The sequence below is a fragment of the Streptomyces zhihengii genome (genome assembly GCF_016919245.1).
Classification (GTDB): domain Bacteria; phylum Actinomycetota; class Actinomycetes; order Streptomycetales; family Streptomycetaceae; genus Streptomyces; species Streptomyces zhihengii.
Map to the genome: position 1 here is coordinate 3,077,689 of NZ_JAFEJA010000001.1, position 57,671 is coordinate 3,135,359.

At 73.2% G+C, this 57,671-nt stretch carries 49 protein-coding genes (2 of these 49 only partly in view); 24 read left to right on the forward strand and 25 right to left on the reverse strand.

The features are described 5' to 3' along the window. From JE024_RS12610 to JE024_RS12630, 5 genes are all read right to left on the reverse strand, one after another. Nucleotides 1–776, reverse strand: the 5' portion of a protein-coding gene (locus JE024_RS12610) for a SpoIIE family protein phosphatase (RefSeq protein WP_205373676.1). The gene continues 1,807 nt to the left of window position 1, outside the view; 776 of the gene's 2,583 nt are visible here — the first part of the coding sequence; its start codon is at nt 774–776; the stop codon falls past the left edge of the window. A 148-nt stretch (nt 777–924) separates the two neighbouring features. Further along, nucleotides 925–1,341, reverse strand: coding sequence for an ATP-binding protein (locus tag JE024_RS12615; RefSeq protein ID WP_205373677.1), 417 nt, complete (start codon nt 1,339–1,341; stop codon nt 925–927). Nucleotides 1,342–1,635: 294 nt separating this feature from the next. Then, on the reverse strand, nt 1,636–2,052 hold the full coding sequence (locus JE024_RS12620; RefSeq protein WP_205373678.1) for a (deoxy)nucleoside triphosphate pyrophosphohydrolase: 417 nt from the start codon (nt 2,050–2,052) through the stop codon (nt 1,636–1,638). Nucleotides 2,053–2,169: 117 nt separating this feature from the next. Continuing rightward, on the reverse strand, nt 2,170–2,355 hold the full coding sequence (locus JE024_RS12625; protein WP_205373679.1) for an SPOR domain-containing protein: 186 nt from the start codon (nt 2,353–2,355) through the stop codon (nt 2,170–2,172). A 198-nt stretch (nt 2,356–2,553) separates the two neighbouring features. After that, entirely contained in the window at nt 2,554–3,306 is a 753-nt protein-coding gene (locus JE024_RS12630; protein WP_205373680.1) for a GntR family transcriptional regulator, read from the reverse strand. Nucleotides 3,307–3,548: 242 nt separating this feature from the next. Between JE024_RS12630 and JE024_RS12635 the strand changes: the two genes are divergently transcribed. After that, on the forward strand, nt 3,549–4,913 hold the full coding sequence (locus tag JE024_RS12635; protein ID WP_205373681.1) for a glycoside hydrolase family 18 protein: 1,365 nt from the start codon (nt 3,549–3,551) through the stop codon (nt 4,911–4,913). Nucleotides 4,914–5,001: 88 nt separating this feature from the next. Here the strand turns inward: JE024_RS12635 and JE024_RS12640 are convergent, their stop codons facing one another. The 4 genes from JE024_RS12640 to ychF form a co-directional block, all read right to left on the reverse strand. Beyond that, a complete protein-coding gene (locus tag JE024_RS12640; RefSeq protein WP_205373682.1) occupies nt 5,002–5,868 on the reverse strand; it encodes a DUF4190 domain-containing protein in 867 nt (288 codons plus the stop codon). A 346-nt stretch (nt 5,869–6,214) separates the two neighbouring features. Next, on the reverse strand, nt 6,215–7,792 hold the full coding sequence (locus JE024_RS12645; protein WP_205373683.1) for a S8 family peptidase: 1,578 nt from the start codon (nt 7,790–7,792) through the stop codon (nt 6,215–6,217). Nucleotides 7,793–8,375: 583 nt separating this feature from the next. Further along, entirely contained in the window at nt 8,376–10,559 is a 2,184-nt protein-coding gene (locus JE024_RS12650) for a DEAD/DEAH box helicase (RefSeq protein ID WP_205373684.1), read from the reverse strand. A gap of 127 nt (nt 10,560–10,686) precedes the next feature. Continuing rightward, entirely contained in the window at nt 10,687–11,775 is a 1,089-nt protein-coding gene (ychF, locus tag JE024_RS12655; protein WP_205373685.1) for a redox-regulated ATPase YchF, read from the reverse strand. Nucleotides 11,776–11,968: 193 nt separating this feature from the next. Between ychF and JE024_RS12660 the strand changes: the two genes are divergently transcribed. Further along, the gene (locus JE024_RS12660) at nt 11,969–12,532 is read left to right on the forward strand and encodes a DUF6542 domain-containing protein (protein WP_205373686.1); all 564 of its coding nucleotides are present in this window, start codon (nt 11,969–11,971) and stop codon (nt 12,530–12,532) included. Between the two features lie 188 nt (nt 12,533–12,720). On the opposite strand, the gene ppgK is transcribed toward JE024_RS12660, so the two are convergent. Further along, nucleotides 12,721–13,461 carry a polyphosphate--glucose phosphotransferase gene (gene ppgK, locus JE024_RS12665; protein WP_205373687.1) on the reverse strand — a complete coding sequence of 247 codons (741 nt, stop codon included), beginning with the start codon at nt 13,459–13,461 and terminating at the stop codon, nt 12,721–12,723. 53 nt (nt 13,462–13,514) lie between these two features. After that, entirely contained in the window at nt 13,515–14,498 is a 984-nt protein-coding gene (locus JE024_RS12670) for a 4-hydroxy-3-methylbut-2-enyl diphosphate reductase (RefSeq protein ID WP_244882801.1), read from the reverse strand. A gap of 84 nt (nt 14,499–14,582) precedes the next feature. Between JE024_RS12670 and JE024_RS12675 the strand changes: the two genes are divergently transcribed. From JE024_RS12675 to JE024_RS12690, 4 genes are all read left to right on the forward strand, one after another. Further along, on the forward strand, nt 14,583–15,977 hold the full coding sequence (locus JE024_RS12675) for an APC family permease (protein ID WP_205373689.1): 1,395 nt from the start codon (nt 14,583–14,585) through the stop codon (nt 15,975–15,977). Nucleotides 15,978–16,068: 91 nt separating this feature from the next. After that, nucleotides 16,069–17,289, forward strand: coding sequence for an exodeoxyribonuclease VII large subunit (gene xseA / locus JE024_RS12680; protein ID WP_205373690.1), 1,221 nt, complete (start codon nt 16,069–16,071; stop codon nt 17,287–17,289). Between the two features lie 176 nt (nt 17,290–17,465). Then, a complete protein-coding gene (locus JE024_RS12685; protein WP_205373691.1) occupies nt 17,466–17,699 on the forward strand; it encodes an exodeoxyribonuclease VII small subunit in 234 nt (77 codons plus the stop codon). Nucleotides 17,700–17,875: 176 nt separating this feature from the next. Next, nucleotides 17,876–18,466, forward strand: coding sequence for a malonic semialdehyde reductase (locus tag JE024_RS12690; RefSeq protein ID WP_205373692.1), 591 nt, complete (start codon nt 17,876–17,878; stop codon nt 18,464–18,466). Nucleotides 18,467–18,585: 119 nt separating this feature from the next. Here JE024_RS12690 and JE024_RS12695 read toward each other — a convergent pair whose 3' ends face one another. Beyond that, complete coding sequence (locus JE024_RS12695; protein ID WP_205376518.1) at nt 18,586–19,152, reverse strand: DUF4245 domain-containing protein; 567 nt, start codon at nt 19,150–19,152, stop codon at nt 18,586–18,588. 137 nt (nt 19,153–19,289) lie between these two features. On the opposite strand from JE024_RS12695, the gene glpX reads away from it, so the two are divergent. Next, a complete protein-coding gene (glpX, locus tag JE024_RS12700) occupies nt 19,290–20,321 on the forward strand; it encodes a class II fructose-bisphosphatase (RefSeq protein WP_147987953.1) in 1,032 nt (343 codons plus the stop codon). 116 nt (nt 20,322–20,437) lie between these two features. On the opposite strand, the gene JE024_RS12705 is transcribed toward glpX, so the two are convergent. Next, on the reverse strand, nt 20,438–20,791 hold the full coding sequence (locus JE024_RS12705; RefSeq protein ID WP_205373693.1) for a WhiB family transcriptional regulator: 354 nt from the start codon (nt 20,789–20,791) through the stop codon (nt 20,438–20,440). 153 nt (nt 20,792–20,944) lie between these two features. Beyond that, nucleotides 20,945–21,634, reverse strand: a complete 690-nt coding sequence (locus JE024_RS12710) for a DUF1707 SHOCT-like domain-containing protein (RefSeq protein ID WP_205373694.1) — start codon at nt 21,632–21,634, stop codon at nt 20,945–20,947. Between the two features lie 550 nt (nt 21,635–22,184). Between JE024_RS12710 and JE024_RS12715 the strand changes: the two genes are divergently transcribed. The 3 genes from JE024_RS12715 to JE024_RS12725 all read left to right on the forward strand — a co-directional run bounded on the left by JE024_RS12715 (nt 22,185) and on the right by JE024_RS12725 (nt 28,050). Continuing rightward, a complete protein-coding gene (locus JE024_RS12715; RefSeq protein ID WP_244882806.1) occupies nt 22,185–23,234 on the forward strand; it encodes a helix-turn-helix domain-containing protein in 1,050 nt (349 codons plus the stop codon). 332 nt (nt 23,235–23,566) lie between these two features. Further along, nucleotides 23,567–26,251 (forward strand): S8 family serine peptidase, encoded by a 2,685-nt coding sequence (locus JE024_RS12720; RefSeq protein ID WP_244882807.1) that lies wholly within the window; start codon nt 23,567–23,569, stop codon nt 26,249–26,251. Nucleotides 26,252–26,376: 125 nt separating this feature from the next. Further along, nucleotides 26,377–28,050 (forward strand): fumarate hydratase, encoded by a 1,674-nt coding sequence (locus JE024_RS12725; RefSeq protein ID WP_280521558.1) that lies wholly within the window; start codon nt 26,377–26,379, stop codon nt 28,048–28,050. 451 nt (nt 28,051–28,501) lie between these two features. Here the strand turns inward: JE024_RS12725 and JE024_RS12730 are convergent, their stop codons facing one another. After that, on the reverse strand, nt 28,502–29,983 hold the full coding sequence (locus JE024_RS12730) for a ricin-type beta-trefoil lectin domain protein (protein ID WP_205373697.1): 1,482 nt from the start codon (nt 29,981–29,983) through the stop codon (nt 28,502–28,504). A 117-nt stretch (nt 29,984–30,100) separates the two neighbouring features. Here JE024_RS12730 and JE024_RS12735 point away from each other — a divergent pair, with 117 nt between their 5' ends. From JE024_RS12735 to JE024_RS12750, 4 genes are all read left to right on the forward strand, one after another. Continuing rightward, entirely contained in the window at nt 30,101–31,501 is a 1,401-nt protein-coding gene (locus JE024_RS12735; protein WP_205373698.1) for a class II fumarate hydratase, read from the forward strand. Nucleotides 31,502–31,605: 104 nt separating this feature from the next. Further along, complete coding sequence (fomD, locus tag JE024_RS12740; RefSeq protein WP_205373699.1) at nt 31,606–32,286, forward strand: cytidylyl-2-hydroxypropylphosphonate hydrolase; 681 nt, start codon at nt 31,606–31,608, stop codon at nt 32,284–32,286. A gap of 465 nt (nt 32,287–32,751) precedes the next feature. Then, a complete protein-coding gene (locus JE024_RS12745; RefSeq protein WP_205373700.1) occupies nt 32,752–34,635 on the forward strand; it encodes a SpoIIE family protein phosphatase in 1,884 nt (627 codons plus the stop codon). A 201-nt stretch (nt 34,636–34,836) separates the two neighbouring features. Then, the gene (locus JE024_RS12750; protein WP_205373701.1) at nt 34,837–36,300 is read left to right on the forward strand and encodes a catalase; all 1,464 of its coding nucleotides are present in this window, start codon (nt 34,837–34,839) and stop codon (nt 36,298–36,300) included. Nucleotides 36,301–36,375: 75 nt separating this feature from the next. On the opposite strand, the gene JE024_RS12755 is transcribed toward JE024_RS12750, so the two are convergent. Beyond that, entirely contained in the window at nt 36,376–38,604 is a 2,229-nt protein-coding gene (locus JE024_RS12755) for a transglycosylase domain-containing protein (protein WP_205373702.1), read from the reverse strand. 340 nt (nt 38,605–38,944) lie between these two features. Here JE024_RS12755 and JE024_RS12760 point away from each other — a divergent pair, with 340 nt between their 5' ends. From JE024_RS12760 to JE024_RS12780, 5 genes are all read left to right on the forward strand, one after another. After that, nucleotides 38,945–39,910 carry an SPFH domain-containing protein gene (locus JE024_RS12760; RefSeq protein WP_205373703.1) on the forward strand — a complete coding sequence of 322 codons (966 nt, stop codon included), beginning with the start codon at nt 38,945–38,947 and terminating at the stop codon, nt 39,908–39,910. Next, complete coding sequence (locus JE024_RS12765) at nt 39,907–40,203, forward strand: type II toxin-antitoxin system antitoxin (protein ID WP_244882809.1); 297 nt, start codon at nt 39,907–39,909, stop codon at nt 40,201–40,203. The genes JE024_RS12760 and JE024_RS12765 overlap by 4 nt, the downstream gene beginning before the upstream one ends. Before the next feature lie 80 nt (nt 40,204–40,283). After that, nucleotides 40,284–40,808 (forward strand): PadR family transcriptional regulator, encoded by a 525-nt coding sequence (locus JE024_RS12770; RefSeq protein WP_205373704.1) that lies wholly within the window; start codon nt 40,284–40,286, stop codon nt 40,806–40,808. Beyond that, the gene (locus JE024_RS12775) at nt 40,805–41,491 is read left to right on the forward strand and encodes an ABC transporter ATP-binding protein (RefSeq protein WP_205373705.1); all 687 of its coding nucleotides are present in this window, start codon (nt 40,805–40,807) and stop codon (nt 41,489–41,491) included. The genes JE024_RS12770 and JE024_RS12775 overlap by 4 nt, the downstream gene beginning before the upstream one ends. Nucleotides 41,492–41,496: 5 nt before the next feature. Beyond that, nucleotides 41,497–43,866, forward strand: coding sequence for an ABC transporter permease (locus JE024_RS12780; RefSeq protein ID WP_205376519.1), 2,370 nt, complete (start codon nt 41,497–41,499; stop codon nt 43,864–43,866). A gap of 102 nt (nt 43,867–43,968) precedes the next feature. Here the strand turns inward: JE024_RS12780 and JE024_RS12785 are convergent, their stop codons facing one another. Then, entirely contained in the window at nt 43,969–44,910 is a 942-nt protein-coding gene (locus JE024_RS12785; RefSeq protein WP_205373706.1) for a hydrogen peroxide-inducible genes activator, read from the reverse strand. Nucleotides 44,911–45,042: 132 nt separating this feature from the next. On the opposite strand from JE024_RS12785, the gene JE024_RS12790 reads away from it, so the two are divergent. Together JE024_RS12790 and JE024_RS12795 are read left to right on the forward strand one after the other, a co-directional pair. Then, on the forward strand, nt 45,043–45,597 hold the full coding sequence (locus JE024_RS12790; RefSeq protein ID WP_205373707.1) for a peroxiredoxin: 555 nt from the start codon (nt 45,043–45,045) through the stop codon (nt 45,595–45,597). A gap of 3 nt (nt 45,598–45,600) precedes the next feature. Further along, entirely contained in the window at nt 45,601–46,134 is a 534-nt protein-coding gene (locus tag JE024_RS12795; RefSeq protein ID WP_205373708.1) for an alkyl hydroperoxide reductase, read from the forward strand. Between the two features lie 87 nt (nt 46,135–46,221). Here the strand turns inward: JE024_RS12795 and JE024_RS12800 are convergent, their stop codons facing one another. The 5 genes from JE024_RS12800 to JE024_RS12820 all read right to left on the reverse strand — a co-directional run bounded on the left by JE024_RS12800 (nt 46,222) and on the right by JE024_RS12820 (nt 52,162). Beyond that, nucleotides 46,222–46,974 (reverse strand): hypothetical protein, encoded by a 753-nt coding sequence (locus JE024_RS12800; protein WP_205373709.1) that lies wholly within the window; start codon nt 46,972–46,974, stop codon nt 46,222–46,224. Further along, nucleotides 46,971–48,317 carry an AI-2E family transporter gene (locus JE024_RS12805; protein ID WP_205373710.1) on the reverse strand — a complete coding sequence of 449 codons (1,347 nt, stop codon included), beginning with the start codon at nt 48,315–48,317 and terminating at the stop codon, nt 46,971–46,973. The genes JE024_RS12800 and JE024_RS12805 overlap by 4 nt, the downstream gene beginning before the upstream one ends. Nucleotides 48,318–48,475: 158 nt before the next feature. Beyond that, complete coding sequence (locus tag JE024_RS12810; protein WP_205373711.1) at nt 48,476–49,165, reverse strand: aggregation-promoting factor C-terminal-like domain-containing protein; 690 nt, start codon at nt 49,163–49,165, stop codon at nt 48,476–48,478. A 430-nt stretch (nt 49,166–49,595) separates the two neighbouring features. After that, the gene (phoH2, locus tag JE024_RS12815; RefSeq protein WP_205373712.1) at nt 49,596–50,918 is read right to left on the reverse strand and encodes an RNA 5'-3' helicase PhoH2; all 1,323 of its coding nucleotides are present in this window, start codon (nt 50,916–50,918) and stop codon (nt 49,596–49,598) included. Between the two features lie 482 nt (nt 50,919–51,400). Next, nucleotides 51,401–52,162 carry an isoprenyl transferase gene (locus JE024_RS12820; RefSeq protein ID WP_205373713.1) on the reverse strand — a complete coding sequence of 254 codons (762 nt, stop codon included), beginning with the start codon at nt 52,160–52,162 and terminating at the stop codon, nt 51,401–51,403. 107 nt (nt 52,163–52,269) lie between these two features. Between JE024_RS12820 and mgrA the strand changes: the two genes are divergently transcribed. Both mgrA and JE024_RS12830 read left to right on the forward strand, forming a co-directional pair. Next, nucleotides 52,270–53,307 carry an L-glyceraldehyde 3-phosphate reductase gene (mgrA, locus tag JE024_RS12825; RefSeq protein WP_205373714.1) on the forward strand — a complete coding sequence of 346 codons (1,038 nt, stop codon included), beginning with the start codon at nt 52,270–52,272 and terminating at the stop codon, nt 53,305–53,307. Nucleotides 53,308–53,786: 479 nt separating this feature from the next. Further along, nucleotides 53,787–54,965, forward strand: a complete 1,179-nt coding sequence (locus JE024_RS12830) for a winged helix DNA-binding domain-containing protein (RefSeq protein WP_205373715.1) — start codon at nt 53,787–53,789, stop codon at nt 54,963–54,965. Nucleotides 54,966–54,987: 22 nt separating this feature from the next. Here the strand turns inward: JE024_RS12830 and JE024_RS12835 are convergent, their stop codons facing one another. Next, nucleotides 54,988–56,052, reverse strand: a complete 1,065-nt coding sequence (locus JE024_RS12835; RefSeq protein WP_205373716.1) for a prepilin peptidase — start codon at nt 56,050–56,052, stop codon at nt 54,988–54,990. A 122-nt stretch (nt 56,053–56,174) separates the two neighbouring features. Here JE024_RS12835 and JE024_RS12840 point away from each other — a divergent pair, with 122 nt between their 5' ends. Further along, entirely contained in the window at nt 56,175–56,540 is a 366-nt protein-coding gene (locus JE024_RS12840) for a DUF192 domain-containing protein (RefSeq protein ID WP_205373717.1), read from the forward strand. 42 nt (nt 56,541–56,582) lie between these two features. Here JE024_RS12840 and JE024_RS12845 read toward each other — a convergent pair whose 3' ends face one another. Beyond that, nucleotides 56,583–57,398, reverse strand: coding sequence for a hypothetical protein (locus JE024_RS12845; RefSeq protein ID WP_205373718.1), 816 nt, complete (start codon nt 57,396–57,398; stop codon nt 56,583–56,585). A gap of 141 nt (nt 57,399–57,539) precedes the next feature. Continuing rightward, on the reverse strand, nt 57,540–57,671 hold the final stretch of the coding sequence (locus tag JE024_RS12850; RefSeq protein WP_205373719.1) for a hypothetical protein. 762 nt of this gene lie beyond the right edge of the window; the window shows 132 of its 894 coding nt (coding positions 763–894); its start codon lies off the right edge, out of view — the gene reads right to left on this strand; its stop codon occupies nt 57,540–57,542.

A 57,671-nucleotide genomic window follows, 5' to 3' on the forward strand; every position in this document is an offset into this window, starting at 1 on the left:
GCCGCGCTGTGACGGCGGGTCACATCGGTGCCGAGCCCGGCGACGCCGGTGGGCCTGCCGGATCCGCCGTGCACCCGGTAGAGGTTGATGGACCACTGGCGGCGGTCGCTGCTGCCGGGCGCGGTGCCGGTGATCTGCAGATCGGTGACCGAGTCGCCGGTCTCCAGGACGCGGCGCAGGGCGGCGTCCATCCGTTCGGCCTCGGGGCGGGAGAGGTAGTCGTACACCGTGCGTCCGCGGTGCTCCTCCGCCACCCCGCCGAAGACGGCCGCGAAGCGGCGGTTGGCGCGCTGCACGGTGAGGTCGGTGCCGAAGAGCAGGAACCCGAAGGGAGATTGGCCGAATATGGCCTGCGATGCGGCGAGATCGCTCTCGATGCGGCGCAGTGCCCGGACATCGACCACGATGCAGAGGGCGCCGAGCCGGCCGCCGGCGGCCTCGCTCGGCATCACATAGATCTCGGCCATGCCCTCGGCGTGCTCGCCGCCCGGCGCCCGGAAGGGGACGAGCCCCGTCCACTCCTTGCCGTCGAGGATCTCCGCCACCTTGCGGTGGGCGCGCGACCGCAGCTCGGCGGGGAGGAACGCCTGGACCGGGTCCTTGCCTCTGACCTGCTCGGCCGTGACGCCGAAGAGTTCGGCGGCGCGCCTGCTCCACTGGTCGACCAGCCCGTCGGGGCCGATCGAGAACGACGCGACCTTGATGTAGTCATAGATCGAGCCAGGCGGGCTGCTCTGCCACACGACGCCGCTCGCCGTCCCAGGTATCTCGCTCACGCGACCGTCCCCTCCAGCTCACCGCACCGGACCGGCCATGACCGCAGTATTCAGCACTACGGCCCCCGCCGACACGGCGTTCACGATCACAGAGAGGTCTCGTTCATTTCCGGCCGAGTTCTCGGTGATCGTCGTCCCTGACGGACTCCTAACCCGTCAGAGGCAGCTCGAACCACACCGTCTTACCTGTCCTGCCCCGGCGGGTGCCCCACCTCCGGGCCGAACATGCGACCAGATACAGCCCCCGGCCGCCTTCGTCCTCGGGGCGGGCGGCCTTCTCGGTGGGGAGGTCCGGCAGGGGATCGGAGACCTCGACGAGCAGGGCGGGCGGGACGCCGTTCTCCTGGCGCCGGCGCAGCCGCACCCCGATCGGTCCGGCGGTGTAGCGCTGGGAGTTGGTCACCAGTTCGCTGACCAGCAGCACCGTCACATCGCGGACCGCCGCGTCCAGCTTCCACTCCCGGAGGGTGTCGCGGACGGCGTGACGGGCCGCGCGCACCGCGTCCGGCTGCGCCGGAAAGCTCCACTCGACGCATTCGCCGTCGGTGCCGATCACGCCGATCACTTCCGATCGCCAGCGGACCCGCGCCCGGTTTCGGGGGGTTAATGGGCACATACCCGTTTCCCCGGCCGGTTACCGCGCGTGGGTGCACCGCGGGAGCACCGATGCATTCAGGGCGTGCGCGCGGGCACTCCGCGCCCCCTTCGCTTCATGCGCGCGCCCCGTCACCCCTGTCGCGCCCCGCTGCGTCGGCGATGCCGGACGCGCCCACCGGGCAGGGTCACGGACGCCGGACGCGCCCACCCGGCAGGGTCGCGCACGCCGGCGGGGTCGTTGACCCCGGCCGCGCACGCCGCGTCAGCCGACGCCGTACACAGCGGCGCGCTCGCGCACCAGGCGGGTCACCGCGTCGAGGGCCGGACGGTCCTGGTCGAGCCAGTCGACGTCGTCCCGCTCGTGGGGGCCGAGCCAGCGCAGCGCGTCGTGGTCCTGGAGGGGCCGGGGGTCGCCGGACACCAGCCGGACGGTCCAGACCCGGAGCACGTAGCCAGGCTTCAGCGGCCACTCCCCCGGGACCCGCTCCACCGGCTCCGTCTCGACGCCCAGCTCCTCGCGCAGTTCGCGCACCAGCGCCTGCTCGGGGCTCTCCCCCGGTTCCAGCTTGCCGCCGGGCAGCTCCCAGCGGCCCGCCAGCTCCTCGGGCGCACTGCGCCGGGCGGCGAGCAGCCGTCCCCGGTCGTACACGGCACCCGCCACCACCACACGATCGGTCATGCGCCGGAGCGTACTTCGCCGCGGGCCGGGCCCCGCCCCGCGGCCAACGGCAGCGGTGCGGCGGGACGGACCGCGGATCTCCGACGCGCCGTCAGACGGCGCGTGCGGGAGCGGGGTTCAGCGGCCCGGCTGGGGCTGCCCGATGGGCTCGACCCAGTAGAGCTGCTTGTGGCCCTGGTCGTCGAGGGTGTCGGCGATCCGCTGGGCCTCGTCCTTGGTCGCGTACCGGCCGACGCGGTAGCGATTGCCGTTGTCGTCCTGGCGCACGACCTGCCAGGGAAGAGCGGCGTTCACATCCGTCATCGCACCCCTCCCCCACGCCTGGTCGAGCCGAACATACGTAACCTTCGACAGGAAACCGCATCACGCATATGCCCAAGCGTACGCCTGACCTTCACTGAGCGAACACGGGTTTTCACAAAGAGACAGCGAAAGGGGCGCATCCGGCTGGATACGCCCCCTCGTCGTCCGCTTCGCACCCGGTCGCCCCGGGCGGCACCGTCAGCGCACGGGCAGGTGGTACGCCACGCGGTAGCGGTCGGCGGGGACCACGACGTCCGCCGTCTCGACCGCCCGGCCCGAGGCGTAGTACGTGCGCTCGACCACCATCACCACATGGCCCGGCACCCCGCCCAGGGTGAGCAGCTCCTCGGCCAGTCCGGGCCGGGCGCCGACCTGCTCCACCACGTTGTCCACCACGACGTCGATCGCGGCCATCCGCTCCACCACGCCGCAACCGCCGAGCGGCCCCTCCTCGGGGAGCATCACCGGGGTGCGGCCGGTGACCTCCAGGGGCTCCCAGGAGGTCGAGATCATCATCGGCTCGCCGGCGTCCCGGTAGAGGTAGCGGGTGCGCATCACCCGGTCGCCGAGCTGGATCCCGAGCCGGGCGGCCGTCTCGGGGCTCGCGCACTCCTGCTCGCTGCTGGACTCCCAGGTGCCGCGCACCCCCTCCTCGGCCTGCTCCTGGCGGAAGGGGCTGGCCCCGGAGGGCGGCCGGAACCCCGACCGGCTCACCCGGCGCGGCACCGGACGCTCGCGCACGTACGTCCCCGATCCCGACCGCCCCTCGACGAGCCCCTCCGCCATGAGCACCTTGCGCGCTTCGAGGGCGACCGTGTCGGAGACGCCGTACTCCTCGCGGATGCGGGCCTGGGAGGGCAACCGGGTGTGCGGCGGCAGTGAGCCGTTCACGATCTTCTCCCGCAGATCGCTCGCAACGCGCAGGTAGGCGGGCTGCTCACCGAATGTCACTGGCCACTCCCAACAGGTTGACAGACTGCGACAGCCTCGCAACCGTGGGTTGTCGGCCGCAAGTGTAGGCCACAGTTTCACTCGATGTGATGACTTGCCGGTGGGTGAGGGTTTACCACCGGTACATCCGGGAGCCGGTGCCGACCTATTGACCTCAATGGTCCAGACCAATACCTTCTGCGTGCACGCACGACCCAGCTCATCCCCCCGTCCGGTACACGCACAGGAACGAGCCAGCGCCCATGCGTCGAAGCACCCTTGTCCGTACGGCCGTCGCCGTCGGCTCCCTCTCCCTCATCGCCGCCCTCTCCCCCGGCGCCGCGTCCGCCGCCGGCGACCGGACCCCCGGGCACGGGGACCGTCACGAACAGGCCGGCCTCAAGCGGATCGGCTACTTCACCCAGTGGGGCGTCTACGGCCGGGACTTCCAGGTCAAGGACATGGACACCAGCGGCCAGGCCGCCAGACTCACCCACATCAACTACGCCTTCGGCAACGTGAGCGCCGACGGCAAGTGCTTCACGGGCAACATCCCCGGCGAGGCCGACGCCTGGGCCGACTACGCCCGCCCGCTCGACGCCGCCGACTCCGTCGACGGGGTGGCCGACACCGCGGACCAGCCCCTCGCGGGCAACTTCAACCAGCTGCGCGAGCTCAAGGCCAAGCACCCGGGCCTCAAGGTGATGATCTCGCTCGGCGGCTGGAGCTGGTCCACCCACTTCTCCGACGCCGTGCGCACGCCCGAGTCCCGCAAGGCCCTGGTGGCCTCCTGCCTCGACCTGTACATCAAGGGCAACCTGCCCCTCGACGGCGCCCGCGGCGGCCAGGGCGCGGCGGCCGGCGTCTTCGACGGCGTCGACCTCGACTGGGAGTGGCCCGGCTCGGCGGGGGACACGGACACCGTGTACCGGCCGGAGGACAAGAAGAACTTCACCGCGCTCGTCCGCGAGTTCCGCGTCCAGCTCGACGCCTACGCGAAGTCCAAGCAGCGGGCGGAGGGCGGCAAGCGCAAGCACTACGAGCTCAGCGCCTTCGTGCCGACCGCGCCCGCCAAGATCGACGCGGGCTTCGAAGTCGCGAAGATCATGCGCGACTTCGACTTCGTGAACCTCCAGGGCTACGACTTCCACGTCTCCGGCGAGTCCACCACCGCCCAGCAGTCCGCCCTGTTCGCACGGGGCGACTTCAGCGTGGACCAGACCGTCCGCGACTGGCTGCGCCGCGGCGCCCCGGCGCGCAAGCTGGTGGTCGGCATGCCGTTCTACGGCCAGGGCTGGACGGGTGTGAGCGGCGGCGGGGACGGCCTCGGGCAGCCCGCCACCGCACCGGCGCCCGCGACCTGGGCGGCCGGGTACGAGGACTACAAGGCCCTGAAGAAGCTGGCCGACTCGGGGACGTACAAGGTGCACCGCAACCTGCTGGGCGGGCACGCCTGGCTCTTCGACGGCACCACGATGTGGACGTACGACGACCCGCAGGTGCTGCGGACCAAGTCGGCCTACGTCCGGGCCATGGGGCTCGGCGGCGCGATGTTCTGGTCGCTCGACGGGGACACGGCGGACGGCGAGCTGACGGCGGCCGTGGACCGCGGTCTCGGCCGCCGCTGACGGCCGCCCCCGCACGGACCGGGCCCCGGCGCGGCCGCCCCTCGCGGGCGCCGTGCCGGGGCCGTCGACAGGCGGGACCGGCGTCGGCTCAGACGCCGGTCCCGCCGCCCGTGTCCTCCACCGCCCCGCCGTCCTCGAACGAGCCGGTGAGCTGTCCCTCGGTCGCGGCGAGGGCGCACGTCACCGTGCGGTCGCCGAGCGCCCAGCTCTCCCGGGTGGGCAGGAAGTAGTAGTTGGCAACGTGCGAGGGCAGCGCGCTCGGGTCGGGGACGTAGGCGTCGCTGATGTCGTTGCAGCGCTTCTCCATGGCCGTGTCCGCGGCCTCGGACGCCGGGTACCCGTCCGCCTCGTCGAGCCGGTAGCTGCCGGTGACCTCGGCGTCGTGCGGGCGGGCGCAGTCCTTGGTCGGGACGGACTCCGTCTCCGTCTCCTCCGGCACCTCGGCGCCCGGTATGTCGAAGCAGTCGCCCTTGGCCAGCTCGAACGGGCTGCTCGAACTGGCCGCCTCGTCCATGCCCTTCTCGAACTCGCGCCAGAACTCGCCCGCCCCGCCGGTGGCGAAGAAGACGACGAGCAGCAGGGTGCTCAGCGAGGAGAGCACGATGCCCGAGACGGCCATGCCTTTGCCACGCCGGCCCGTGCGCCGGATCTGCGCGAGCGCGACGAGACCGAGGACGAGACCGAGCGGCGGGATGCAGCAGACGATGCCCAGCACCAGCGAGGCGATGGAGAGCCCGTTGTAGCTCTGGCGCTGCGGCGGCTGGGGGTAGCCGCCGCCGTACGGCCCCGGCTGACCGTAGGGCCCGTACTGGCCGTAGGGGCTGTACTGCCCGTAGGGCTGGGGCGGCGGCTGCGGGGCCGCCGGGGGCTGCGGCTGCGGGCGCGGTACGCCCCAGGGCTGGTCGGCGTACGGGTCCTGCGGGTTCGGCTGCCCGCCCTGGGCTGCGGGGTCCACGGCTCGTTGCTCCTCGGGATCGTGCCAATCGCCTGCGCGCGGGCGCGCGGATCATACGACGAAACGGGCGGAGGGCGGGAACGCGGGGACATGTCCGGCGCCTCGGCGGGAGCGTGGCGGGCGGGCGGGGGCGGGAAGGCGGCCTCGGCACGACGACCGCGGGACGGCGCCGGCGGGCGGGTCAGGCGGTGCCCGGCGGGCCGGCGGGAACGCCGGCCGGGAGCGGGCGGCGGGCGGGAGCGGGCGGCGGGCGGGAGCGGGCAGGCGAAAGGGGCGGCCGCTCGGGCGGCCGCCCCTTCCGTACGGGCGCGGTTCAGGGCTCAGGCGTCACCGCCGGGGCCCTCGCTCAGAACTGGAGCGACCAGGCGTCGATCTTGCCGGTGTCGTACGTGGCGTTGTCACCGACGCGCAGCTTCCAGACGCCGTTGGCGACCTCGGTGGAGGCGTTCACGGTGTACGTGGTGATCACGTTGTCCGCGCTGCCGCCGGAGCCGTACGCCTTCAGGTTGTAGACCGTGCCGTCGGGGGCGACCAGGTCGACCCGCAGGTCACCGATGTAGGTGTGCTTGATGTCGACCGAGACGGCGAGGTTCGAGGGCGCGTTGCCCGTGACACCGCTGACGGTGACCGGCGACTCGACGGTGGCGTTGTCGCCGATCGTGTAGTCGCCGGTGTTCTCGAACTTCGGTCCGGGCGGGGGCGTGGTGCCGCCGGCGCCGACGTTGAGCAGGCGGTTGGGCGAGCCGGTGCCCGGGTTGGTGACCTTGCCCTGGACGGCCGCGCCGGTCAGCGCGGTGGCGACCTGGGCGGGGGTGGCCGTCGGGTTGCCGTCGAGGTAGAGCGCGGCGGCGCCCGCCACGTGCGGCGTGGCCATCGAGGTGCCCGAGATGGTGTTCGTCGCCGTGTCGCTGGTGTTCCAGGACGACTTGATCGACGAACCGGGGGCGAAGATGTCCAGCAACGTCCCGTAGTTCGAGAAGCTGGAGCGGGCGTCGGTGCTGGTGGTCGAGCCGACGGTGATGGCCTCGGCGACCCGCGCCGGGGAGTAGTTGGCGGCGTTGGCGCCGTCGTTGCCCGCCGCGACCGCGTAGGTGATGCCGGAGGCGATCGAGTTGCGGACCGCCTCGTCGAGGACGGTGTCGACCCCGCCGCCGAGGCTCATGTTGGCGACGGCCGGCTTGACCGCGTTCTGCGTCACCCAGTCGATGCCCGCGACGACCTGCTCGGTCGTGCCGGAACCGGAGTTGTCGAGCACCCGCACGCCGACGATCTTGGCCTTCTTGGCCACGCCGTAGGAGGACCCGGCGACGGTACCGGCGACGTGCGTGCCGTGACCGTGGCCGTCCTGCGCCGTGTTGTCGTTGTCGATGGCGTCGTAGCCGTTGGACGCGCGGCCGCCGAAGTCGCTGTGGCTGATGCGGACGCCGGTGTCGATGATGTACGCCGTGACACCCTCGCCACCCGGGTCCGGGTAGGTGTAGCTGGAGTTCAGCGGGAGCGACTGCTGGTCGATCCGGTCCAGGCCCCAGGACGGCGGGTTCGGCTGGGTGCCCGTGATCTTGAAGGTGCGGTTCTGCACGACGGACTCGACGGCCGGGTCCGCCGCGAACTTCTTGGCCTGCGCCTCGGAGAGCTGGACCGAGTAGCCGTTGACGGCCGACTGGAAGGTCCGCTTGATCTTCGCACCGTACTCCGCCGCGAGGGCCTTGCCCTCGCTGGAGCCCGCGTCGGCCGCGGACTCGTCGAGCGTCACGATGTAGCTGCCCTTGACGGCACCCGGGGCGCCGGCGTTCTCGATGACGCCGACGGGCGCCGGCTCGACCGCGGAGGCCGGAAGGGCGGCAGCCGTGCCGGCCACGAGGGCGGCGACGGCTATGGCGCTGGCCGCGGCGATTCTTCGCCGCGAGTCACGCATCACAGACATGTGAGGGGTCCTCCTCATAGGTGGTGCGTTGCTGTGGGGGTCATGGCAGGTGAACGTCAGGGTCATGCCAACGACGCGGCTTCACCTCGTCGACCCCCTCCGTCCGCCCGCCGAGCGAAAGATTGGCGGATCCATAGGAATCGCACAAGAGGCCCGCGCGCCCGGAAACACAAGCGCCACACGGCCGCCATGCTGACCCCCACGGCGCGCTTCCCCTGCCCCCCACTGCGCAAGCTACTGGCCGGTCGATTCTGCCACCCGGCACGGCCCCGGCCGCCAGGGCCCCCTCACCCGCCGCCCCGCACCACCGCCCATTCGCCGGCGGGCCCCGGGGCTGGGTGAACTCCCCGCGGCGCCACGGGAATCCTCGGGGCGCTCGTCCCGCGCCGGCTCCCCCGGCGGGGGGCGCAATCCCGCGCGCCCGTACGGATTCGGCCAACCCGCCGCGCCCGCGACCGCCTCCGGGTCCGGGTCCGGGTCCGGCTCCGGGTCGGGTACGCCTCCGGGGCCGGCTCCGGGTCGGGTACGCCTCCGGGTCCGGGTCCGGCTCCGGGTCGGGTACGCCTCCGGGTCCGGGTCCGGGTCAGGGGTGGCCCGTGGGCTCCGCGCGGCCCGTTCCCAGCCGCGCCTGCTCCTCCTCGACGATGCGGCGGGCCATCGCCGTGTCCGAGACGTCGACCGCGTCCGGGGTCGACTCGGCGACCGCGCTGCGACGGGCGTACGCGTCGAACAGACGGGTCTTGTTCTTCAGCATCTCCACCATCCGCTCGTCCACCCCGCGGGTGGTGAGCAGCCGGTGCACCCGGACCGGGCGGACCTGCCCCATGCGATGGGCACGCGCCACCGCCTGGTGCTCGATGGTGGGCTTGATCTGCGGTTCGCAGATGATGACGACGGACGCGGCCTGCATGTTGAGCCCCACCCCCGCCGCCTCGATCTGGGCCACCAGCACCGCATGGCCCGGCACGGCGGCGAACTCGTCCACCAGCCGCTGCCTCCGGGCGGGCGGCACGCTTCCCGAGAGCGGGCCGAAGACCCGGCCGCCGCTCTCGCTCCGCGCACCGTCGAGCGCGTCCACGACCGCGTCGAGGACGTCCCGGAAGGCGGAGAACACCACCACCTTCAGCCCGTTCTCCGCGGCGTCCGCGACGATCTCGCGCAGCCGGATCAGCTTGGCCGACTTCTCGGGGCACGCGTAGGCCGCCCTGCGCATCGCCATGAAGTTGCCGGCGAGCACCGCCTCGCGGTAGGCGTCCTCGTCCGACGCGCTCAGTTCCTCCCACTCGTCCGTGTGCTGGAGAGCGGGGAGTTCGGTGAGGACGTCCTGCTGGTTGCGGCGGAGGTAGACCGGCGCGACGGCCTTGCGGAAGGCCTGGGAACCGGTCACACCCTCACGGTCGCCGACCGCCTCCGCCAGCTCCGGCTGGAGGATCCCCACCAGGCTGCGGAACTCGGCGACCCGGTTCTCCATGGGCGTGCCGGTCATGAAGAGCACGCGCTCGCAGCGTCCGGACCATGCGGTCACGGCCTGGGCGCGACGGGTCTTCGGGTTCTTCACGTAGTGCGCCTCGTCCACGACCAGCATCCCCAGCTCGCCGGCCCCGGGCACCGGGAATCCGCGCAGCGCGTCGAAGGTTGTCACCCCGACGCCGCCGCGGCTCTTCCAGTCCGCGAACGCCTCCTGCCGGTCCGGGCCGTGCAGGGAGATCGCGCGCAGCCTGCTGCGGGCCTCGATCTCGCGCGTCCAGTTGATCAGGACGCTGGCCGGGCACACCACCAGGAAGTGACTGCGCCCCTCGGCCGAGAGATGCGCCAGGGCGGCGATGGCCTGGATGGTCTTGCCCAGCCCCATCTCGTCTCCGAGGATCACCCGGCGCTGGGCCAGGGCGAACCGCGCCCCGAAGGCCTGGTACCCGCGGAGCGACACCTTCCGGCGGGTGTCGTCCAGCGTCTGGTCCCGGACCCGCGCGGCGACCTCGCCGGGCAGGTGCCCCTCGGCGGCCGCGGTGTCGGGGCCGCGGCCGGAGATCTCCGCGAGCAGGCTGTAGTACTCGGCGGAACGCAGTTCGAAGTCGACCCAGGCCGCCGCCTCGCTCGGGGTGCCGCGCAGCAGATCCACCGAGGCCTGCGCGAGCAGCTCCGGCGTACCCGCCCGCACCGCCTCCCCCGTCAGCCTGCCGACCTCCGCGACGGCCTCCAGCGCCCGGGCCCGTCCGGCCCGTCCCGCCAGCAGCATCCGCAGCCGCCCGGCGGCCGGACCGGCCTCGGCCAGCAGCGGCCCGAGCCGCTCCGACAGAGCCGCCGCCGCGTCGACGGCCCGCCGCGCGTCGGGGCTCGCCTCCACCAGCACGTGCAGCGCCATGACGAGAGCGGTGGTCCGCGGCTCCGGCCGGTCCACGTCGATGTGGACGGCGACGGTCTCCCGGACGGCTTCGGATATCTGCCGCGCCGCGGCGACGACCTGATCGGCGGTCCGCTGCCCCACACCGGGAATCTGCCGCAACCGGTAGGCACCGGCGTCGAGCACCTCCCGCACCGAGGAGAACCCGCCCCGCTCGACGTCGCCGAGCCGCAGCCGCCCCTCCGTGACGTCCTTCAGCCGGGCCACGGGGATGGCGTCCAGCGCCTGCTCGACCGCCGTGTCGCAGATCGGCCTCAGCGCCGCCCGGACCGCCTCGACAGCCCGCCCGTGATCACCGGCCACCGCCTCGGCCGCCGCGTACAGCCGCTCCCCCGCGCCAACCGCGTCCCGCTCACTGCGCCCCATCCCGCCGGGCCCCTCTCACCGTGTCCCCGCATCCTGCCACCGGCGTGGCGGGGGTTCCGCGGACCGCCGCAGACAGCACAACGGCCCGACCTGCTTCCTCGCAGGTCAGGCCGTTGTCCACGTCCGGTCAGACGTTGAAGCGGAACTCCACCACGTCCCCGTCCTGCATCACGTACTCCTTGCCCTCCATGCGGGCCTTGCCCTTGGCGCGGGCCTCGGCGACGGAGCCGGTGTCGACGAGGTCGGCGAAGGAGATGACCTCGGCCTTGATGAAGCCCTTCTGGAAGTCGGTGTGGATCACACCGGCCGCCTCGGGGGCCGTGGCGCCCTTCTTGATCGTCCAGGCGCGGGACTCCTTGGGGCCTGCCGTGAGGTAGGTCTGGAGGCCGAGGGTGTCGAAGCCGACGCGGGCGAGGGTGGCGAGGCCGGGCTCCTCGGCGCCGACGGACTGGAGGAGCTCGACGGCGTCCTCCTCGTCCAGCTCGGCGAGGTCGGCCTCCAGCTTGGCGTTGAGGAAGATCGCCTCGGCGGGGGCGACCAGGGCGCGCTGCTCGTCCTTGAAGGAGTCGTCCGTCAGCTCGTCCTCGTCGACGTTGAAGACGTAGAGGAACGGCTTGGTGGTGAGCAGGTGGAGGTCGTGCAGGAGCTCGGCCTTCTCGGAGCCCTGGAGGATGCCCTGGGAGAAGAGGGTGTCGCCGCGCTCCAGGATCTCCTTGGCCGCCTCGACCGCGGCGACCTTGGGGGCCACGTCCTTCTTGATGCGCGCCTCCTTGGCCAGGCGCGGCAGGACCTTCTCGATGGTCTGGAGGTCGGCGAGGATCAGCTCGGTGTTGATCGTCTCGATGTCGTCCTTGGGCGAGACCTTGCCGTCGACGTGGACGACGTTCTCGTCCTTGAAGGCCCGGATGACCTGGCAGATCGCGTCGGACTCGCGGATGTTCGCCAGGAACTTGTTGCCCAGGCCCTCGCCCTCGCTCGCGCCGCGCACGATGCCGGCGATGTCGACGAAGTCGACGGTCGCCGGGAGGACGCGCTGGGAGGAGAAGATCTCGGCCAGCTTGGTGAGCCGGGTGTCGGGGACGCCGACGACGCCCACGTTGGGCTCGATGGTGGCGAACGGGTAGTTGGCCGCCAGTACGTCGTTCTTGGTCAGGGCGTTGAACAGGGTCGACTTGCCGACATTCGGCAGGCCGACGATTCCGATCGTGAGCGACACGTTGGCGACTTCCTGAGTGGGTGGTGGGCGGGGCTGCGGTCCGTGCGGTCCGCAGTGGGCGGGCCGATCCCCCAGTTTACGGGCGGGCCGCGGCGGGCATCGACGGCCACCGTCAGTCGAACGCACGGCCAAGGTGGCTCAAAGGGCGTGTCTGGTGCCTCCCTGCGGCCCTCCGGCGACCTACGTTGTGCGGGTGGAGCAGCACAGGACCCGTAGCCCCGAGCCCCGGCAGCGCCCGCAGGGCTCGCTTCCCGCCCGGGGCACAGTCGCCGACGGCACCACCGTCTACCCGGTGCGCCCCCGGCCCCAGCGGCCGGTGGCGCCCGTCGTGCTGGCCTTGCGCAGACTGCCGAACCCCCGGCTGACCGGGCTCGGCGCCGGGCTGTTCGCCGCGGCCGTGATGTTCGCACTGGGGTTCCTGGACTGGCTGCTGCTGGACGGCTCCGCGGCCGTCTACGGTGTGCTGTTCCTGCTGGTCAGCGCACTGACCGCGCTGTGGGTGCGCGAGGCCGACGTGGTGATGGCGCCGATCATCGTGCCGATCGCGTTCGCGGTGGGGATCGTGCCGATCTCCGGCGGCGACGGCGGTCTCGGCGGCCAGACGATGGCCGTGGTCACGGCACTGGCGGTGCACGCGATCTGGCTCTACGGCGGGACGCTGGTCGCCGGTCTGATCACCTGTGTGCGCAAGGTGCGGGCCATGGGGCGGCGCCGGCGGCGGCCGGCCGGGGCCAAGGACCCCGCGGGCCGCCGCTGACCGGGCCACCGCCGACCGGGAGGCTCCCGACCGGGAGGTTCCCGGGCCGGAGGCGTGCTTCCCGGCGACCACGGCGCCGGACGGGTGCACGTGCACCCCGGGCGGCCCGTGGAGGCAGCGTGTGCGACGGCGACCCGTGGAGCCGGACGCAAGCGCCCCGGCCCGCCCGCGGCGCCGGAGCGTGCGCCTCAGCGGCCCGCGGCCGCCATCGCGGCGCCGACGATGCCCGCGTTGTTCTGGAGCTCGGCGGGGACGATCTCGGCCCGGATGTCCTCGATGAGGGGCAGGAACTTCTCCGCCTTGCGGCTGACGCCGCCCCCGATCACGAACAGCTCGGGCGAGAACAGCATCTCGACGTGGGCGAGGTACTTCTGCACCCGGCGGGCCCAGTGCGACCAGCTCAGGTCGGCGTCCTCCTTGGCCTTGGTGGAGGCGCGCTTCTCGGCGTCGTGGCCGTGGAGTTCGAGGTGGCCCAGCTCCGTGTTGGGCACCAGGCGGCCGTCGACGAAGAGCGCGCTGCCGATGCCCGTGCCGAAGGTCAGCATGATCACGGTGCCCTTGCGGCCGCGGCCGGCGCCGAAGGTCATCTCGGCGACGCCCGCCGCGTCCGCGTCGTTCAGCACGGTCACGGGCGCCCCGCCGATCCGGTCGCCGAGCAGCCGGGCCGCGTCCTTGTCGATCCAGCCCTTGTCGACGTTGGCGGCGGTCCGGGTGATGCCGGCGGTGACGACGCCGGGGAAGGTGATGCCCACCGGGCCGGTCCAGCCGAAGTGGCGGACCACCTCGGCCACTCCGTCGGCGACGGCGTCCGGCGTCGCCGGATGGGGGGTGAGGACCTTGTGGCGCTCCTCGGCCAGGTCGCCCCGTTCCAGATCCACGGGAGCGCCCTTGATCCCGGATCCGCCGATGTCCACTCCGAAGACGTTCATGGGGACCACGTTAGGCCCTGACAGGGAGTCAGGCGGGCGACGGGACCGGGGCGTCAGCGGCCCGAGAGCCGGTCCGCCTCGGCGCGCAGGTCGCGGCGCAGCTCCTTGGGGAGCGAGAAGGTGATGGACTCCTCGGCGGCCTTGACGATCTCCACGTCCTCGAAGCCGCGCCGGGTCAGCCACTCCAGGACGCCCTCGACCAGCACCTCGGGCACGGAGGCGCCGGAGGTGACGCCGACGGTGGAGACGCCGTCGAGCCACGCCTCGTCGATCTCGTCGGCGAAGTCGACCAGGTGGGCGTCCCGGGCGCCGGCGCCGAGGGCGACCTCGACCAGGCGGACCGAGTTCGAGGAGTTCTTCGAGCCGACGACGATGACGAGGTCGGCCTCGGCGCCCATCTGCTTGACGGCGGTCTGGCGGTTCTGGGTGGCGTAGCAGATGTCGTCGCTGGGCGGCGAGATCAGGCCGGGGAACTTGGTCTTCAGCGCGTCGACCGTCTCCATCGTCTCGTCGACGGAGAGGGTGGTCTGGGAGAGCCAGACGACCTTGTCGGGGTCGCGGACCTCGACCTTGGCGACGTCGTCGGGGCCGTCGACGAGGGTGATGTGGTCGGGGGCCTCGCCGGAGGTGCCGATGACCTCCTCGTGGCCCTCGTGGCCGATGAGGAGGATGTCGTAGTCCTCCTGGGCGAAGCGCACGGCCTCCTTGTGGACCTTCGTCACCAGCGGGCAGGTCGCGTCGATCGTCGCGAGCTTCCGCTCGGCCGCCTCCTGGTGCACGGTCGGGGCGACGCCGTGGGCGGAGAACATGACGATCGAGCCCTCGGGGACCTCCGCCGTCGCCTCGACGAAGATGGCGCCCTTCTTCTCCAGGGTCTGCACGACGTACTTGTTGTGGACGATCTCGTGACGGACGTAGATGGGCGCCCCGTACTGCTCAAGGGCCTTCTCCACGGCGATCACGGCGCGGTCCACACCCGCGCAGTAACCACGGGGAGCGGCGAGCAGGACGCGTCGGGCAGGCTGCGCAGAAGTCATGCGTCCCATCGTAAGGCCGCCCAGAACAGGCAGGTGATCGCCCGTGGACAGCAGACTGGTCGGTACGGCGATCAGGGAGGACGCATGAGGCGAGGGGCGGTACGGGACGGCGGGCGGGACGCCGCCGGGGACCACGGCGGACTGCGGCGCACACTCGGTTTCCGGGACCTGGTCGTCTACGGACTGCTGTTCATCGCCCCCATGGCCCCCGTCGGGGTGTTCGGCACCCTGGACGCCAAGTCGGACGGGGCCGTCGCACTGGTCTACGTGGTGGCGACGGTCGCCATGGCGTTCACCGCTTCGAGCTACGCCCAGATGGTGCGGGTGGCCCCGCAGGCCGGGTCGGTGTTCACGTACGCGCGCAAGGGGCTGGGCGAGGCGCCGGGGTTCGTCGCCGGGTGGATGGCGATGCTCGACTACCTGCTCATCCCGGCGGTGGCCTACCTGTTCTCCGGGATCGCCATGGAGGCGCTGGTCCCGGAGGTGGACCGGTGGGTGTGGACCGCCGTCGCGGTCGTGGTGACGACGCTGCTCAACCTGTGGGGCGTGCGGGCGGCGGCCCGGGTCGGTTTCGCGGTGCTGGCCATGGAGATCGCGGTGCTGCTGGTGTTCGTGGTGTCGGCCGTGGTGGTGCTGGCGCGGGACGGGGCGGAGCGGGACTGGCTGTCGCCGCTCACCGGGGACGCCGGCTTCTCGATGGCGGCCGTCTTCAGCGCGGTGTCGATCGCCGTGCTGTCGTACCTCGGCTTCGACGCGATCGCCTCGTTCGCCGAGGAGGTGACGGGCGGGTCCCGGAAGGTGGCGCGGGCGGTGCTGTTCTGCCTGGCGCTGGCCGGGACCCTGTTCGTGGCGCAGACGTATCTGGTGGCGCTGCTGTCGCCGGTGTCGTCGGCGGAGCTGGCGGCCGATCCGGCGGCGCAGGGCTCCGCGTTCTACGACGCGGTGGACGCCTCGGTGGGGACCTGGCTGCACGATCTGGTGGCGGTCAGCAAGGCGATCGGCGCCGCGTTCGCCGCGCTGGCCGGGCAGGCGGCGGCCGGGCGGCTGCTCTTCGCGATGGCCCGGGACCGGCGGCTGCCGCGGCTGCTGGCGCGCACCGACTCCGGGGTGCCGCGGCTGGCCCTGCTGGTCGCGGCGGCGGTCACGATGGTGGCGGCGGTGTGGGCGGCGCAGCGGGACGACGGCCTGGACCACCTGGTGTCGGTGGTGGACATCGGCGCGCTGACGGCGTTCGTGCTGCTGCACGCGAGCGTGGTCGGCTGGTTCGTGGTGCGCCGGATGGACGGGCCGCCGGACTGGGTGCGCCATCTGGTGGTGCCGGTGCTCGGGACGGCGGTGCTGGTGGCGGTGATCGCGGAGGCCGCACGGTCGGCGCAGGTCGTGGGCGTGATCTGGTTCGGCGTGGGACTGGTGGTGCTGTCGGTGCAGTGGGGCCGTACGCGAACGGACGCGCCGGGCGGGGAGAAGGGGAAGGGCTGAGGGGCGCGGGGCCCGGCCCCCCGGCCGGGGGCGGCAAAGGGGACGGTCCGGATCGGCGGCGTTGTCGGAGCGGGCCGTTACGCTCGCCCGTATGGCTCTCAACACGTCCGCGGAAGCGCCCCTGCCCGTCGGCGAGGTCTCGCGGCTCATCGGAGGGTGGATCGACCGCCTCGGGGCGGTCTGGGTGGAGGGGCAGATCACCCAGTTGTCGCGCCGGCCGGGCGCGGGGGTCGTCTTCCTGACGCTGCGCGACCCGTCGTACGACATCTCGGTGGGCGTGACCTGCTACCGCCAGGTCTTCGACGCGGTGGCGGACGTGGTCACCGAGGGCGCCCGGGTCGTGGTGCTCGCCAAGCCGGAGTGGTACGCGCCGCGGGGGCAGCTCTCCCTGCGGGCGACGGAGATCAAGCCCGTCGGCATCGGTGAACTGCTGGCGCGTCTGGAGCAGTTGAAGCGGTCGCTCGGCGCGGAGGGCCTGTTCGCGGCGGACCGCAAGCGGGCGCTGCCGTTCCTGCCGCACCGGGTGGGCCTGGTGTGCGGCCGGGCGTCGGCCGCCGAGCGGGACGTCCTGGAGAACGCGCGCCGGCGCTGGCCCCACGTCCGCTTCGAGGTGCGCAACGTGGCCGTGCAGGGGGTGCACGCGGTCACCCAGGTCGTCCAGGCGGTCAAGGAGCTGGACGAGCACCCCGAGGTGGACGTGATCATCGTGGCGCGCGGCGGCGGGAGCGTGGAGGACCTGCTGCCGTTCTCCGACGAGCAGCTCGTACGGGCCGTGGCCGGCTGCACGACCCCGGTCGTGTCGGCCATCGGCCACGAGCCGGACGCGCCGCTGCTGGACCTGGTGGCGGACCTGCGGGCGTCCACCCCGACGGACGCGGCGAAGAAGGTCGTGCCGGACGTGGGCGAGGAGCTGGAGCGGGTGGGCCAGCTGCGGCGGCGGGCGCTGCGGACGGTGGAGGGGCTGCTGGAGCGCGAGGAGCGCGGCCTCGCCCACGCGCTGGCCAGGCCCTCCATGGAGCATCCGCAGCGGATGGTGGAGCAGCGCGAGGACGAGGTGGACGCGCTGCTGGCGCGGAGCCGCCGGGTCCTCGGGCACCTGCTGGACCGCGCGGACTCGGAGCTGTCGCACACCAGGGCGCGGGTGGTCTCGCTGTCGCCCGCCGCCACCATGGAGCGCGGGTACGCCGTGCTCCAGCGCGCGGACGGCGGCGTGGTGCGCTCGCCCGACGAGGTGGCCGCGGGGGACGCGCTGCGGGCCCGGGTGGCGGACGGCGAGTTCACGGTACGCGTCGACGACCGGCCGGCCGACTGACGGGCCGGCCGGCCGACTGACCGGCTGGCTGGCTGACTGACTGACTGACTGACTGAACTGACTGACTGACCGGCTGACTGACCGGTGCGGGGCGTCTCACGGCAGGTGCCGTGCGCCCTCGGGCGGCGCGAGGCGCCGTCGTTCTCACATCACAGGCTCGACTTAGGGTGGATCGCATGGCTGCCAGGACGGAAGAGGCCGCGCTCGGCTACGAGCAGGCGCGGGACGAGCTGATCGAGGTCGTGCGCCGCCTGGAGGCGGGCGGCACGACGCTGGAGGAGTCGCTCGCCCTGTGGGAGCGCGGCGAGGAGCTGGCCAAGGTCTGCCGGCACTGGCTGGAGGGGGCCCGGGCCCGCCTCGACGCCGCGCTCGCGGAGTCGGAGCCGGACGGGGACGAGAGCGGCCGGTAGCGGCGGGCTCGTATGCGGCGGGGCCCGGCCCCTCGCCCTGGTCAGGGGCGGTTCACGCGGTGGGTGCGGGGCTGTGAGACGGGTCACGCGGGCCGCACTTTAGTTGAACTTTAATCTATCTGCGGTACGGTGAGGAGGTAGTTGGTTGACCCATTATCCGTTCCCGGAAGGTTCTCATGTCCCTCGTTCTTGACCCCGCCGCCCAGGACCTGCTGTTCCGCGAGGCCCGCACCGCGAACGCGTTCACCGACGAGCCGGTGACCGACGAGCAGATCCAGGCGATCTACGACCTGGTCAAGTACGGCCCGACGGCCTTCAACCAGACCCCGCTGCGCGTCGTGCTCGTCCGCAGCCCCGAGGCCCGCGAGCGCCTGGTGTCGCACCTCGCCGAGGGCAACCGCGCCAAGACGGCCGCCGCCCCGCTGGTCGCGATCCTCGCCGCGGACAACGAGTTCCACGAGGAGCTCCCGACGCTGTTCCCGCACTTCCCGCAGGCCAAGGACGCCTTCTTCAGCGAGCGCCCGGTCCGTGAGTCGAACGCCACGGTCAACGCCTCCCTCCAGGCCGGCTACTTCATCCTGGGCATCCGCGCCGCCGGTCTGGCCGCCGGCCCGATGACGGGCTACGACGCCGCCGGCATCCAGAAGGAGTTCCTGGACGGCGACCACACCCCGCTGATGGTCGTCAACATCGGCCGGCCCGCCGAGGACGCCTGGTTCCCGCGCTCCCCGCGCCTGTCCTACGAGCAGGTCGTCACCACCGTCTGAGCACGCCCCGCGCACACGAAGGCCGCCGCCCCCGGAGCACCGGGTGCGGCGGCCTTCGCCGTATGGAGCACGGCCTGCGCCGTGCGGGCAGGGCGGCGGCCCTCGCCGTGCGGCAGGGGTCAGGAGGCCCCGGAGGACGCGGACGGCGAGGCGGACGGGGACGGCGAGGCCGTGGAGCCCGCGACGAGCGCCTGCGCCATCTCCGCGAGCCGCTCCGGCGAGGCCGTGCCCATGACGACCGTGGTCGCCCCGTCCGCGGTGCGCACCAGGGCGTCGTACTTCGGGCCGTCCCAGCGCTGCCAGGTCTCGCCGCGGATCTCCTGCGTCGCGGAGGTCTTCTTCGCGTGCCGCGTGACCTGGCGCACGTACTTGTCGACGGGCTGCGCGGTGGACTGCTCGACCGCCACGTACTGCGTGTCCGGGTCGAGGAAGCCGAGGTGCCAGGCGTGGTCGTCGGCGCCGTCGAACGTCACCGAGGTGGTGCGCCAGTCGTCGCCCAGACCCTCGGGCGCGGCCACCGGATACGGCGCCGCGCGCTGGGCCGTCAGGAGCTCCACCCGGTAGTCGACGGACTTGATCGGATCGGCGTTCTCGTCGTGCGGGACCAGCATGTAGATGCCCGCCACGACGACGCCGATCACCGCCATCGACTGGAACATGCCCCGGACCGTCTGTCTGCCTCGCATACCTGCCACGTCCCCTATGGTCGCATCCGGCATCCGCGCTCAAACGTGGGCCCCTCTGCTCAATATGTCGATCTACCGATAGAGTCGCAGCACCCTCCTACATACGGCCGTCGCGTCGTCCAGAAAGGTGCGCTCCGATGACCGAGCACCAATTGCCGTCCCCGCTCGAGGTCTCTCCCGAGGCCCCCGACCGCAACCTCGCACTGGAGCTCGTCCGTGTCACCGAGGCCGCCGCCATGGCGGCCGGCCGCTGGGTGGGCCGGGGCGAGAAGAACGGCGCCGACGGCGCGGCGGTCAAGGCCATGCGGACCCTCGTCTCGACCGTCTCGATGAACGGCGTCGTCGTCATCGGCGAGGGCGAGAAGGACGAGGCGCCGATGCTGTTCAACGGCGAGCGCATCGGCGACGGGACCGGCGCCGAGTGCGACATCGCCGTGGACCCGATCGACGGCACCACCCTCACGGCCAAGGGCATGCCGAACGCCATCGCGGTGCTCGCGGCGGCCGACCGGGGCACCATGTTCGACCCGTCCGCGGTGTTCTACATGGACAAGCTGGTCACCGGCCCCGAGGCGGCCGACTACGTGGACATCAACGCCCCCGTCTCCGTGAACATCCGCCGGGTCGCCAAGGCCAAGCACTCCTCCCCCGAGGACGTCACGGTCGTCATCCTCGACCGGCCCCGCCACGAGGGCATCGTCAAGGAGATCCGCGAGACCGGCGCCCGGATCAAGTTCATCTCCGACGGCGACGTCGCGGGCTCGATCATGGCCGTCAAGGAGGGCACCGGCGTCGACCTGCTCCTCGGCATCGGCGGCACGCCGGAGGGCATCATCTCGGCCTGCGCGATCAAGTGCCTCGGCGGCGTCATCCAGGGCAAGCTGTGGCCGAAGGACGACGAGGAGCGCGCGCGCGCGATCGACGCCGGGCACGACCTCGACCGGGTGCTGTCCACCGACGACCTGGTCAGCGGCGAGAACGTGTTCTTCGTGGCCACCGGCATCACCGACGGCGAGCTGCTGCGCGGTGTGCGCTACCGGGCCGAGACGGCGACCACCCAGTCGCTCGTGATGCGCTCCAAGTCGGGCACGATCCGCCAGATCGACTCGACCCACCGGCTGTCGAAGCTCCGGGCCTACAGCCAGATCGACTTCGACCGCGCCCAGTAGGAACCACCGGCCGCGGACGGCAGGAGAGGCGCCCCTTTGTGCGGAGGGGCGCCTCTTGCCGTTCGGATCCGGCGGACGGGGGGGGCGGCGCGACCGTGGGGCGCCGGCCCGGTGCGTCAGGCCGCGGAAGGGGACTTCTTCAGCTCGACGTCGCGCCGGCGGCGCCGGGCCAGGACCACCCGCCGCTCCGCCGCCGTGAGGCCGCCCCACACGCCGTACGGCTCGGGCTGGAGCAGGGCGTGCTCGCGGCACTCGACCATCACGGGACAGCGGGCGCAGACGCGCTTGGCCGCCTCCTCGCGGGCCAGCCGCGCGGCCGTGGGCTCCTTGGACGGCGCGAAGAACAGTCCGGCCTCGTCGCGGCGGCACACCGCGTCCGCATGCCAGGGGCCGGCATCGTCCTCCCGGGCCGGGACGCGCTGAGGCGGAACGGCGGCTGCCTTCAAGGACTGATGCGGCAGTTGCAGCACGGTCTACTCCTGACGACGGATTCGCGAGCGAGAGACGATGCAGCAGTCCCTACCCGCTGTGCGCACGCCTATGCACTGAGTGGCGCCGCCGTCGGGGGCGCCGGGCGGCGCCCTGCGCGCGGACGGCGCGAACCGCCGTGGCGCGCGCGGCCGTCAGCCGAGGTGTTTGCGCAGGCGGGCGTGGAGGTCGGTGATCAGCCGGCCGCGCTTCGGCTTGGCCTCGATGTTGCCCAGAACCGCGTAGCCGTTGACGACGACCACCGGCGCCTCGGGATCGGCCGACTCCAGGTTCACCACCTCGAAGTTGCCGAAGATGCCGGTGCCGCTGCCGCGCAGGGTGACGTTCTCCGGGACGCGGACCTCGACGTTGCCGAAGATCGAGGTCGCGTTGATGACGGTGAGGCGCTGGCGGAACAGCGCCTCGGTGAGGTCGATCTCGATGTTGCCGAAGAGCGAGAAGGCGTTGGTGCGGGCGCCCACGCTCCAACGGCCCTTGCGGGTCGAGCTGGAGAAGACGGCGATCAGCTTCTCCGCGGCCCCGTCGGACATGTCGGCGTCGCCGGCCGCGGGCGTCCGTACGCCGCCGGCGTACGGGGCGGTGCTCCCGCTCCCCGCCGCGGGCAGGTCGCGTACCAGCGGCTCCAGTTCGCCGACGGTCTTGGCGCGGTAGACCGCGTCGATGCGTTCGGAGTGTTCCTCGGCGTCGAGCCGCCCCTCGGCGAGCGCGTCCCGCAGGATGTCGGCGATCCGGTCGCGGTCGGCGTCGGACGCGCGCATGGCCTGATCGGGACGGGCGGTCTCGGCGGGGACGGCGGGCTTCTGGGGCTGCTTCTCGAGGTCCACGTGCCCAGGGTAGCGAAACGCGATAGATCGCGAGAAGGGCATCGGGTGTCCCTCGTGCCGGGCCGCCGCATCCGGCCACCGCGCGGGCGGCGTCGGGGCAGGGCGCGGGCGTGCGCGGGGGACGGTGCGGGGGCGGGGCGCGGGCGTGCGCGGGGGACGGTGCGGGGGCGGGGCGCGGACGTGCGCAGGAGACGGTGCGGGCGCGGGGCGCGGGCGTGCGCAGGGGACGGTGCGGACGCAGGGCGCGGGCGTGCGCAGGAGACGGTGCGGACGGCACGGGGAACGGTGCGGGCCCGTCGGCGCGGGATCGCGGTGCGTGGTCCGGAGGGGCTTCGGTGCGAGGCACCGGCGGTCCGTGCGGGGCGCGTTGGCGAATACCGGCCAGGCGGGAACCCGCCTCGTCACGGCCGTTCCCCGCCGTGCGCCCTCTGGCAGGGTCGGGCCGGGGCGCGGCCGGCGCCCCGGTCCGGTGGGAGGGGACGGCCCACGCGGGAGACGCGACGGCCCGGGGGTGGGCCCCGCGGCCCGGGTGCGGGCCGCGAGGAGGGCGATGCTCGAAAGTCTGGGACTCGACGCCGTGCAGGAACAGGTCTACGTCTGCCTGCTGCGGGCGCCGGCGGCCGACGCGGCGGCCGTGGCGGCACGGACCGGGCTCGACCCCGGTGAGGTGGGGCGGGCGCTGATCGGGCTGGAGGCGGACGGGCTGGTGTCCCGGCGTCCGGGCCGGCCGCGCGGCTACCACGCCGCACCGCCCGATGTGACGCTCAATCTGATGGTGCTCCAGCGGCTGGACGAGTTCCGCCGGGTGCAACTGGCCGTCGAACGGCTCGCCGCCGAGCACCGGGCGCACGGGCCGGGCGCCTCGGGCGCCGAACCGGTCGAGGCGGTGGAGGGGGCGGCGGCGATCGCCGACCGCTACCGGCAGATCCAGCGCGGCGCCCGGGAGGTGTCCAGTCTGGTGGCCGGCCCCGCGGTGGTCGTGACCGCGTCGGACAACACCGGGCAGCGGGACGCGCTGCGGGCGGGCGTGCGGTACCGGGCCGCGTACGAGCGGGCCACGCTGGAGGTCGAGAGCGCGGACAACCCGCTGCTGCTGGAGGAGTGGGCGGCGCTCGGCGAGGAGATGCGGGTCACCCCGGAGGTGCCGCTGAAGCTGGTCATCGCCGACCGCCGGATCGCGCTGGCGCTCCCCCGCCGCCAGCCGCCCGGGGCGCCGGTGGGGCTGGTCGTGCGCACCGGGATCCTGCTGGAGGCCCTCAACTGGCTGTTCGACCGGGTGTGGGCGACGGCGCTGCCGGTGCCCGCCGCGATGGGGGCTGCGCCGGACGGGCCGCTGTCGGCGTCCGACCGGCGGCTGCTGGCGCTGCTGCTGACGGGCTGCACCGACCAGGCGATCGCCTCCCAGTGGGGCGTGAGCATGCGGACGGTCCAGCGGAGGGTGCAGCGGCTGATCGCGCTGGCGGGGGTGCAGACGCGGCTGCAACTGGGCTGGCAGGCGGCCCGGTTGGGCTGGATCGAGCCGGAGGGGGCGGCGGGGTTCGAGGGGGCTTCGGGGGTGGCGGGGGTCCCGGCCGCCGTGGAGGGGCCCTCGGGGGTGTGAAGGCTCGGCCCGGGGGCTGCGCGGTCCCGGGAGCGGCACCGTGCCGCACGGGTGTCCTCGCAGGCCGGACGGGCCGGGTGCACGGCGCCGGCGCCACGGGCGGACGGCCGGGTCACATGGTGCCGGCGCCACGGGCGGACGGCCGGGTGCACGGGCCGGACGGTCCGGACAGGCGGCCCGGACATGCCGGTCGCACGATCCGGACGGGCCGGACAGGTGGGCTGTCGGGTTTGCGACAGGGCGGTAAAGCGACAGCCGGAAGGGCTGATGAAAGGGCGTCAGCGCGTGCCAACGTGGCGGCCGTTCGCAGCCCCCCGAGCTGAAGGATGACCATGTCCCGTCCCCGCTCCACCGCTCCCGGTCACAGAGCCGGGCGCAGTGCCGTCGCGATCGCGACCGCGGTACTCGCCGCCGGGAGTCTCGCGCTGACCGCGCTGCCCGCGCAGGCGACCCCTGCCACGGCCGCGCCGGCCACCACGTCCGCCACCACCTCCGCGTCCCCGTCCGCCGACAAGCTCGGCGACCACGACCGCGCGCTGCTCGCCACGTACCGCGCGCAGCACGAGGCCCGTACCGTGCTGCGCCGGGCGGACCGTGCGGTCCCGGACTTCGCCACGCTGCTGCTCGCCGTCCGGGAGGGCCGCACCGCCGAGGCGGAGCGCGCGCTCGCCGGCCTCGGCGTCACCGCCACCCGCACCGAGGCCGCCGTCGGCTACATCAAGGCCAATGTGCCGTTCGACGCCGTGGAGAAGGCCGTCGCCCTCGACGACGTGATCGCCGCCGACGTGGACGAGCTGCTGAAGGTCGACGACACCCGTGCCGACGGCGCGGCGGCGGGCGCGGGCGCGCCGGGCGGGCGGCTGCCGGCGGCCCCCTCGTCCCGCACCCCCGACGCCAATCCCTACATGCCGACCCGCGAGACGGGGTCGGTCGCGTTCAAGGAGGCCCACCGGACGTACGACGGCCGCGGGGTCACCATCGGCATCATGGACACCGGTGTCGACCCGACCCACCCGGCGCTCGCGCGGACGACCACCGGGGAGCGCAAGCTCGTCGACACCGTGACGGGGACGAACCCGCGGGACTTCATCGACCTGCTCTTCGACGCGAGCTGGCAGAACATGACGGCCACGTCGAAGGTGAGCGGTCCCGAGTTCACCGACACGGTGCGGGGCGAGACCTGGCGCGGGCCCGACGCCGACGACCTGCGCATCGGTCTGCGCCCGGTCCAGCTTCCGCAGGGCTCCACGGTCGTGCCGACCCTGGTGCGCGAGTCGGACGGCGCGGTGTGGGTCGACACGGACCAGGACCACGACTTCACCGACGAGGAGCTGCTGCGCCCGTACGGGGAGAAGCAGCAGGTCGCCCGCTTCGGGACCGACGACCCGGCGACCCCGGCGGACGAGCGGATACCGTTCACCGTCCAGGTGCGGGACGACTTCTTCCCGGGCGTGATCAGCGTCAACGTCAACATCGTCACCGAGGCGCACGGCACCCATGTCGCGGGCATCACCGCGGCCAACGGCATGTTCGGCGGCCGGATGGACGGCCAGGCGCCCGGTGCCCGGCTGGTGTCCATGCGGGCCTGCCACAGCTTCGGCTGCTCCAGCGCGGCGCTCACCGACGGCATGATCGACCTCGCCACGAAGTACGGCGTGGACGTGATCAACATGTCGATCGGCGCGTCGCCGGCGTTCAACGACGGGCAGAGCGCCCGCGCCCTCGTCTACAACCGGCTGATCGACGAGTCCGGTGTCCAGATGTTCATCTCCGCCGGCAACTCGGGCGCGGGCGTGAACACGGTCGGCGACCCGACCGCCGCCGACAAGGTCGTCAGCGTCGGCGCCTCCGTCTCCCGGGAGACCTGGTGGGCGAACTACGGGTCCGAGGTCCGCGACGCGCACGGGGTGTTCCCCTTCTCCTCGCGGGGGCCGCGTGAGGACGGCGGTTTCAAGCCCGACCTGACGGCGCCCGGCGCCGCGGTGTCGACCGTCCCGGCCTGGCTGCCGAACGCCTCCGTCGCCGAGACCGGCTACACCCTGCCCGCCGGCTACTCGATGATGAACGGCACCTCGATGGCGTCGCCGCAGGCGACCGGCGCGGCGGCGCTGCTGCTGTCGGCCGCCGCGCAGCGCGGGGTGGGCGCGAGCCCGGCCGAGCTGCGGAGCGCGCTCTACTCCTCGGCGCGCTACCAGGACCACGTGGCGGCCGTCGCGCAGGGCCGCGGCGAGCTCGACGTGGCGGGCGCCTGGAAGCACCTGTCCCGCGGCACCACGGCCGTCGACGCGGTGACGGTGAGCGCCCCGGTGTGCACCCCGCTCTCCGGCGACCTGGTCACCCCGCACACCGGCAGCGGCGTCTTCAACAGCTGCGCCCCGGGCAGCGGCGGCCAGGGCGCGGGCGAGAAGCGCACCTACGACGTGACGCTGACCCGCACCTCCGGGCCCGACCGCGCCGTGCCCTACCTGCTGGACGTCGACGGTGACGGGCGGACGTTCTCCGTGCCGCGCACGGTCCGGCTGCCGCTGAACGAGCCGACCGTGGTGAAGGTGGCCGCCGAGCCGCGCGCCGCGGGTGTGCACAGCGCGGTCCTGCGGATCGACAACCCGGCGACGAAGGCCGTCGAGCAGTCGGCGATGCTGGCCGTCGAGGCCGCGGCCACGCCTGCCGCGGGCACGCCGTACGAGGTGCGGGGCGTCGCCCACCGCAACGGCACGCTCCACTACACGATCGCGGTGCCCGAGGGCGCGAAGGCGCTGACGGTCGCGATGGACGGCCTCGGCGAGGGCAGCCAGACCCGCTGGTGGGCCTTCGGGCCGACCGGGACCAGCGGCGAGGCCGCGGGGCCGGGCAGCCTGTCCTGCTACGCCAACTACGCCGGCGGCAACGGCTGCGACCCGGGCACCCGCACCTACGAGGCGCCGGCCGCGGGCGTGTGGGAGCTGGTCGTCGAGTCCCGCCGTACGTCCCCGTCCTTCACCAACCCGTTCCGGCTGACGGCGACGGTCACGAAGTAGTCGCGGAGCTCCCGTGCGGGCCCGGTCCGGGAAGTGAGCCTTACCTCACAGGATCGGGGCCGCACGGGAGTCTTACGCTGGATGGCGCTGCCAACGGAGGCATGCTGCTGTCTGTGAAGTGAGGAATGGGCGAAATGCCGGAGTTCGCGTATACGGATCTGCTCCCGCTGGGCGAGGACACCACCCCGTACCGGCTGGTGACCGCCGAGGGCGTCTCGACCTTCGAGGCCGACGGGCGGACCTTCATCAAGGTGGAGCCCGAGGCCCTGCGGAAGCTCGCCGCCGAGGCGATCCACGACATCCAGCACTACCTCCGCCCCGCCCACCTCGCCCAGCTCCGCCGCATCGTCGACGACCCCGAGGCGTCGGGCAACGACAAGTTCGTGGCGCTGGACCTCCTGAAGAACGCGAACATCGCCGCCGCGGGCGTCCTGCCCATGTGCCAGGACACCGGCACCGCGATCGTCATGGGCAAGCGCGGGCAGAACGTGCTCACCGAGGGCGGCGACGAGGCCGCCCTCTCGCACGGCATCTACGACGCCTACACCAAGCTGAACCTGCGCTACTCGCAGATGGCGCCGCTGACCATGTGGGAGGAGCGGAACACCGGCTCCAACCTCCCCGCGCAGATCGAGCTGTACGCCACCGACGGCGGCGCGTACAAGTTCCTCTTCATGGCGAAGGGCGGCGGCTCGGCCAACAAGTCCTTCCTCTACCAGGAGACGAAGGCCGTCCTCAACGAGGCGAGCATGATGAAGTTCCTGGAGGAGAAGATCCGCTCGCTCGGCACCGCGGCCTGCCCGCCGTACCACCTGGCGATCACCGTCGGCGGCACCTCGGCCGAGTTCGCGCTGAAGACCGCGAAGTACGCCTCCGCGCACTACCTCGACGAGCTGCCGACCGAGGGCTCGGAGCTCGGGCACGGCTTCCGCGACGAGGAGCTGGAGAAGAAGGTCTTCGAGCTGACGCAGCGGATCGGCATCGGCGCGCAGTTCGGCGGCAAGTACTTCTGCCACGACGTACGGGTGGTGCGCCTGCCGCGGCACGGCGCCTCGCTGCCGGTCGCCATCGCCGTCTCCTGCTCGGCGGACCGCCAGGCCGTCGCCAAGATCACCGCCGAGGGCGTCTTCCTGGAGCAGCTGGAGACCGACCCGGCGCGCTTCCTGCCCGACACCACCGACGAGCACCTCGCCGAGGAGGGCGACGTCGTCCGGATCGACCTCAACCGGCCGATGGACGAGATGCTCGCGGAGCTGTCCAAGTACCCGGTGAAGACCAGGCTCTCGCTGACCGGCCCGCTGGTCGTCGCGCGCGACATCGCGCACGCGAAGATCAAGGAGCGGCTGGACGCGGGCGAGGAGATGCCGCAGTACCTGAAGGACCACCCGGTGTACTACGCCGGGCCCGCGAAGACGCCCGAGGGGTACGCGTCGGGGTCCTTCGGTCCGACGACGGCCGGCCGGATGGACTCCTACGTGGAGCAGTTCCAGGCGGCGGGCGGCTCGAAGATCATGCTGGCCAAGGGCAACCGCTCGAAGCAGGTGACGGACGCGTGCGGGGCGCACGGCGGGTTCTACCTGGGGTCGATCGGCGGGCCGGCGGCGCGGCTGGCGCAGGACTGCATCAAGAAGGTCGAGGTCGTCGAGTACGAGGAGCTCGGCATGGAGGCGGTCTGGAAGATCGAGGTGGAGGACTTCCCGGCGTTCATCGTGGTCGACGACAAGGGGAACGACTTCTTCACGGAGCCGGCTCCGGCGCCGACCTTCACGTCGATTCCCGTGCGAGGGCCGGGGCTGTAGCTCCGCCGGGGGTGTAGCTCCGCCGGGGCTGTAGCTCCGCCGGGGGTGCGTGAGGGCTCCGGGGCCCCTCGGGTGGGCCCGGGGCTCCGCCCCGGGCCCCGTGCGTCGCGCCCTCGCGGGCGCGACGCCTTACGGGGGCTCCGCCCCCGGACCCCCGCGCCTCAAACGCCGGCGGGGCTGGGAAAGCACCCGGCGCCGGCGGGGCTGGGAAAGCCCCGCGCCGCGAGGGCGACGCGCACCGGGCATCCGACTCCGGCGGGGCTGGGAACGACCCTCGCCGGGCTGATAGGCGCGGTCCGCACCACCAGGGGGCGACGCACAACGCGCCACAAACGCCCGCACGCCCGGGAAGGAACGGGCCCGCCCCGTGGGAGAGCCGGGAACGGGCCCCTGGCCCGGCACGCGCCGCGAGGGCGACGCGCACCGGGCACACGCCGGCGGGGCGGCCCGCTCACGCGAAGCGCTGCCCCGGTGAGCCGTCGCACGCCGCCAGGCGCAGCGGCTGGCCGCTCGTGCCCTGGGTCAGGCAGAGCCCGGTCGCGGCGGACGGGCGGAGGGTGGCGCCGTCGCGGACGAAGCGCTGGTTGGCGCCGCCGTGGCAGTCCCACAGGACCAGGGCGGTGCCGGCGCGGTAGGCGGAGTCCGGGACGTCCAGGCAGCGGTCCTGGCTCAGTTCCGTGTGGAGGGAGCCGCGGGCGGTGTCGTGCCACCAGCCCTGGTTGCGGCCGCCGTGGCAGTCCCACGCCAGGGTCCGGGTGCCGTTGCGGGTGACGGCGCCCTCGACGTCGGTGCAGGAGCCGGACGCGGACCTCAGCGGGCGGTAGACGTCGTCCCAGGCGAGCGGGAAGAGCCGGGGGGCGCCGCTGGAGGCGACGTCCGCGCAACTCGCCTCGCGCAGGCCCGAGTCGTAGAGCTGGGTCAGACAGGACGCGAAGGCCGCGTGGCCCCGGGCGTTCGGATGGAAGGACTGGCGGACGGAGTTGGCGTCCGGCGGGAACGGGTTGCCGAGGTCGATGTAGAGACCGCGGGCCCAGGTGTCCTGGTGGCAGACCTCGTGGCCGTGGAAGAGGCGCGAGTTGTCGAGGTAGACCGCGCCGGTGCTCTGCGCGGCCCGGCGCATGCCGCGTTCGAAGGCGGGGACGGCCGTGTTGCGGCCCCACACGGTGTCGGAGTCGTAGCCCAGGCCGCCGCAGACCAGCTTGCCGGGGAAGGACGGGTTGTCCCGGAAGTCGGGGCCGATGGGGCTCGGGTAGCCCATCACGACGAGCTTGTAGTCGCCGTCCCCGTAGCCCGCGCCGCGCATCACGGTCCGCAGGTCGCGCACGGTCTGCTCGACCTTGGGCACGAGGCCGTCGACACGGGCCTGCCAGCCGGGGGCGTACTTCGGCTCGCAGGCGCCCTGGAGCAGGATGTAGCGGGTGACGCAGTCGGTCATGACCGGGCCGAACTGGAGGTCGTCGTTGGCCCCCGCGACGAGCAGCACCATCTTGATCCGGGTGTTGCGGGCCTTGATCGCGAGGCTGTCGCTCTGGACGAGTTCGTCGGCGTACTGCTTGCTGCCGCCGATGCGGATGTTGACGGTGGACGCGCCCGAGCAGGAGACGTTGTACGTGACGTCGGCGGCGATGCCGGTACGGTGGACGGCCGCGTCGGGCGAGCGGTGGCACCAGTTGTCGGGACCGTCGGTGCCCGGCTCGTAGGTGCCGACGCCCTCGCCGGAGATCTCGCTGTCGCCGAGCGAGATCAGCGCCGTCCTGCGCTGGTCGAGCGGGCGTTCGGCCGGACTGCCGTAGAGGGCGGTGGCCTCCGCCGCGCGGACGGCCTCCAGCGCCGGCGGCAGCGGGACGGACGCGGCCGCCGCGGCCGCGGGTGCGGCCGGTGCCGCGGCCGCCGTGCGCCGGAACGGGTGAACTCTTGGGCCTGGTCGCGTCATTGCGCCTCCCCGGGTTGTGGTCTCCCGGGGTATGTACTGGCGGGTAGTGCGGTTGGGAATACGCGGAACAAGACAACTGCTCAACTTTTCGAGGCGAAGGCTCAAGGAAGGACAGCGATGAGCGGCACGGCGGCGGGCGAATTCCGGATCGAGCACGACTCCATGGGCGAGGTGCGGGTCCCCGCGCACGCGAAGTGGCGGGCCCAGACCCAGCGGGCGGTGGAGAACTTCCCCGTCTCCGGCCAGCGTCTGGAGCGCTCGCACATCGAGGCCCTGGCGCTGATCAAGGCCGCCGCGGCCCGGGTGAACGCCCGGCTGGGCGTGCTGGACGCCGACCTCGCGGAGGCCGTCGCGAGCGCGGCGGACGAGGTCGCCGGGGGCCGCTGGGACGAGCACTTCCCCGTCGACGTCTTCCAGACCGGGTCCGGCACGTCCTCGAACATGAACGCCAACGAGGTGATCGCCACGCTGGCCGCCGAGCGCCTCGGCCGGGACGTCCACCCCAACGACCATGTGAACGCCTCCCAGTCGTCCAACGACGTCTTCCCGTCCTCGATCCACATCGCGGCCACCGCCGCGGTGACCGGGGACCTCGTGCCGGCGCTGGAGCATCTGGCGGCCGCCCTGGAGCGCAAGGCGGCCGAGTTCGCCGCCGTCGTGAAGTCGGGGCGCACGCACCTGATGGACGCCACCCCCGTCACCCTCGGCCAGGAGTTCGGCGGCTACGCGGCGCAGATCCGCCACGGTGTGGAGCGGCTGCGCTCCGCGCTGCCGCGCCTCGCCGAACTCCCCCTGGGCGGCACGGCGGTGGGCACCGGCATCAACACCCCGCCCGGCTTCTCCGCGGCCGTCATCGCGGAGGTGGCGGCGGCCACGGGACTGCCGCTGACCGAGGCCCGCGACCACTTCGAGGCGCAGGGGGCGCGGGACGCCCTGGTGGAGACCTCCGGACAGCTCCGGACGGTCGCGGTGTCGCTCACCAAGATCTGCAACGACCTGCGGTGGATGGCCTCCGGGCCGCGCACCGGGCTCGCGGAGATCGCCCTGCCGGACCTCCAGCCCGGTTCGTCGATCATGCCGGGCAAGGTCAACCCGGTGGTCCCCGAGGCGGTGCTGATGGTCGCCGCGCAGGTCACCGGCAACGACACGGCGGTCGCCGTCGCGGGGGCCGCGGGCAACTTCGAGCTGAACGTCATGCTGCCGGTGATGGCCAGGAACCTGCTGGAGTCCGTCCGGGTGCTCGCCAACGCCTCGCGCCTGCTCGCGGACCGGACGGTCGACGGGATCACGGACGACACCGAACGCGCCCGCGAGTACGCGGAGTCGTCCCCCTCCGTGGTCACCCCGCTCAACAAGTACATCGGCTACGAGGAGGCGGCGAAGGTCGCCAAGGCGTCGCTGGCCGAGCGCAGGACCATCCGGGAGGTCGTCCTGGCACGCGGATACGTGGAGCGCGGCGAACTGACCCTGGAGCAGCTCGACGAGGCGCTGGACGTGCTGCGCATGACCCACCCCTGAGGCGGCGCGGGCGGGGCGCGGCGACGCACCGCGGCCCGGATCGCGGCGCACGCACCGTGACGCGGATCGCGGCGCACGCCCCGCCCCCCTCCTAAGATCTGCTCATGACAGGGACGGAACGCATCGCACGCTGGGCACCCGGGGACCACATCCTCTGGCGGTACCGCGGTCATGCCCCCGATCTCGACGGCTGCACGGTGCACATCTGCCGGCCCGTGACGGTCGTCCAGGACACCGATGACCTGCTCGCCGTCTGGATGGCGCCGGGCACCGAGTGCGTCAAACCGGTGCTCGCCGACGGCTCCCCCGTGCATCTGGAGCCGCTGGCGACCCGCTACACCGCGCCGCGCACCCTGACCCGCGACCGCTGGTTCGGCGCCGGGGTGCTCAAGCTGGCCCGGCCCCGGGACCCGTGGTCGGTCTGGCTGTTCTGGGAGTCGGGCTGGCGGTTCAAGAGCTGGTACGTGAACCTCGAGGAGCCGCGCACCCGGTGGGCGGGCGGGGTGGACTCCGAGGACCACTTCCTCGACATCTCCGTCTATCCGGACCGCAGTTGGCTGTGGCGCGACGAGGACGAGTTCGCCCAGGCGCAGCTCGTGGGCCTGATGGACGAGGCGAAGGCCGAGCGGGTCCGGGAGGCGGGGCGGGCCGCGGTGGCGTCCATCCGGGCGTGGCAGGCACCGTTCTCCTCGGGCTGGGAGCACTGGCGTCCGGACCCTTCGTGGACGGTGCCGCGGCTGCCGTCCGACTGGGCGGGGCGCGGGGAGGGGCGGCCCGCGGCCTGAGCCGTGCGCCCGGGCCGCGCCGGACGGGGCGGGACGGACACCCGCAGGGGCGTCACGGAGTGAAGCTGGCCGAAAATTTGCGTTTCGGCCCTCACTCCGCCCGATCCTTCCCGCCCTGTCGTACCGGCCCGTCCATCTCCTTGTCCGATTCCGGTCAGCGAACGCGCTCCGGCGTATACGACCTCGTGAGACTCTTGATGCGCCCCCCGGGGGCAAACGTAGGATCGTCGTCCGCAGCGCTGCGCCGTACGAGGGAGAAAGCGCAGGACAGACCGCACTCCAGCCCGCACGTCAGCACGAGTCACCAAGACAGCAACAGTCGCACAGAGGGGGTCGAGCCGTGCCGGATGTCCGCCGTCCCACCAGGACCGGCCCCGGGGCGGACGCACAGCCCCACCGGACGGCCGCCACAAGCGGCCGCAGCGCAGTCGCGTCGACCCACCCGAGCCGGACGGAATCCCACGCGTGACGGAGCATCCCACCTCCCATGAGGGCCGGCAGCCCCTGGCCGCCCGGTCCCAGGAACGCACCCGGCCGCGGGCGCAGGCCGCCGGCGTGCCCGCCGGGCAGCCTTCGCTGCCCCAGCCGGCCACGCCGCCGCACTCCGTGCAGGCGCAGGCCCAGGACATCGCCGGCACCGCGCGCCGCGAGGGCGACCGGCTGCGGTTCGTCGGGGCGGCGACCCGGCGCATCGCGCGCGGCATCGACCTGGACGAGATCGTCCTCGGTCTGTGCCGGGCGACCGTGCCCACCTTCTCCGACGCGATACTCGTCTATCTGCGCGACCCCCTGCCGGTGGGCGACGAGCGCCCCGTCTCCCCCTTCGTCCTGCGGCTGCGCCGCAGCGACCGGCTGCGTTCGACGACGGACGACACCGAGGGCGGCGCGGGCGCGGTCGTGTCCGTGCTCGACCCGGGGACCGACCTCACGCCGGCCGCCGAGCTGTGCGAGGTCCGCTCCGGCGGCGCGCTCTCCGAGGTGCTGCGCGGGGTGCGGCCCGTCTTCGGCGACTCGGCCGCCGCCCGCGCGGCCCTGCCCGAACTGCTCGGCGACGGCCGCAGCGTGCCCAGCGGGCACCGCGCGATACTGGCCCCGCTGCGCGGCCGGCGGCGGGTGATCGGCGCTGCCGTCTTCCTGCGCCGCCCGGACCGGCCCGCGTTCGAGCCCAACGACCTGCTGGTCGCCGCCCAGCTCGCCACCCACACCGCCCTCGGCATCGACAAGGCCGTGCTCTACGGGCGCGAGGCGTACATCGCCGACGAGCTCCAGCGCACCATGCTGCCGGACTCGCTGCCCCAGCCCACCGGCGTGCGGCTGGCCTCCCGCTATCTGCCGGCCGCCGAGACCGCGCGGGTCGGCGGCGACTGGTACGACGCGATCCCGCTGCCCGGCAGCCGGGTCGCGCTGGTCGTCGGCGACGTCATGGGCCACTCCATGACCTCGGCCGCGATCATGGGCCAGCTCCGCACCACGGCGCAGACGCTGGCCGGGCTCGACCTGCCGCCGCAGGAGGTCCTCCACCACCTCGACGAGCAGGCCCAGCGCCTCGGCACCGACCGCATGGCGACCTGCCTCTACGCGGTCTACGACCCGGTCTCGCACCGGATCACCATCGCCAACGCCGGACATCCGCCGCCCATCCTGCTGCACCTGGGCGGGCGGGCCGAGGTGCTCCGGGTGCCGCCGGGCGCCCCCATCGGCGTCGGCGGCGTGGACTTCGAGGCCGTGGAGCTCGACGCCCCGGCCGGGGCGACCCTGCTGCTGTACACCGACGGTCTGGTCGAGTCCCGGCTGCGCGACGTGTGGACGGGCATCGAGCAGTTGCGGGAGCGGCTGGCCGCGACCGCCCAGCTCACCGGCCCCGACCACTCGCCGCCGCTGGAGGCGCTCTGCGACGACGTGCTGGACATGCTCGGGCCGGGCGACCGGGACGACGACATCGCGCTGCTCGCGGCCCGCTTCGACGGGATCGCGCCGAGTGACGTCGCCTACTGGTTCCTGGACCCGGAGGACGCGGCGCCCGGCCGGGCCCGCCGGCTCGCCCGCCGCGCGCTGGAGCGCTGGGGCCTGGAGGACCTCTCGGACTCGGTGGAGCTGCTGGTCAGCGAGGTGGTCACCAACGCGGTGCGCTACGCGGAGCGGCCGGTGATGCTGCGCCTGCTGCGCACCGAGGTGCTGCGCTGCGAGGTGGGCGACGACTCCCCGCAGCTCCCGCGGCAGCGCAGGGCACGGGACACGGACGAGGGCGGCCGGGGCCTGTTCCTGGTGAACCGGCTGGCCAGACGGTGGGGGGCGACCCGGCTGTCGACCGGCAAGGTCGTCTGGTTCGAGCTGCCGGCCCGGGGCTGACCCGGCGCGTCACCGCCGCCGGACGGGTGCGGGGCCGGCGGGCCCCGCACGCACCCCGGGGAGGCCCCGCGGGGCAGCGCTCCGCCCGGACATGGGACAAGTCCGGAAAAGGTCCATATGTTGCCCGGAGGGTGTGCAAGGCGTTCACTGGGGCACACGGCCGATGCGACCACCATCCCCCAGACCGACTGGAGGACTCCCGTGACCGAGTCCACCCCCAGGGCCCCGTACACGACGAACAACGCCGGCATCCCGGTGGAGAGCGACGAGCACTCGCTGACCGTCGGCCCGGACGGACCGATCCTGCTCCAGGACCACTATCTGATCGAGAAGATGGCCCAGTTCAACCGCGAGCGGGTCCCCGAGCGCGTGGTGCACGCCAAGGGCTCGGGCGCATACGGCTTCTTCGAAGTGACCAACGACGTCAGCCAGTTCACCAGGGCCGACCTGTTCCAGCCGGGCCGGCGCACCGAGATGCTGGCGCGCTTCTCCACGGTGGCGGGCGAGCAGGGCTCCCCGGACAGCTGGCGGGACCCGCGCGGCTTCGCGCTGAAGTTCTACACCGAGCACGGCAATTACGACCTGGTCGGCAACAACACCCCGGTGTTCTTCGTCCGCGACACGATCAAGTTCCAGGACTTCATCCGGTCCCAGAAGCGCCACCCGGTGACCGGGCTGCGCGACCACGACATGCAGTGGGACTTCTGGACCCTGTCCCCCGAGTCCGCGCACCAGGTCACCTGGCTGATGGGCGACCGGGGCATCCCGAAGTCGTACCGCCACATGAACGGCTACGGCTCCCACACCTACCTGTGGATCAACGGGGGCGGCGAGCGGTTCTGGGTGAAGTACCACTTCAAGACGGACCAGGGCATCGACTTCCTCACCCAGGCCGAGGCCGACGAGCTGGCCGGGTCCGACCCCGACCTGCACCGGCGCGACCTCTTCGGGGCGATCGACGCCGGTGACGCGCCCTCCTGGACGCTCAAGGTCCAGATCATGCCGTTCGAGGACGCGGCGGACTACCGGTTCAACCCGTTCGACCTGACCAAGGTGTGGCCGCACGGCGACTACCCGCTGATCGACGTCGGGCGGATGGTCCTCGACCGCAACCCCGAGGACTTCTTCGTCCACATCGAGCAGGCGGCCTTCGAACCGTCGAACATGGTGCCCGGCATCGGGCCCTCGCCGGACAAGATGCTGCTCGGGCGGCTGTTCTCCTACCCGGACACCCACCGGTACCGGATCGGCCCCAACTACGCGCAGCTGCCGCCCAACCGGCCGCACGCGCCGGTGAACTCCTACGCCAAGGACGGCCCGATGCGCTACACGCCCTCGCAGGCGTCGCGGCCGTACGCGCCGAACTCCTACGGCGGCCCCGCGGCCGACTTCGGGCGCTTCGGCGACCCGGCCGGCTGGGAGACCGCGGGCGAGCTGGTGCGCGAGGCGACCCGCAAGCACCGCGAGGACGACGACTGGGGCCAGGCGGGCACCATGGTCCGCGAGGTCCTCGACGACGCCCAGCGCGAGCGGCTCGCCTCCAACATCGCCGGCCATCTGCTGGACGGGGTGAGCGCACCGGTGCTGGAGCGGGCGATCCGGTACTGGCGCAGCGTGGACAAGGACCTCGGCGACACCGTCGCGCAGAAGGTCGACGGCGGCTGAGCGCGGCCCCGCACACGGCAGGGCCCCCGGAACGCGTGTTCCGGGGGCCCTGCCGTGTGCGCCCCGCCGTGCGGGTCAGTCCTGCGGCCGGAGCCGCTCGCCGCTTCCGTCGTCCGGTTCGACCGGCGGGGAGAACGTGACGCCGCCGCTGGGCGTCGGGTCCGGTCCCTGGGTCTGGGACGGCGTGGGGTCCGGGTCGCGGGTCTCGGTCTCGGAGGGCGTCGGGTCCGGGTCCCGGGTCTCCGTCTCGGTCTCGGACGGCGTCGGGTCCGGGTCCTCGGTCTCCGTCTCGGAGGGCGTCGGGTCCGGGTCGGGTTCGGGGCTGGCCGGCTCGGCCACGTCGAGGTCGAAGGAGGCGTCCGAGCCGCCGTTCAGGGCGTCCAGCGTGTAGTCGCCCCAGATCCTGGCCGGGAAGCCGCCGCCGTTGGCGCGGCCGGAGTTGGCCGTGCCGGTGAGCGAGACCTGGCCGCCGCCCTCGGCAGTGGACTCGCCGAAGAGGGCGACCACGGTGGTCAGTTCGGGCGTGTAGCCGGCGAACCAGGCGGAGCGGTTCTTCTCGGAGGTGCCGGTCTTGCCCGCGGCCTCGTAGGCGCTGGACTTCGCGGCGACGCCGGAGCCCTGGGCCACCACGCCCGTCAGGCCCGCGGTCACGGTGTCGGCCGTCTCCCGGCTGACCACGGAGCCGCCGATCGGGTCGGGCAGCTCGACGGTGCGGTCCTTGTGCTCGGCCTTCGCCACGATGGTCGGCGTGACCTTCTTGCCGTGGTTGTCGAGGGTGGCGTACACCCCGGCCATGTCCCAGGTGGAGGCGCCCATGGTGCCGAGCGACACGGCGGGCCGCTCGGGGAAGTTGACGTCCGGCACGCCCAGTTCCAGGGCCGTCTCCTTGACCCGGTCCAGGCCGACGTCGACGGCCATCTGCGCGAAGGCGGAGTTGATCGAGCGGTTCAGCGCCGTCTGCACGGAGACGGGACCGTAGCTGCGGCCCAGGTCGTTCTGCGGGGCGAACGGGGTGTCGCTGCCCTTCACCGGGCGCTTGCTGGTGCCGTCGTAGACGGTGTTCAGACCGATCGGGTCGCCGTCCTGGGTCCGGGACTCGTTCTCCAGCGCGGAGGCGAGGACGACGGGCTTGAACGTCGAGGCGGGCTGGTAGTCGCGGCGGGTGGCGTTGGACAGCCAGTGCTGGGTGGCGTCGGTGCCGCCGTACAGGGCGACGACCTTGCCCGTCCTCGGGTCGACGGAGGTGGCGCCGGCCTGCACGGTGGCGTCGACCTTGCTGTCCTCGCGGTCGAGCTTCTCCTCCAGCTGGTCCTTGACCGCCTCCTCCAGCTCGCGCTGCTTCTTGCGGTCCACGTTGAGCGTGATCGTCCAGCCGCCGCCCTTCAGGTCCTCCTCGTCGAGGCCCTGGCGGGCGAGTTCGGCGTTGGCCGCCTCGACGAGGTAGCCGGTCTGGCCCTCCATGCCGGGGGCGGGCCTGGGGGCCTTCGGGACGGGGAACTCCAGGCCCGCGCGCTCACCGGCGCCGAGCCAGCCCTCCTCGACCATGTTGTCGAGGACGTAGTTCCAGCGCTCGGTCACCAGCTTGCGGCCCGTCTCGGAGGCGGAGGACCAGTCGTACTGGCTCGGGGCCTGGAGGAGGGCGGCGAGGTAGGCACCCTGGGCGACGTTCAGCTTCTCGGCGTCGACGCCGTAGTACGCCTGCGCCGCGGCCTGGATGCCGTGGGCGTTGCGGCCGTAGTAGCTGGTGTTGATGTACCCCGCGAGGATCTCGCTCTTCTCCTTCTTCTGATCCACCTTGAGCGAGATCACCAGCTCCTTGAGCTTGCGGGTGACCGTCTGGTCCTGGTCCAGGTAGTAGTTCTTGACGTACTGCTGGGTGATCGTGGAGCCGCCCTGCTTGCCCTTGCCGGTCAGGGTGTTCTTCACGCCGCGCAGGGTGCCCTTGAGGTCGACGCCGGAGTCCTCGAAGAAGGACTTGTTCTCCGCGGCGACGAACGTGTACTGCACGTCCTTGGGGATCTGCTCCAGGCCGACGATCTCGCGGTTCACCTTGCCGGTGCGGGCGAGGACCGTGCCGTCGCTGTACTTGTAGATGTTGCTCTGCATCTCGGCCTCGGCGTTGGCCGCCGGCACCGGGACCATCAGGTAGACCACGAAGAACGCGCCCATGACGATCAGGCAGAAGCCGAAGAAGGTCCCCAGCAGCTTCCGCCAGGTGAAGAACCTGCGTATGCCCGTGGGCCCGGCCGTCCCCGCCCGGCGCGCACCGCGCTGCCGAGCCCCTCGCTCATCCGCACGGCCCATCGCTTCGCAGCTCCGCTCTTCCGTCGTCACGTCGTTCGCCGGAGGCCGCGCCGGTCGGCGGGCCGTCGTTCGTCGGTGGCCCCACCGGGCGGCGGGGCCGTCGTTCGGTGGCCGCGCCGGCAGGCGGGCCCGGAATCAGCTCAGAAAGGTAACACCGGCAGGCCGGGCAAAGGGGTCCTGATCCGACCTTTTCCGGACGTGACAATCAGCACCCCCTCACAAAGGAACCGACTCCTGAGAGACCCGCAGGGTTGCGGCGGCTGCTAATCTGATATCACTTTGCTAGACAGACGGACCCGGCACCGCCCGGGTCCGCCGGCACGGAAACGGGGAGTGGACCATGCCCGCACACGGGACACAGGGAACGGACACGACGGTGGACAGGGAGACGGGCGCGCCCGATCTGCCCCAGATGCCGGCGCCGCGGGTGCGCGAGACGGCGGCCCACAGCATCGGCGGCGGGCTCGCCCTGCTGCTCGGGCTGCTCGGCCTCGCGGCGGGCACCGCGCTGGCCGTCGCGGCGGCCGGGGTGGAGTCGTCCGGCGCCAAGGCGCTGATGATCGTGGGAGGCATCGTCGTCGGGCTCGCCGCGATCTTCGCGATGTGCGGGCTGAACATGGTCGCGCCCGGCGAGGCCCGGGTCGTCCAGCTCTTCGGCCGCTACCGGGGCACCATTCGCACGGACGGCCTGCGCTGGGTGAACCCGCTCACCACCCGGGCCAAGATCTCCACCCGGGTGCGCAACCACGAGACGGCCGTCCTCAAGGTCAACGACGCCTACGGCAACCCGATCGAGCTCGCGGCCGTCGTGGTCTGGAAGGTCGACGACACCGCCCAGGCGATGTTCGAGGTGGACGACTTCCTGGAGTTCGTCTCCACGCAGACCGAGGCCGCCGTGCGCCACATCGCCATCGAGTACCCGTACGACGCCCACGACGAGGACGGGCTCTCCCTGCGCGGCAACGCCGAGGAGATCACCGAGAAGCTCGCCGTCGAACTGCGCGCCCGGGTGGACGCGGCCGGCGTCGACATCATCGAGTCCCGCTTCACCCACCTCGCCTACGCGCCGGAGATCGCCTCCGCCATGCTCCAGCGCCAGCAGGCGGGCGCCGTGGTCGCCGCGCGCCGGCAGATCGTCGACGGCGCGGTGGGCATGGTCGAGGCGGCCCTGGACCGGCTCACCGAGCGGGACATCGTGGAGCTGGACTCCGAGCGCAAGGCGGCCATGGTGTCGAACCTGATGGTCGTCCTGTGCGGCGACCGGGCGGCCCAGCCGGTGCTCAACACGGGCTCGCTGTACCAGTGACCCCGCCGCCCCCGGGGGAACGCAAGCAGGTACTGCTGCGGCTCGACCCCGCGGTGTACGAGGCGCTGGCCCGCTGGGCCGGGGACGAACTGCGCAGCACCAACGCCCAGATCGAGTTCCTGCTGCGCCGGGCGCTCGGCGACGCGGGCCGGCTGCCCGGCGGGGTGGGCCCCCTGGCCCGCCGGGGCCGCCCGCCGAGCCGGCCGGCCGCGGGGCAGGAACCGGGACCGGGGCCCGGGCCGCGAGACGGAGCGGGAGCGGAACGGGCGCGGGAGCCCGGTCCGGACGCCTAGGAACCGTGGAGGGAGGTCGCCGGACGGCGGCCCCCCTCCGCTATACACCGGGGGTATACACCCCGTGTAGAGTGACGCCCATGTCCATCGGTCACACTCTCCTCGGCCTCCTCGAATCCGGCCCCCGGCACGGCTACGACCTCAAGCGCGCCTTCGACGAGCGCTTCGGCCAGGACCGGCCGCTGCACTACGGCCAGGTGTACTCCACCATGTCCCGCCTGCTGAAGAACGGCCTCGTCGAGGTCGACGGCGTGGAGGCGGGCGGCGGTCCCGAACGCAAGCGGTACGCCATCACCGAGGCCGGGATCACCGATGTGTCCCAGTGGCTCGCGGAGCCGGAGAAGCCCGAGCCCTACCTCCAGTCCACCCTCTACACCAAGGTCGTCCTCGCCCTGCTCACCGGGCGCAGCGCGGCCGCGCTGCTGGACACCCAGCGGGCCGAGCACCTGCGGCTGATGCGGATCCTCACCGACCGCAAGCGCCGCGGCGACCTCGCGGACCAGCTCATCTGCGACCACGCGCTCTTCCACCTCGAAGCGGACCTGCGCTGGCTCGAGCTGACCGCCGCGCGTCTGGACCGGCTCGCCGCCGAGGTGCGCGCGTGACCCCCGAGGGATCCCTGCTCGTCGCCGAGGACCTGCACAAGTCCTTCGGCCCCACCACCGCCCTGGACGGGGCCTCGTTCTCCGTCCACCCGGGCGAGGTGGTGGCCGTGATGGGCCCCTCCGGCTCCGGCAAGTCGACCCTGCTGCACTGCCTCGCCGGGATCGTGGCGCCCGACGCGGGCTCCGTCCGCTACGACGGGCGCGACCTCGCCGGCCTCGGCGACGACGGCCGCAGCGCGCTGCGCCGCACCGACTTCGGTTTCGTCTTCCAGTTCGGCCGGCTGGTCCCGGAGCTGACCTGCGTGGAGAACGTGGCGCTGCCGCTGCGGCTCGGCGGGGCCCGGCGCAAGGACGCCGAGAAGACGGCCGGCGAGTGGCTGGAACGCCTGGAGACCGCCGACCTGGCCCGCAAGCGGCCCGGGGAGATCTCCGGCGGCCAGGGCCAGCGGGTCGCGGTCGCCCGGGCGCTGGTCACCTCCCCGCGGGTGCTCTTCGCCGACGAGCCGACCGGCGCCCTGGACTCGCTCAACGGCGAGCGCGTGATGGAGCTGCTCACCGGCGCGGCCCGGGAGCGGAACACCGCGGTCGTGCTGGTCACCCACGAGGCACGCGTCGCGGCCTGGTCCGACCGCGAGGTCGTCGTCCGCGACGGCCGCTCCCGCGACCCGGAGTTCGCCCGGTGAGGCGTCTGCTCCACGAACTCGCCCTCGGCGCCCGGTTCGCCCTCGGCGGCGGACGCGAGGGACGGACCCGGACCGCGCTGACCGCCCTCGGCACCGGTCTGGGCGTCGCGCTGCTCCTCCTCGCCGCCTCCGTCCCGCAGATCATGGCGGCCCGCGAGGCCCGGGAGGCGGCGCGCACGTCCTCCGACTGGTACGCCACGGAGCCCGTGCAGCGGTCGGAGGGGACCGTCGTCCACCTGGAGGCCGGCACCGAGTACCGGGGCGATCCCGTCGCCGGGGAGCTGCTGCGGGCCGACGGCACCCGGCCCGTACTGCCGCCCGGGCTGGAGCGGATGCCCGCCGAGGGCGAGATGTTCGTCTCCCCCGCGCTCGGCGAACTGCTCGGCTCCCCCGGCGGCGCGCTGCTGAAGGAACGTCTCGGCGCCCGGGTGGTTGGCACCATCGGCGACGAGGGCCTGCACGACCCCGGCGATCTGCGCTACTACGCGGGCAGCGACACCCTGACGACCGCCAACGGCGGCACCCGGACCGCCGGTTACGGCACGGGCCGGCCGCACGACCCGGTCGACGCCCCGCTCCTGGTGCTGATCGTGCTGATCTGCGTGGTGCTGCTGGTCCCGGTGGCCGTCTTCCTCGCCACCGCGGCGCGCTTCGGCGGCGAACGCCGCGACCAGCGGCTGGCGGCGCTGCGGCTGACCGGCGCGGACGTCCGCGCCACCCGCCGGATCGCGGCCGGTGAGGCGCTGCTCGGCGCGCTGCTCGGACTGGCCGTGGGCGCCGGGGTGTTCGCGGTGAGCCGGCGGTTCGCCGGCTCGGTGCGGCTGTGGGACCTGGGCGCCTTCCCGCGCGACGTGGTCCCGGCGCCGTGGGCGGCCGCCCTGGTGCTGGCCGCCGTGCCGCTGTGCGCGGTGGTGACGACCCTGGTCGCGATGCGCTCGGTGGCCGTCGAACCGCTCGGCGTCGTACGGGGGTCGGCACCGGTGCGGCGGCGGCTGTGGTGGCGGCTGGCGATTCCGCTCGCGGGCCTCGGGGTGCTGCTGGCCATCGGCCGGGTGACGCCCGGCGGGGCGGTGGACACCTTCCCCGTCGCGGCCGGCGCGATCCTGGTGCTGCTGGGCCTGTCCACGCTGCTGCCCTGGCTGGTCGACGCCGTGGTCCGGCGGCTCGGCGGTGCCGGACCGCTGCCGTGGCAGCTCGCCGTGCGGCGGCTCCAGCTCAGCGGCGGCGCCGCGGCGCGGGCGGTGAGCGGCATCACGGTCGCGGTCGCCGGGGCGATCGCGCTCCAGATGCTCTTCGCGGGCATGCACGCGGACTTCGCCCGGCTGATCTCCCACTCGTCCTGGGACGGTCGGATGAGCGTCGTGGCCGAGTACGCGGCCCCGGGCCTGGCGCCGGAGGCGGAGAAGGCGTTCCGTGCCACGCCGGGGGTACGGGAGGCCACCGCCGTGATCGAGGCGAGCGCCGTCGGCACCGGCCCCGTGGCCGGGGACGAGTCCCGGCCGATGACCTCGCTCGTGGTGGCCTCCTGCCCGACCCTGCGGCGCGTCGCGGAGATCGCCCACTGCTCGGACGGCGACGCCTTCGTGGTCCACCGGCGCGGCGACGCCGAGCTGAACCGGTGGATCGACCGCACCGCCCGGAAGGGGCGGCAGGTCGATCTGAACGACCCCTTCGAGCGGGGCGGGAAGAACGGTCCGCTGCTGTGGACGCTGCCCGCGGGCAGCCCGACGGTGCCGGCCCGGCCGGACGCGGGCGGCGAGGAGCTCTTCGGCATCTTCGCGACGCCCGGCGCGCTCACGGGGGCGGATGCCGGGGGCGGCGCGGCCCCGGTGGACCCGGCCGCGCTGCCGGGCGCGCGGACGGTCGCGCAGGTGCACCTCGACGACGGGGTGCCGGACGCGGCCGAGCACGTCCGCAACACGGCGGCCCGGCTGAGCCCCCTGCTCGCGGTGCGCGAGGCGGCCGACGCGGACCGGGACCAGCGGTACGCGAGTGTGCAGCGGGGCCTGCTGGCCGGCGCCTGCGGGACGCTCCTGCTGATCGCCGCGTCCCTGGTCGTGTCGCAGATCGAGCAGTTGCGGGAGCGGCGCCGGCTGCTGTCGGTCCTGGTCGCCTTCGGGACGCGCCGCGCCACCCTGGCCTGGTCGGTGCTGTGGCAGACGGCCCTGCCGGTGGCGCTGGGCATGGTGGTGGCGACCGCGGGCGGTCTGGCCCTGGGCGCGGTGATGCTGCGGATGACCGGCAAGGCGGTGTCCGACTGGTGGGTGTTCGTGCCGCTGGCGGGGGCGGGCGCGGGCGTGGTCGCGGGGGTGACGCTGCTGTCGCTGCCGGCCCTGTGGCGGCTGATGCGGGCGGACGGCCTGCGGACGGAGTAGCCCCTGGGCGCTCGGCGCGGGGGCGGGCACCCGGGGCCCCGGTCCGCCCCCGGTTCGCCGGTCCGCCCCTGGTGCCGTCGCCCCGGTCCGCCCCCGGTCCCGTCAGTCCGCCACCCGTACCGGCAGTTCCCGCATCGCCTCCCGCAGGGCCCCGGCGAACTCGGCGAACTCCTCGGCCCGTGCCGTGCCCGCCCGCATCGCCAGCGCGATCCGGCGGCACGGCGCGGGCGCGGCGAAGCGCGCGGTGCCCAGCCCGCCCCGGCCCGCCTCCACGTCCACCGCGGTGCGCGGCAGCAGGGTCACGCCCATGCCCCCGGCCACGAGCTGCACCAGGGTGGCGAGCCCGGCCGCGGTGGTGGTGACCGGCGCCCCGGCCTCGCGCCCGGCCTCGCGGCAGACGTCGAGCGCCTGGTCGCGCAGGCAGTGGCCCTCGTCGAGGAGGAGCAGCGGCAGCTCGCGCAGGGCCTCGCGCGGCAGGTCGTCCCGGCCCCCGAGGTCGTGGCCCTCGGGGGTGACCAGCACGAAGTCCTCGTCGAAGAGGGGCAGTTCGCTCACCCCGGGGACCCCCAGCGGCACCGCGAGCAGCAGCAGGTCCAGGCGCCCCGCGGTCAGTCCTTCGAGCAGCGAGGAGGTCTGCTCCTCGTGGACCTGGAGGTCCAGCTCCGGATAGCGGCGGTGCACGAGGCGCAGCACGGTCGGCAGCAGATACGGCGCGACGGTGGGGATCACCCCGAGGCGCAGGACGCCGGTGAAGGGGGCGCGCACCGCCTCGGCCTCCTCCAGCAGCAGCCCGACGGCGTCCAGCACGGCCCTGGCCCGCACGGCGAGGCGTTCACCGGCCGGGGAGAGCAGCACTCTGCGTGTCGTACGCTCCAGCAACTGGGCACCGAGTGCCTCCTCCAGCGCGGAGACCGCCCCGGAGAGCGCCGGCTGACTCATCCCGATTGCCGCCGCGGCGTCCCTGAAGTGCAGATGCTCCGCCACGGCCACGAAGGCGCGCAGCTGGGCGATGCTCGGCTGTTTGCCCCTGTTCGGCCCAGCCACTGATAACCACCTCCGATCGCGATGACCGAGTCTAGCTATTTCCGCGATCAATGCACTCTGTGCCACTATCAAGATCCGTCCAACCCGCATGGAAGACCTCAAAAGGGACCTTCCTGTATGCAAGGAGAGCGCGTGCTCACTGTCGGTGACAAGTTCCCCACGTTCGAGCTCACCGCCTGCGTCTCGCTGGAGACCGGCAAGGAGTTCGAGACCATCGACCACAAGTCCTACGAGGGCAAGTGGAAGGTCGTCTTCGCGTGGCCCAAGGACTTCACCTTCGTCTGCCCGACCGAGATCGCCGCGTTCGGCAAGCTGAACGACGAGTTCGCCGACCGTGACGCGCAGATCCTGGGCTTCTCCGGCGACTCCGAGTTCGTCCACCACGCCTGGCGCAAGGACCACGCCGACCTGCGTGACCTGCCCTTCCCGATGATGGCCGACTCCAAGCACGAGCTGATGCGCGACCTCGGCATCGAGGGCGAGGACGGCTTCGCGCAGCGCGCCGTCTTCATCGTCGACCCGAACAACGAGATCCAGTTCACGATGGTGACCGCCGGTTCCGTGGGCCGTAACCCCAAGGAGGTCCTGCGGGTCCTCGACGCCCTGCAGACCGACGAGCTGTGCCCGTGCAACTGGACCAAGGGCGAGAACACCCTGGACCCGGTCGCGCTGCTGGCCGGTGAGTGACCCATGGCCCTCGACGAACTGAAGGCCGCCGTACCGGACTACGCGAAGGACCTGCGACTGAACCTCGGTTCGGTCATCGGCAACAGCGACCTTCCGCAGCAGCAGCTCTGGGGCACCGTGCTCGCCTGCGCGATCGCCTCGCGCTCGCCGCGGGTGCTGCGTGAGCTGGAGCCGGAGGCGAAGGCCAACCTCAAGCCGGAGGCGTACACCGCCGCCAAGTCCGCCGCCGCGGTGATGGCGATGAACAACGTCTTCTACCGGACCCGGCACCTGCTGTCCGACCCCGAGTACGGCACGCTCCGCGCCGGTCTGCGGATGAACGTCATCGGCAACCCGGGCGTCGAGAAGGTCGACTTCGAGCTGTGGTCGCTCGCCGTCTCCGCGATCAACGGCTGCGGCCAGTGCCTCGACTCGCACGAGCAGGTGCTCCGCAAGGCCGGCGTGGACCGCGAGACGATCCAGGAGGCCTTCAAGATCGCCGCGGTGATCCAGGCCGTGGGCACGACGCTGGACGCCGAAGCCGTCATGGCCGAGTAGCCTTCCGCCCCGCGTACACGCGACGGGCCCCGCCGGACCGATGAGGTCCGGCGGGGCCCGTCGCGTGTACGGACTCCGCGGCGCGGATCAGCTCTTGAGCCGCTCCATCAGGGCCTTGAGGTCCTCCACCAGCAGCGCCTCGATGTCGGACGCCTCGCCGATCACCTCACCGGTCTCCGGGTCCACCCCGCCCGACGCCCAGAGCGAGAACGTGGCCTGGCCGTCGAGCACTTCGATGACGACGCCGTCGGCGCCCTGCCCGATCGCGTACGCGCGCTCGCCGAGCCCCTCCAGCGGCCGGGGCTCCGCGCCCCCGCCGCCCATGCCGAAGTCGCGGGACCTGACCACCCCGTCGAACTCCGGCCCCGGGTCGGTCTTCCGGTGCAGCGTGTAGGTGATGTCGACGCTCGGCAGGGACCAGATCTCGTTGCCCTCCTCGTCGGTGTCCGGCTCGTACCCGGTGGGCTCCAGGTAGACGGAGCAGTACGCGTGGTCCAGGGCCTCGTGACGGCTCTCCTGGTGGGAGCTCTCCTCCTTCCGGGGACTGCCCAGCGCGGAGGAGGCGCCCTTCAGCTCCGTCTCGGCGCACAGGTTCCCCGTCGCCCGGTAGCCGCCGAGGTCCGGGCCGAGCGCCGTGTAGCCGTACAGGCCGCCGGCCCACAGCACGGACGCGACGGCCGCCCCGCCGGCCGCCCACAGCCAGGCGGGCCGCGGCGGGCGGGCCGGGGCCTGTCCGTCCTGACCGGTGCCGAGCGCGTCGGGCGGGGGCGGTGCGCCCGGGGGCCGGGCGCCGGGCGCGTCGAACGGGTCGCCGCCCACCAGTTCCGGCTCGGAGATCACGAGGCCGTCTCCGGCTCCGGTCCCGCGGCGACCGCCGGGGGCGGCACGGGAGCCGTGTCGAGCGCGGTCGCGCCGTGCGGCGGCGGCATCCTGCGCAGCGACTGCTCCTGGCTGTAGGCCCGCAGATAGCCGACGACGGTGTTGGTGACGGCGACCAGCGGCACCGCGACCACCGCGCCGCCGATGCCGGCGATCAGCCCGCCGGCCGCGACGGAGAGCACGACCGCGAGCGGGTGCACCCGCACCGCGCGGCCGAGGATGAACGGCTGGAGGACATGGCCCTCGATCTGCTGCACCGCGAGGACGACGACGAGCACCATCAGCGCCGTGAACACGCCCTGGGTGACCAGGCCGACGACGACGGCGAGCGCTCCCGAGATCACCGCGCCGACCAGCGGGATGAAGGCGAAGAGGAAGATGAACACGGCCAGCGGCACGGCCATCGGCACATCGAGGAACCAGATCCCGAGCCCGATGAAGATCGCGTCGATCAGGGCGACGAGCACGGTGCCGCGCACATAGGCCGTCAGCGTGCGCCAGGCCCGCGGACCGGCGCCCGCCACACCGTCCCGCGCCTGGGCGGGGACCAGCTTGAGCGTCCACTGCCAGATGCGCTTCCCGTCGTGCAGCAGGAAGAGCGTCGAGAACATCGCCAGCAGTATCCCGGTGAGCACCTCGACCATCACCGTCACGCCCTGGAGGCCGGCGGAGGTGATCTCCTCGGTGTTGGTGCCGATGGTCTCGCTCAGGTTCTCGGCGATGTCGTTGATCTGGCTCTCGGTCACATGGAAGGGGCTGTCCAGCAGCCAGCGCTTGAGCTCCTCGATGCCGTCGCGGACCCGGTCCGAGAGGTTGTCGAGGTTCTCCATGACCTGCCACACGACGAACCAGCCGACCAGCCCCATGATCACGAAGCCCAGGATCGCCGTCACGGCGGTCGCCAGCCCGCGCGGCAGCCCGAACCTGCGCAGCCGGGCGACCGTGGGCTGGAGCATCGCGGTGACGAGCAGCGCGGCGACGAACGCCAGCACCACGAGCTGCACGGCGCTGATGACCCGCATCAGCACCCAGAGGGTGCCCGCGAGGACGAGCAGCCGCCAGCCCGCCTCGGCGGCCACCCGGATGCCCCAGGGGATGGCGGCGACCGGGTCGGGCTTCGCGGCGACCGCGGGAGCGTAGGCGGGCGGCGGCGGGACGCTCTCCGCGGCCGGCGCCTCGCCCGGCAGCGCCTCCCCGGGCAGCGCGTCCTCGGCCGCGGCCTCCTTGCGCCGTTCGTCCAGTTGCTCACCCATCCGGGTCAGCCCGGCGCCCACGCGTCCGAGCCATCCTGGAACCTTCGACATGACGCTCCCTATTTTCCCCACCGCTCTCCCCCTGCACCCCCTGGGGCGCGGGCGGTGCCCCCGCTGGGAACAACCGGCCCTCGACGGTACACGCACCGAGCCCCTCACCGTAGGACGGTGAGGGGCTCGGAGAAGTTGAGCGGGACCGGATACCGGTACTAGTACCAGTGGTTGGCCTGCCAGAAGGACCAGGCACCGCACGGGCTGCCGTAGCGGCTGTCCATGTAGTTGAGGCCCCACTTGATCTGGGTGGCCGGGTTGGTCTGCCAGTCGGCGCCGGCCGACGACATCTTGGAACCCGGCAGCGCCTGCACGAGACCGTAGGCGCCGGAAGACGGGTTCTGGGCCCGGTAGTTCCAGGTCGACTCGTGGTTCACGATGTTGCTGAAGCACTGGAACTGGTCCGCGGGCACCATCTGGCGCGCCATGGCCTTGACCTCGGCGACGGTGTACGACGCCTGGGTCGAGAAGCTGGACGCCGAGCGCACCGCGTCGCGGCTGGCCCGCTCCTTCGCCTCGCGCTCGCGCTCCGCCTTCTCGACGGCCGCTTCCTTCTTGGCCTCCGCGGTCTTGGCGGCCTGAAGGCGTGCCGACTCCTCGGCGGACTTCTTCGCGGAAGCGTCAGCGGCGGCCGCCTGGGCGTCCGCCTGCTGCGAGAGGGACGAGACCTGCACCTGGGCCTGCTCGCCCAGGGGGATGTCCGCGAGGAGCGTCGTGTCGGCTGCCGCGGCCTCGAGGTTGTCCCCCGCAGGCTGCGTGTTGCCCGACGCGACGCCGACGACGGCGCCGACGGTGGTGACCGCAGTCGCCGAGGCGACAGCGAATCCCCGGACCGAGATCCGGCTCACACGGTTTCCTTCCAGCAACGCACGCACAGGTGACCTCGCGAGCGCAATCGTGCCCCTGACGCTGGCCTCTTCCTGCATGGGTCACAAGAGGCGCGGGCCCGGTGGGCAACTCCGTTGAGGAGTTGCCGCATTGTGCTCGCGGGCGGCATGCGACGGCAAGTCTTGAGTTGTGTGTTGCTGTGCACCGTTTCCGGTACGGGTGTGCCGCATGCGGGGCCTGACGGAAGCAAGACTCTGCCCGACGCCGGCACCGCAAGGCAATTATCCGCTGCGTGTGAAAGCTCACACCCCGTTTGCCCCAGGGGTTTTGAAGGAAAGGGCACCCGACGCGACGCCGCCCGGCTACGCTTCTGCGCTCTGCCGGGCGGCGTCAACTCGTCTGTCCTGTTTGCCGGAAAGGTCCCCGTCCCTCACCTGGGGACTTGCCCGGTTAAATGTGTCCGTCCTCCAGCATTTCGGTCACCAGTGCGGCGATCTGGGAACGCTCGGAACGGGTGAGCGTGACATGCGCGAAAAGCGGATGCCCCTTCAGTTTCTCGACCACCGCGACGACTCCGTCGTACCGGCCGACGCGCAGATTGTCCCGCTGTGCCACGTCATGGGTGAGGACGACCCGGGAATTCGCCCCGACCCGGGACAGAACGGTCAGCAGCACATTGCGCTCCAGCGACTGCGCCTCGTCGACGATGACGAAGGCGTCGTGCAGCGAGCGGCCCCGGATGTGGGTGAGCGGCAGGACCTCCAGCATGCCGCGCCCGAGCACCTCCTCGATCACCTCGCGGCCGGCCACGGCCCCGAGGGTGTCGAAGACCGCCTGCGCCCAGGGGCTCATCTTCTCGGCCTCGGTGCCCGGCAGATAGCCGAGCTCCTGGCCGCCCACCGCGTACAGCGGCCGGAAGACCATCACCTTCTGGTGCTGACGGCGCTCCAGCACCGCCTCCAGGCCCGCGCACAGCGCCAGCGCCGACTTGCCGGTGCCGGCCCGGCCGCCGAGGGAGACGATCCCCACCTCGTGGTCGAGCAGGAGGTCGAGCGCGATCCGCTGCTCGGCGCTGCGGCCGTGGATCCCGAACGCCTCCCGGTCGCCGCGCACCAGCCGCACGTTGCCCTCGGCCGTCACCCGCCCCAGCGCCTTGCCGCGCTCGGACTGGAGCACCAGACCGGTGTGCACGGGCAGCTCGGCCGCCTCGGGCACGTACAGCGTCTCCTCTCCGTAGAGCAGGTCCACCTGCTCGGCGGAGAGCGCCAGCTCGGCCATGCCCGTCCAGCCGGCGTCGGTGATGGCCAGCTCCGCGCGGTACTCCTCGGCCAGCAGCCCCACCGACGACGCCTTGATGCGCAGCGGCAGGTCCTTGGAGACGACGGTGACGTCGTACCCCTCGGCCTGGAGGTTGCGTGCCACGGCGAGGATCCGTGAGTCGTTGTCACCCAGCCGGAAGCCCGCGGGGAGCACCCCGGGATCGGAATGGTTGAGCTCGACGCGCAGCGTGCCGCCGAGGTCCCCGATCGGCAGGGGGGCGTCGAGACGGCCGAACCGGAGGCGGAAGTCGTCCAGCAGGCGCAGCGCCTGCCGGGCGAAGTACCCCAGTTCCGGATGGTGTCTCTTGGCCTCCAGCTCCGTGATCACCACGATCGGGAGCACGACCTCGTGCTCGTCGAAGCGGCTCATGGCGTGCGGATCGGCCAGCAGGACGCTGGTGTCGAGAACGTAGGTGCGCCGGTCGGGCATGCGGCGCTTAGTGCTGTTCACCACGGAAGGACGTACCCCCTCGGACGAGGTCGGGGCGCGGCGCCGTGCGACGGCGACGCGGACCATGAGTCCATCCGCCGGAGCGGAGGACAGGCCGGGTTCGGGCCCTGTGCACGGGCCGAACGCCGGCCCTTCGCGTGGTCCGCGACCGGGCCGCGTGGGCCGGATCCGCAGTCCTTCGTGTGCAAAGGGCCTCCCGGGCGAGCGGTGTCGGCCGCTCACTGAGATCCGACGTCCGTGGATCGGACGTCGACCTGGAGGCTGTATTCCCTCGAACGGCTTCGGCCATGCCGGGGCGCGCTCGCTCACCGGGTGAACATGCGGTGACAGCCCCGCGTCCCCGGCGTCGCCGTCGGCCGGTGCGGGTCCGGGGCGTCAGGGAGCGGTGGCGCCGGTCGCGTGGGCCCGGGCTTCGGGAGCCGCGGCGCCGGCCGGGTGGGTCCCGTGTCGGGAGCCGTGGCGCCGGCGGCGCGGGGTACGGGGTGTCAGGAGCCGTAGCGCCGGTGGCGGGCCGCGTAGTCGCGCAGCGCGCGCAGGAAGTCGACCTTCCGGAAGGCCGGCCAGAAGACTTCGCAGAAGTAGTACTCGGAGTGGGCGCTCTGCCAGAGCATGAAGCCGGAGAGCCGCTGCTCGCCGCTGGTGCGGATGACGAGGTCCGGGTCGGGCTGGCCGCGGGTGTAGAGGTGCTCGGAGATGTGCTCGACGTCGACGGTCTCGGCGAGCTCCTCCACGCTGGTCCCCTTCGCCGCGTGCTCCAGCAGCAGGGAGCGGACCGCGTCGGCGATCTCCTGGCGGCCGCCGTAGCCGACCGCGACGTTGACCAGTATTCCGTCGATGCCGTGGGTGGCCTGCTCGGCCTCCTTCAGCACGGACTGGGTGTGGGCGGGCAGCAGGTCGAGGGTGCCCACGTGGTGGACCCGCCAGCGGCCGTCCGCGGCCAGGTTGCGGACGGTGTTCTCGATGATGGTGAGGAGCGGCTTGAGCTCCTCCTCCGGGCGGTCGAAGTTGTCCGTGGACAGCAGCCAGAGGGTGACGACCTCGACGTCCGTCTCGGCGCACCAGCCGAGCAGCTCGGAGATCTTGTCGGCGCCGGCCTGGTGCCCCTGTGCGGCGGTGCCGCCGGACGCCTTGGCCCACCGGCGGTTGCCGTCGAGGATGACGCCGATGTGCTTCGGCACCTGGGCGTGGTCGAGGCGGCCCTCCACCCGGCGTGCGTAGAGCCCGTACACCAGGTCGCGCAGGTTCACTGTTGTTACACCCCTCGATACGGCTTTCCCCGAAGGCGCAACAGTACTGCCGCCGGGCGGCACGGGCCCAACCCGGTGTGTCACAAGTCCGTGATAGGGAGGGAAGCGTGACTGATTCCCTGCACTACCTGCCCGCGGACGACCGCTACGCGTCCATGGAGTACCGCCGCAGCGGCCGTTCCGGGCTCCGTCTGCCCGCGATCTCGCTCGGCCTGTGGCACAACTTCGGCGACGACCGCGCGCTGGACTCCCAGCGCGCGATCCTGCGCCGCGCGTTCGACCTCGGCGTGACCCACTTCGACCTGGCGAACAACTACGGTCCCCCGCCCGGCTCCGCCGAGCTGAACTTCGGCAAGATCTTCGCCCAGGATTTCGCCGCGTACCGGGACGAGCTGGTCATCTCGACCAAGGCGGGCTACCTGATGCACCCCGGACCCTACGGGGAGTGGGGTTCGCGCAAGTACCTGCTGTCCTCGCTGGACGCCAGCCTGAAGCGGATGGGCCTCGACCACGTCGACATCTTCTACTCCCACCGCTTCGACAAGGACACCCCGCTCGAGGAGACGATGGGCGCCCTCGCCTCCGCCGTGCAGCAGGGCAAGGCCCTCTACGTCGGCGTCTCCTCCTACACCGCGGAGCAGACCGCGGAGGCGGCCCGCCTGCTGAAGGAGATGGGCGTCCCCGCGCTCATCCACCAGCCCTCGTACTCGATGATCAACCGCTGGACGGAGGACGACGGCCTGCTCGACACCCTGGAGGCCGCGGGGATGGGCTGCATCTCCTTCGTGCCGCTGGCCCAGGGCCTGCTCACCGGCAAGTACCTGAAGGGCATCCCGGAGGGCTCGCGCGCCACCCAGGGCAAGTCCCTCGACCCGGGCCTGCTCTCCGACGACGTGGTCCGCCGGCTGAACGGGCTGAACGACATCGCGGCCGAGCGGGGCCAGTCGCTCGCGCAGATGGCGCTCTCCTGGGTGCTGCGGGACCCGCGGATGACCTCGGCGCTGATCGGCGCGTCGAGCGTGCGGCAGCTGGAGGAGAACGTGGCCGCCCTGGCCGCGCCGGCCCTCACCGCGGACGAGCTGGAGCGGATCGACACCTTCGCCGTCGACACCGAGGGCACCAACATCTGGGCCGGCCGGAGCTGACCCCCGCCGGGCGGGCCCGGGAGCCGGGGGCGCGCCCCCCGGAGCGGGACCGCCCGGGGGTGCGCCCCGTGTGCGCGGGGCGTGCCGGGCGCGGGCAGAAAAAACGGGCCGGTCCGTGGGGGGGATACGGACCGGCCCGAGGGGGGGTTTCCACCATAACCCTTCGTGAGCGATGTTGCGTGCCACGCCGTGCCACAACCGCGCGCCGTTTCTCGGGGAGACGGCGCACGACGGCGCACGGGGACCCCCGGCACGGGCCCCGGCCCTTGCGCCACGGGCCTCCCGCCCCGTATGCCGCCGGGGCGCGGCGGGGAGCGCGACCGGCCGGCGGGTAGTCCCCACGGGTGACCCGCCCGGACGGGAGCCGCGTTGACGAACACATGACGTGACGTCAGACGCTCGGGAGACCCGGCGGCAGGTCCCGTCGACCCGCGCAATGCGGACAGGATCCGTCCTCATTGCTCCCTAGGCTCGCCCGTATGACGAACCCTGACGCACCCACCCCGTCCGGCGGCGTGACCTGGCGGGCCGCCGGCGCCCGGCGGCTCGCCCGGCAGGGCCTGGACACCCCCGGCGGCACCGTCGCCAGCACGGCCGGCGCGATGCTCGGCGCCCATGCCCAGGTGATGTCCGCCGCCGAGCTGTCCCTCGCGCTGCGGACCGGCGGCAGGACGACCCGTACGGACGTGCGGGCGGCGCTCTGGCAGGAGCGCACCCTGGTGAAGACCTACGGCCCGCGCGGCACCGTGCATCTGCTGCCCGCCGCCGACCTCCCCCTGTGGACGGGGGCGCTCTCCGCCGTTCCGGCCGGCGGCCCGGCGATGCCCGACGGGGTGCGGATGACCCCGGAGCAGACCGACGAGGTGGTCGCCGCGATCCGGGACGCCCTCGCCGGCGGGGACGCCCTGACCGCCGACGAGCTGACCGACGAGATCACCGCCCGCACCGGTAGCTGGGCCGGCGACCGGGTGATGGAGGCGTTCCAGGACAAGTGGCCCCGCTGGCGCCAGGCCACCCACACGGCGGCCCACCGGGGCGCGCTCGCCTTCGGCCCGGTCCGCGGCCGGCGGGTCACCTACACCAGCCCCGGCGTCACACCGCTGCCGGGACCGGCGGCACTGGAGCGGCTCCTCCTGCACTACCTGCGCGCCTACGGGCCCTCGACGCCCCCGTGGTTCGCCCGGTGGCTGGCCGCGCCGAAGTCCTGGGCGGCACGGCTGTTCGCCGAGCTGGCCGCGGCCGGGCGGATCACCGAGGTCCGGTACGCCGACGGGCCCGCGTGGGTGGCGGCCGGCGACACCGCGTTCGACGAGGGCGACGGCCCCCGGGGGGTGCGGCTGCTCCCCTACTTCGACGCGTACACCATCGCCACGCAGCCGAGGGAGCGGCTGTTCCCGGGGGCCGCCCGGGACCGCGCCCTGTCCCGGGGCCAGGCCGGCAACTACCCGGTGGTGCTGGTGGACGGCACCGTCTCCGGTGTCTGGCACCAGCGCCGCTCCGGCAGCCGGGTGACGGTGACCGTGGAGCCCGTCGGCCCGGCGCTCTCCTCGGCCGCGGCCCGCGAGGAACTGGCCGCCCAGGCGGAGCGGGTCGGGGAGATCCTTCAGGCACGGGCGGAACTGGTCGTCGGCGAGGTGACGGTGGGGCCGCACGCCTAGGGCCTCTCGTCTCCGGGTGCGGTCAGGCGGCGGCGAGGGCGCCGAGGAGGAGGCCCAGGAAGGCGCCCGTGATCATGAACGGGCCGAAGGGGATCGCCGTCCGGCGGTCGGCCCGGCGCAGCAGCATCAGCCCCACCCCGTAGACGGAGCCCAGCAGGAAGCCGGCGAACGCCCCCGCGAACAGCACCGTCCAGCCGTACCAGCCGAGCACGACGCCGAGCGACAGGGCGAGTTTGACGTCGCCGAACCCCATGCCGTCGGGGTTGATCAGGAAGAGCAGGAAGTAGACGCCGCCCAGGGCGAGTCCGCCGAGCAGCGCCGTGGGCCAGGATCCGCCGTCACCGGGCGCGAGTGCCGCCGCGCCCAGCAGGAGGGCGGCCGCCCCGGCGAGGGGCAGCGTGAGCTCGTCGGGCAGCCGGTGGACGTTGCGGTCGACGAGGGCGAGCAGCACGGCGAACGGTGCCGCCGCCAGCCACACGGCGAGTTCCGGGCGGGGCCCGGTGGCGTACGCCAGCAGCAGGCACACCACCGCGGTCACCGCGGCCACCGGTACGGAGAGCCGGTACGGGACGGGGCGCGCGGGCGGCTCGGCGGACTCGTCGGACTCGTCGGGTGCGGCGGATGCGTCAGGGGCGTCGGGTGCGGCGCCCTGGCCGGGCCCGGCGGGAGCGGGGCCCGGCGGGTCCGGGGGTGCGGTGGCGAGCGCACCGGGCGCGGAGGGGCGGGCGGATTCGTCGGCCCGGGCCGCGGCGGCCGGTTCGTCCACCGCCCTCGCGGGGGCCGGTTCGTCCACCGACCTCACGGGAGCATCCGCCTTCGCACCGGCCGGCCGGGTGCCGGATGCCGTCGCGCCGGCCGCTGCCGGGGCCTCGGGGGCCGTGGCGTCGGGAGCGCCCGCCGCGCAGGGGGCGCAGCGGGCGAGGCCGAGCCAGCCCGCCGCCGGGCCGGTGAGCGCGTGGCCCCGCGGGCACGCCGACCGCCAGTCCTCCTCGGGCTCGACGGACAGCCGGTACGCGGCCCGGGGCACCAGCAGCCCGGTGGCGGCGCCCCAGACGGCGGCGGCTACGGCGATCGGCGTCACGTCCACGGCAGGACCCTAGGCCGGGGCCCGCCGCGCCGTCATGGGCCCGGGGGCCCAGACCGGCGGCCCACGGACCCATTCCCCCGACCACTCCCCGCGCGCGGCGGCCGGGCGATACGGTCTGCGCCATGGGCGGATGGCGGGACGGCACGGCCGAGTTGCGGATACCGGGACACGAGGCGCCGGTGGCGCTGACCGTCGCCGCGTCCTACCGGACGCGCACCCGGGGGCTGCTCGGCAGGGACGGCGTCGACGGCGCGATCCTGCTGACCCCGTGCAACAGCGTCCACACCTTCCGGATGCGCTTCACCATCGATGTGGCCTACCTGGACAAGGAGTTGCGGGTGCTGCACGTGCACACGATGCGTCCTGGCCGGCTCGGCATGATCCGGCCGCGTGCCCGCCATGTGCTGGAGGCGGAGGCCGGGGCGATGGCGGCCTGGGGACTGGTGCCCGGCACACGGGTGACCGTGAACGGCGGCCGGGACGCCTGAGGCGCCGGGCGGGCGGCCCGGACGCCGGAGCCGGCCCGCGCGCTACGGGAGCCTGGCGGTCTGCTTGCGGATCAGCTCGTCCGGCACCGTCGGAGGCGGCCCGCCGACGAAGTCCGCCGTGTAGAAGGTGACGACGGTGGCCCCGCGCCGCACCACGTGGAACACCAGCGGGATCTTGTCGCCGCCCAGGGCGCCCGTCACCTGGTAGGCGACCGAGTCGTCGCCCGCGGCCACCCCGCGGACCGTCTTCACCTCGGAGTACGTCGAGACCCCGTCGCCGCCGCGCGCCGTGAAGCCCTTCGCGCACGCCCCGACGGCGGTCCGCACCGAGGAGAGCACCTGCTCCGCGCCGCCGTCCGGGTGCGAGGTCAGGATCAGGGTGACGACCGTCTGGGTCTCCTCGCCCTCCTCGCGCGTGTCGACGGCCGTGCGGTAGACCGTGGCCGACGCGGCGGGCCGGGGCGCTCCGTTGATGACCGCCGCGAGCGGGGCGCAGGCGGGGTCGTCGGACTTCTCCGTGCCGGGCTCCTCGCCGCCCTGCATGGGCGTCACCTCGAACCCGGCCACCTCCCCGGTGGTGAGGGCGGCCTTCGCCAGCCCGTCCTCGGTCAGCACCTTGCCGCTGCTCGGCGGGGAGTCGCCGGCGGCGGCCGGGGCGGAGGACTCCGGGGACGGTGTGGCGTCCCCCTCCGGGGCGGACGCGGAGGCGGCGGGCCGGCCGCCGTCCTTGCCGCCGTCCCGGGCCGGTTCGTCGTCCTGGCAGGCGGTGAGCGCGCCCACCCCGAGCACCGCGGCGGTGGCGGCCGCCGCGACCCGGCGCGCGGTGTTCCGTACGGTCCTGCGGGTCCCCGTGCTCATGCCGTTCCCATCCTGGTCGACGGTGTCCCCGCACGCTAACAAGCCCACGGACGCGGGGACATGGGCCCGGGGGCCCATGGCGGGATCGTGCCCGTGCGGCCACCCGGGGCACGTCGGCCCGGGCGTCCGCGGCCGGGCCGCTCAGGAGCCGCCGCCCTCCCACGGCAGCCGCAGGGGGCGGCGGTGCCACCACCAGCCGCGTGCCAGGACGGCGGTGCCCGAGCGGGTGATGCCGCCCAGCAGGACGCCGTCGTCGTCGCGCGTCCCGGTGCG

Coding starts and splice junctions, on each gene's coding strand:
- JE024_RS12715 (WP_244882806.1), top strand. CDS start 22,185: ATGCTCGAAAGTCTGGGACTCGACGCCGTGCAGGAACAGGTCTACGTC.
- fomD (WP_205373699.1), top strand. CDS start 31,606: ATGACAGGGACGGAACGCATCGCACGCTGGGCACCCGGGGACCACATC.
- JE024_RS12730 (WP_205373697.1), bottom strand. CDS start 29,983: ATGACGCGACCAGGCCCAAGAGTTCACCCGTTCCGGCGCACGGCGGCC.
- glpX (WP_147987953.1), top strand. CDS start 19,290: ATGACCGAGCACCAATTGCCGTCCCCGCTCGAGGTCTCTCCCGAGGCC.
- JE024_RS12650 (WP_205373684.1), bottom strand. CDS start 10,559: ATGGGGCGCAGTGAGCGGGACGCGGTTGGCGCGGGGGAGCGGCTGTAC.
- JE024_RS12795 (WP_205373708.1), top strand. CDS start 45,601: ATGGCCCTCGACGAACTGAAGGCCGCCGTACCGGACTACGCGAAGGAC.
- JE024_RS12840 (WP_205373717.1), top strand. CDS start 56,175: ATGGGCGGATGGCGGGACGGCACGGCCGAGTTGCGGATACCGGGACAC.
- JE024_RS12670 (WP_244882801.1), bottom strand. CDS start 14,498: ATGACTTCTGCGCAGCCTGCCCGACGCGTCCTGCTCGCCGCTCCCCGT.
- ppgK (WP_205373687.1), bottom strand. CDS start 13,461: ATGAACGTCTTCGGAGTGGACATCGGCGGATCCGGGATCAAGGGCGCT.
- JE024_RS12620 (WP_205373678.1), bottom strand. CDS start 2,052: ATGACCGATCGTGTGGTGGTGGCGGGTGCCGTGTACGACCGGGGACGG.
- JE024_RS12635 (WP_205373681.1), top strand. CDS start 3,549: ATGCGTCGAAGCACCCTTGTCCGTACGGCCGTCGCCGTCGGCTCCCTC.
- JE024_RS12770 (WP_205373704.1), top strand. CDS start 40,284: ATGTCCATCGGTCACACTCTCCTCGGCCTCCTCGAATCCGGCCCCCGG.
- JE024_RS12720 (WP_244882807.1), top strand. CDS start 23,567: ATGTCCCGTCCCCGCTCCACCGCTCCCGGTCACAGAGCCGGGCGCAGT.
- JE024_RS12695 (WP_205376518.1), bottom strand. CDS start 19,152: ATGCGAGGCAGACAGACGGTCCGGGGCATGTTCCAGTCGATGGCGGTG.
- JE024_RS12685 (WP_205373691.1), top strand. CDS start 17,466: ATGGCTGCCAGGACGGAAGAGGCCGCGCTCGGCTACGAGCAGGCGCGG.
- JE024_RS12805 (WP_205373710.1), bottom strand. CDS start 48,317: ATGTCGAAGGTTCCAGGATGGCTCGGACGCGTGGGCGCCGGGCTGACC.
- JE024_RS12830 (WP_205373715.1), top strand. CDS start 53,787: ATGACGAACCCTGACGCACCCACCCCGTCCGGCGGCGTGACCTGGCGG.
- JE024_RS12845 (WP_205373718.1), bottom strand. CDS start 57,398: ATGAGCACGGGGACCCGCAGGACCGTACGGAACACCGCGCGCCGGGTC.
- JE024_RS12675 (WP_205373689.1), top strand. CDS start 14,583: ATGAGGCGAGGGGCGGTACGGGACGGCGGGCGGGACGCCGCCGGGGAC.
- JE024_RS12755 (WP_205373702.1), bottom strand. CDS start 38,604: ATGGGCCGTGCGGATGAGCGAGGGGCTCGGCAGCGCGGTGCGCGCCGG.
- JE024_RS12725 (WP_280521558.1), top strand. CDS start 26,377: ATGGGCGAAATGCCGGAGTTCGCGTATACGGATCTGCTCCCGCTGGGC.
- xseA (WP_205373690.1), top strand. CDS start 16,069: ATGGCTCTCAACACGTCCGCGGAAGCGCCCCTGCCCGTCGGCGAGGTC.
- JE024_RS12645 (WP_205373683.1), bottom strand. CDS start 7,792: ATGTCTGTGATGCGTGACTCGCGGCGAAGAATCGCCGCGGCCAGCGCC.
- JE024_RS12690 (WP_205373692.1), top strand. CDS start 17,876: ATGTCCCTCGTTCTTGACCCCGCCGCCCAGGACCTGCTGTTCCGCGAG.
- JE024_RS12625 (WP_205373679.1), bottom strand. CDS start 2,355: ATGACGGATGTGAACGCCGCTCTTCCCTGGCAGGTCGTGCGCCAGGAC.
- JE024_RS12735 (WP_205373698.1), top strand. CDS start 30,101: ATGAGCGGCACGGCGGCGGGCGAATTCCGGATCGAGCACGACTCCATG.
- JE024_RS12760 (WP_205373703.1), top strand. CDS start 38,945: ATGCCCGCACACGGGACACAGGGAACGGACACGACGGTGGACAGGGAG.